Origin of the sequence: Bacillus sp. FSL M7-1345, assembly GCF_038006985.1 — a bacterium.
Lineage (GTDB): Bacteria > Bacillota > Bacilli > Bacillales > Bacillaceae_G > Bacillus_A > Bacillus_A cereus_U.
Genome location: NZ_JBBOWG010000001.1, coordinates 3,419,430 through 3,477,100 on the forward strand (window position 1 = coordinate 3,419,430; position 57,671 = coordinate 3,477,100).

Genomic DNA, 57,671 nt, shown 5'->3' on the forward strand with positions numbered 1-57,671 from the left:
GCACCTAACACTGTACTTGCTGCTAACGTTAACGATAATAAAAGACCTGTTTTTTTCTTCATACTAGAAACCCCTCCTGAAATGTTTTGTCTAATGATTCATACGCTGCTGTCCCTTACTTCTTGCTGTCACCTCCCTAAAAAGGAACTTCCCTACATACGCTTTCTTAATACGTGGAAGCTAAACTTATCAGCTCTAAAGTAATTAATAGAATATAAGATTGGCTCATCATTTTGATCATAGTGCATTTGTTTTAAAACTAGCAGTGCCGTTTCAGGTTCACATTCTAAAATCGGTGAAATTTTCGGGTGATAACCAATCGGTTCAATGTGAGCAACTGCGTACGTGATACGCTTGTGCGTATTATTATGTATTACTGTAAGCAGCGATTCCTCATTGTATCCCGATAAATCTGGTAATATCTCTTTTGCCAGTTTATCAATGCAATATACAACTGGTTCCCCATCCGCTGTACGAACACGTTCAATCATTACTGCGCTAAAACCATCTTCACAATCAAATTTCTCTTTTTCTTCTTCTGTTAAAGTTGTTGTAGATGATGATAAAAAGATTGTTCCTGGTGTTTTCCCCACACTAGAAATCATATCTGTAATACTAGAAAGTTGCTCTATTCCAGAAGAAAATAACGGCTTCGCATTTACAAATGTCCCTACACCATGTCTACGAATAACAACATTTTCTTCTTCTAAAATACGTAGTGCTTCCCTTAAAGTTGCCCTACTTACACCAAGTTCTTTCGCTAGATCAAACTCTGAAGGTAACTTTTGTTTTTCTTTGTAAGCCCCATCTTTAATTTTTCCTTTGATGTGATCAATCACCCGCAAATATAGGTGACGACTATCGGATTTTACTGACATAAGACTCCCCCGCATTTCAATTATTCGACCTCTGATGTAAGACTTCTTTTCTCTTTTTTCAACTTACAACATAGTATAAATTACTAAATACTAAAAATAAGCATAATTATCGAATAAATATTAATAATTTTTCAAGATGAAATTTTCACACTTTATTCCATAAAAAAAACTTTGCACCATAAACATTCCTCATATCGAGAAAAAGTTCGGCACAAAGATTCCTTACATCCTTTGTTACACACTTTTCCCCTCATAGTCTAGCAATTCATGGTTGCCAGGTAGAAACTTATGGACCTTATCTCCAAGATTATATGAGGTAGTGGTTCTTTTCGAAGTAATCTTACCACTTGCTCCCATATGTGTCAACAGAATTCAACATTTTTCTACATTAAATATCGAACGTTTAGAAAATCAAAACGATAAGCATTCGTATTCTAAAGAGCCCTCCGTTATGTAAGCACTTTCTTTTCTATTGACTATAGTATATAACAAAAACAGCATATAAAAAAGCCTAATTGTAAAAACAATTAGGCTTTTTTTAAGAACTTTTTTCTTGCACATCTTTAATGAGTACTCCCCTTGGTTTACTACCTTCATAAGGACCTACTACACCATTCATTTCCATGGCATCAATTAAACGAGCTGCTCGCGTATATCCTACCCTAAATCTACGTTGTAACATAGAAACAGATGCTGTTTGCATTTCTACTACAAGCTGAACCGCTTCATCGTATAATTCATCTTCTACTTCCTGCTTTGTTTCAGGAACATCTTGTGGAATCATATCCTCTTGATATTGCGCTTTTTGCTGCGCAATAACAGATTCTACGACTCTCTCAACTTCATCATCTGATAAAAACGCCCCCTGTACACGAACAGGTTTCGATGCACCAATTGGTATGAACAACATATCTCCACGACCTAGCAACTTCTCTGCACCACCACCGTCAAGAATCGTTCGAGAGTCTATTTGGGAAGATACAGCAAATGCAATACGCGATGGAATATTCGCTTTAATAACACCCGTAATAACATCAACTGACGGACGCTGAGTCGCAATAATTAAATGAATACCAGCAGCACGTGCCATTTGTGCTAAACGCATAATCGCATCTTCTACATCCGAAGAAGCAACCATCATTAAATCAGCTAACTCGTCCACAATTACCACAATATATGGTAATTCAGGTTGTTTCGCTTCCGATTGGCTATTATGTTCTTTAATATAATCGTTATACCCTTCAATGTTACGCGTACCGCTATGCGCAAATAATTCATAACGACGCTCCATTTCACTCACAACTTTCTTCAAAGCCTGTGACGCTTTTTTCGGATCAGTTACAACTGGTGTTAATAAGTGCGGAACACCGTTATATACATTTAACTCTACCATTTTCGGATCAATCATCATTAATTTTACTTCATGCGGTTTCGCACGCATTAAAATACTTACAATAATTCCATTAATACATACACTCTTTCCACTACCAGTCGCACCAGCTACTAATAAATGGGGCATTTTATTTAAACGTGCCAATACAGCCTCTCCTGTAACATCACGTCCAAGACCGATTAATAACTTCTCTTCTGGGTGGTTATTCGCCTTTGAATCAAGAACTTCTCTCAGCGTTACCATAGAAACTTCTGAATTCGGAACCTCAATCCCTACAGCTGATTTCCCGGGAATAGGTGCTTCAATACGAATGTCTTTCGCTGCTAAAGCAAGCGCCAAATCATCACTTAAACTAACAATTTTACTTACCTTTACTCCCATATCAGGATACACTTCATACTTCGTAACTGCAGGACCTCTATGTACTTTTGTTACTTTCGCTTTCACACCAAAACTTTGGAATGTACGTTCCAATTTACGAGCATTTTCATAAATTTCCGCATTTTCATTTGTAACTTGCTTATTTTGGGGAAACTTTAATATATCAAGCGAAGGAAGCTTATAATCTTTATTTTCCACATTAGAAAATTGCATAGGAGGTGCTTTCGTTTCACCTTCTAGCGATTCAACGATTTTTTCTCCTCGTTTCTTTTGAGATTGTTCTTCTGGCGTAGGTGGAACTGCCTCTTCAATAAACGGAGGAGTGATTAAATCATTTTCTTCTATCTGCTTTTCCGTCTCTTCACTTACTGGATAATTCTCAGTAAAATTTGAAATAATTGGTGGACCAATTTCTATTTCTTCTACTGGCTCAATAGCTTCTTCTTGTTCAGCAACACGTTCACGTCTCTTGCTTCTTGTTGTTTTTTTCTTTTCAGTTTGCTCGGCGACCCTTTGAGATTTCCAATCTTTATAATCCCCTTGCATTACTTGAAATTGACTTCTAAGAATTCTCCCTACCGGAGCAAGTACTTCTCCAATGTGCTTATTTGTTATACAAAGTATTCCAAGAATAACTAAAATAATTCCAATGATATATGCCCCTACTTCGTCAAATAAGAAGTAGCACGTTGCGAACATCAGTGCACCGAACATACCACCACCTAAATGAACACTATCCGGGCCCTTTTTCATTTCAAGGAAGAAGTAATCTTTTGTACTAACAATTACAGAAGTATTTTGCACAGCTCCATCTTTCGTAAGAAGGTTAAATAATGTAATATGACTAAACATTAATATTGCTAGTACAATTAAATAAACACCTATTAACCGTTTATTTAAAAGGTTTGGCCATCCACGCTTTATTACAAATGCAACAGATAAAGCTATTACACCTAACACACCAATTATGTACCACTCACCAAAGAAGAAGCGAAAAAATAACACAAACGATTTACCTACAACACCTAGCTGTAAAATCGTAATAATTGAAAGTGCAAAAAGAGTCAACCCGACGATTTCATAATACAAAGTTGGCTTTATCGTACGTCTTGCCTTTGCCTTCGTCCCTCTTTGCTTTTGTTTTGCCATTTCTTCACCTCGTGTTCTAAAAATTAAGTACAACTTCCTTATAAAAAAGTTCTACTTATATGTCTTTCTCTCTATTTTTCAGGTCTTTATATCTTCTATTTTTACACTTCTTGTAAAATGTTAAATAAACAGAAGAAAGCAGCCTACTCATGGCTGCTCAACCGTCTTGTTTTGTATATTATACCATAGCTCCTAAACAAAATCCTTCTTTTTGCTAAAAGGTAATTTTCTGTCCAGGCTCAAAATCTAGGTAGTGAGACGGATTCGTACTTAATACACGTACAATAGAGTAACATTGATTATCCTCCTCAGAAACCACTAATTCCACGCCATTTATATTCACAACTTTTTGGCTTTCGCATTGTGAATAATCGGCCGGATACACAAGTTGCTCCGGCATAATTGTATATAAAATCATTGTAGCATTGTCCCTTCTGCACTATTATCCATGCGTTCATCAATTAATTCGTTTAATTTTCGAAGTGCGCTACCAATACCACCGACACCATCTATAAGACCATACTTCACTGCATCTCCACCTATTACATTCGTCCCAATATCTCGCGTCAAATTCCCTTTTGCAAACATAAGCTCTTTAAAACGATCTTCCGTTACTTTCGAATGCTTTGTCACAAATCGAATGACTCTTTCTTGCATTTTATCCAAATACTCAAATGTTTGCGGCACACCTATAACAAGACCTGTTAAACGAATCGGATGAATTGTCATCGTCGCTGTTTCGGCAATAAATGAATAATTAGTCGAGACCGCAATCGGTACACCGATTGAATGCCCTCCTCCTAAAACAAGAGATACAGTTGGTTTTGAAAGCGAAGCCACCATTTCAGAAATCGCTAACCCAGCTTCAACGTCACCTCCAACTGTATTTAATATTAACAGTAAACCTTCAATTTTTGGATTTTGTTCAATCGCGACAATTTGCGGAATGATGTGTTCATATTTTGTTGTTTTATTTTGTGGTGGCAACTGAATATGACCTTCCACCTGCCCAACAATTGTTAAGCAATGAATACGCGATTCATTCATTTGTGGTACATTCGTCTGTCCAAGTTGCTGAATTTTCTCCACTATAGAAGCCTCTTTTGGAACTTCTTTCGGCTCAGCTTCTTTTTCTTCATTTGTATAACGATCACGTTCTGTCATATCGCATCCCCTTTCACTCGTATATAACTATTATTTCTTAAGTTATAAATTTCATTCGATAGGGTTAAAAAAGAAAAAGATCACCTGTAAAGGTGACCTTCTTTATACTTCCATAATAATCGGTAAAATCATTGGCTTTCTCTTCGTTTCTTCGTACAAGAACTGGCCTAATAATTCACGAATATTTTGTTTCAACATAGACCATTCAATTGTATACTCTTTAATTGATTGTTCAACAATCATACGTACAATATCTGTGGATCGTTCGATTAATGCTTCTGATTCACGAACATATACAAAGCCGCGTGAAATAATTTCTGGACCAGAGATTATTTTCTTTTCATCCTTACCTAGTGTTACAACAACAACTAAAATTCCATCTTGAGATAACATCTTTCTATCTCGAAGAACGATGTTACCGACGTCACCTACACCTAATCCATCAATTAAAACATTGCCAGCTTGCACTTTACCAACTAATTTTGCTTCATCGTCACCAAAAGCAATTACATCACCTTTTTCTACGATAAAGATATTCTCTCTCGTAATACCTACATCTTCCGCTAAATATGCATGTGCTTTTTGCATACGAAACTCACCATGTACGGGTACAAAATACTTCGGCTTCATTAAATTTATCATCAGCTTTAATTCTTCTTGGCTACCGTGACCTGAAACGTGAACTTTTCTTTCACCGTAATAAATAACCTCAGCACCAGATCTAAATAACAAGTCAATAATTTTTGATACAGATATTTCATTTCCTGGAATTGGAGAAGCTGCAATAATAACAGTATCACCTTTACGAATTGAAATTTGTTTGTGAGCTTGCTTCGCCATTCTAGAAAGGGCTGCCATCGGTTCCCCTTGACTACCAGTCGTTAAAATAGCTACCTTTTTTTCCGGGAAATTGTCTATTTCTTGTAATGAAATAACCATACCTTCTGGAACATCTAAATAACCAAGACGTCTTGCAATATCTACCACTTTTACCATGCTACGTCCTACTACTGCTACCTTCCTTCCAGTTTCAGCAGCTGCATCAAACACTTGTTGAATACGATGTACATTGGAGGCAAATGAAGCAACAATAATACGTCCTTCTGAACTATAGAATACTTTAGAAATCTCTATACCAACTTCTTTTTCCGAACCTGTATAACCAGGACGTTCAGCGTTTGTACTATCAGATAACAAGCAAAGCACGCCTTCATTTCCAATTTGCGCCATTTTCCCAATATCTGCTCCACTATTTCCGATTGGAGTTTGATCAAATTTAAAGTCTCCTGTATATACTACAGCACCTTTTGATGTATGGAAACAAACACCCACAGAATCCGGAATACTATGTGTTGTTCCGAAGAATGACACAGTTGTTGAATTAAACTCTACTGTTGAATTCGAGTCAATTGTTTTTAAGTCTACACGGCCTAACATTCCTGCTTCGCCAAGCTTTTCTTGTATAAGTCCTACCGTTAATTTCGTCGCATATACTGGAATAGATAATTTACGAAGCACATAAACAATTCCACCAATATGATCTTCATGACCATGGGTAATAAATAGTCCTTTTACTCGCTCTTGATTTTCTACTAAATATGTAATGTCAGGAATAACAATATCAATCCCAAACATTTCATCTCCCGGGAACATCAATCCTGCATCTACAATAAAGATTTCAGAATCAATTTCAACACAGTACATATTTTTTCCGATTTCACCTACTCCGCCAAGCGCAAATACTTTAACAGACTCATTCTCTTTTCTCTTCATGTTGTTGCCTGGTTTAAAAATCTTGCAAACACTGATTTCACTAAAATTGCAGAGACACCAGGGGAAACTCTACAACCACCATATATTCACCGTCCAAGACGAATGTCCTTACCGTTATGCGATATCATGTCCTTGTTAATTTTTTAAACCAGGTTTCACCTCTCTTTCATTATATAAATCAAATATCTTATTCGATATGATATGAAAATTTCATTGAATCGTAATTTTTACCAATTTTGCTAAGCATACCCGTACTAAGCTACTTAGCCATATTATACCTGATACAAGAAATAGAACACAAGTTAAATTATGCGAAAGACAAGAGAAGACGCTAAAGTGAGGCTGTAATTTTCGGGGGGGATTTTCATATCATACTCACTATTTTTCCTACGTAATAGGAGTTTAATGGAAAAATATTCATGTAAGTTCTTTACATAAACATGAAACGATATTCACTAAAAAAATCTTATCTCTGTAATCCGTTTCTAACTAATCCTACACTCTGCCATCGCCTTCTTATTACAGCCTATTAACTATAGCTAATTTTCACCACTTACATATAGTTAGTCAAAATAAAAATGACCTAGTTTCACACTAGGTCATTTTTATTAACGAGGAATAGATTGCATTACAGATTGTAACGTTACTCTTTCTTCTTCCGTTAATGGAAGAAGTGGTAAACGTACAGAACCTACATCTAATCCAACCATTTGTAATGCTGTTTTTACTGGTGTTGGGCTTGGCGCCATAAATAGTGCATCCGTTACTTTTACTAGTAATTGATGTAATTTCTGCGCTTTTTTGAACTCTCCAGCTTGGAATGCAGCAATCATTTCTTGCATTTCATTCCCGATAACATGAGATGCTACAGAAACAATACCTTTTGCTCCAATTGCCATAGCTGGTAATGTTAAACCATCATCACCGCTGTATACTGCAAAGTCGTCCGCTGTTTTTTCAATGATTTCTGTCATTGTTAACACATCGCCGCCTGCATCTTTAATCGCAACAATGTTTTCTATTTCTGATAAACGAACAACTGTATCAACGGAGATTTGTACAATAGATCGCCCTGGAACATTATATAGCATTACCGGAAGCGGAGTACTTTCAGCGATTGTTTTAAAGTGCTGGTACATCCCTTCTTGACTCGGTTTGTTATAATACGGTGCCACTAGCATAACTGCATCAACACCAACTTCAGTTGCCTTTTTTGTTAAATCAACAGAAGCATGCGTATTATTGCTACCTGTTCCAGCGATTACGGGCACCCTTTTATCGACAACAGATACGACATGGCGATATAACGCTACTTTTTCTTCTGATGTTAATGTAGGAGATTCTCCAGTCGTTCCTCCTACCACGATTGCTGTTGTACCGTTATCAATTAAATAATTTACCAATTTCGTTGTCTTTGCAAAATCGATATTATCGTTTTTATCAAACGGTGTTACCATCGCGGTTGCAATTGTCCCAAAATCTATCATGATCTCACTCCTTATTGTTCCAGTTGCTTTTCTTTTGAAAGCTCAAATGCACTATGTAATGCATTCACAGCCTCCACTAAATCGGCTTCTTTTACAAGAACCCAAATTGTCGTATGACTATCTGCTGATTGCAGAATTTGAATACCTTTTTCCGCTAAAGCTGTGACAATTTTCGCTGTAACCCCTGGAATACCTGCCATTCCAGCACCAACGATAGAAACCTTCGCACAATGCTCTGTCACAACTGGATCATATCCAAGTTGCTTTAAAACCTCAACTGCACGCGCTGATACACTATCCTTTACTGTGTAAGCTACACCGGTAGGAGAAATGTTAATTAAGTCCACACTAATCCCTTCATTAGCCATTTCTTTAAACACGTGTTGTTGTAAATCATATGCAGTTTCTTTTGCAAGCACTTTAATTTGCGTTACATTTGACACATGGGCAATCCCTGTAACAGGACGCTCTTCTACATCCTGCCCTTTTGTAGCACCATCATATGCCGCAATAAGCGTACCTTCACTATCAGAATACGTAGAACGTACACGAAGTGGTACTTTTGCATGCATCGCAATTTCAACCGCACGCGGATGAACAACTTTCGCACCTTGATAAGCCATGTTACAAATCTCGTTATATGTTACAGTTTGAAGATGACGCGCATCTTTTACGATACGAGGATCCGCAGTCATAACACCTTCAACATCTGTGAATATATCGATATATTCAGCATGAAGCGCAACACCTAATGCTGAAGCTGAAGTATCACTACCTCCGCGGCCAAGTGTTGTCGTATCTCCATTTTTCGTTTGACCTTGGAATCCAGTAACGACGATAACATCTACATTTGCTAACTCTTCATGTATACGATCGCAATTCATTTCAATAATCTTAGCATTCGTAAAGTCATTATTCGTTACAAAACCAGCTTGTGCACCATTTAATGCTGCTGCTTTTATACCATTCTCATTCAACATGTTAGAGAAAACAATTGCTGAGATTAATTCTCCGCATGATAATAATAAATCTTGCTCGCGTTTAGAAATATTAGATTCCTCTTGATTTACAAGACTTAATAACGTATCAGTTGCGTACGGTTCACCTTTACGGCCCATTGCTGATACGACAGTAACTACTTTATAACCAGCAGCTAACGATTTTTTTATATGGTGAAGCGCATGCTTACGCCCATTGTCATCACGTACTGATGTTCCACCAAATTTTTGAACAATAATTTTCATATTTTGCACCTTCTCTTAGCCGTTTACACTAATTGTAATTTTACTAAGCGCTCTGCAATTTGAACAGAATTCCATGCAGCGCCTTTTAATAAGTTATCAGATACGACCCAAAGATGGAATCCTTTATCATTATTTAAATCTTTACGGATTCTTCCAACGAATACTTCGTTTTTACCTACTGCAGTAGCTGGCATTGGATATAACTGCTCTGCTGGATTATCTTGCAGTACAATACCTTCTGCATTTGCAAGTAAGTTTTTCATTTCTTCTACTGTTACGCCTTCTTTATCTACTTCAATGTACACAGACTCGGAATGACCCGATACAACTGGTAAACGTACACATGTCGCAGCTACTTCTAATTCAGGCATATGCATAATTTTTTTCGTTTCATTAATCATTTTCATTTCTTCAAATGTAAATCCATTATCTTGGAATTTATCAATCTGTGGAATAGCATTAAAAGCGATTTGGAAATGCTTTTCGTCACCTGATACAGGTAAAACATTCGCCTTTACTTCTTCGCCATTTAAGATTGCTTGTGATTGTTCATGAAGTTCTTCAATAGCTGCCGCACCAGCACCTGATACAGCTTGATATGTGGAAACGATTACTCGTTTTAAACCATATTGCTGGCGAACTGGCTCAAGAGCTACTACCATTTGAATTGTAGAACAGTTTGGATTTGCAATAATACCATTATGTTCTTTTAAATCATTTTCATTTACTTCAGGTACAACAAGTGGCACGTTTTCTGTCATACGGAATGCACTTGTATTATCAACAACAATTGCACCGCGCTTTGCTGCTTCTGGCGCTAATTGTTTCGATACAGATCCACCTGCACTAAATAGTGCAATATCTACTCCTTCAAAACTTTCAGGAGTTGCCTCTTGAACTGTAAATTCTTCGCCTTTAAATACAAGTTTCTTACCTGCAGATCGTTTAGATGAAAGTAACGTTAACTTCCCAATTGGAAATTCTCGTTTCTCTAAAGTATTTAACATTTGTTCACCAACTGCGCCGGTTGCTCCAACTACAGCGACATGAAAAGTTTTTTGCTTTTCCATCACTATGCCCCTTTCTAGATACCAATCCTTCTATAACTTAGAATTAGAAGGAGCTTACAATGCCCCCTCTAATCTTAATAACGTTAATTTTATCATATTCTACAGTAAGAATGATGGTTTCAACAAAAATTGTACGTTTTTTTTCGTTTTTTAATTCATATATCTGAATTTTTCTACAACAACAGGTTGTAATTGTTTTCCTTGTAACGCTTCTAATACTGTATCTTCAAGTAACTCCATACGAGCTACCATTGAGTTCGGTTTTTTCTCTGGTGCATCTTGGCCGAATGGTACGAAGTAGATGTCTTTTGTAGCCATTAGGCGCATTAGATTTACCCCATTTAACCCTAAAGCATCATTCGTCGAAACAGCTAACACAACAGGCTTTCCATTTCTAAGCGTCGCTTTTGCTGCCATTAATACTGGAGAATCTGTCATCGCATTCGCAAATTTACTCATCGAATTTCCAGTTAAAGGAGCAATCACCATACAATCTAGCGGGATTTTTGGTCCGAGTGGTTCTGCTCCGACAATTGAATTAATTGCTTTAAACCCTGTTATTTCTTCGATCTTTTTAATCCATTCTTCCCCTTCGCCAAATCTAGTATTTGTTGATTGGACAGTATAAGAAACAACGGGACGTACTTCTGCACCTTCTGCAATTAACTTCTCTAAATGCGGCATAACTTCTTCATACGTACAATGTGAGCCTGTAAATCCGAAACCAATTCGTTTCCCCTTCAAACTCATTTCTCATCCTCCTCCTTTGCGATTGCATCTGCTATTAATAACTGAGAAAGAACATTCGCTAATATTTGTCCTGCTGTTTTCGGTGCAACAATCCCAGGAAGACCAGGTGCTAATAGTGCCTTCACTCCACGCTTCTCCGCATAGCGAAAGTCCGTGCCACCTGGCTTAGAAGCTAAATCAATAACTAGCGTATGAGCTGGCATTTTTGAAATAACATTCGCTGTCACAACGAGATGCGGAATTGTGTTAATAACAATATCGATATTACCTACTTCTTTCTCTATGTCTTGCATATGAAAAGGAGAAAACATCATTTCTGTAATACGAGCAATATGTTCCGAACGTCTTGCTCCAACTTTGACATGTGCTCCTAATGATTGAAAGGCTCTTGCAACACTCATACCAGTTCTACCAAATCCTAAAACCATTACATTCGATCCATGAATTGTGTAATCAGTATGTTGAATAACCATCATTAGTGTACCTTCTACGGTCGGAATAGAGTTATAGATTGCAACATCATCACGATCAAATAATTTTACAAGTTTGCGATTTGTAGTAGATACGAGATTTTCCAAGTAAGGTGTACCAATACCTGAATATATAGTAAAGTTTTCTGGCGTCTTTTCAATTTGTTCTTTCGTTATGGAAACTTTTTCATTTGAAAAAATAGTATCTACTTCTCCTTTGGCATTCGTCCCTGCAACCGGCAAAATAATCGCATCTAAAGAAGTGAAATTTAAATCTTGTATACTTTCTTTTGCTGCCCCTGTGAAGCCATGGTCTAACTGTTCAAACCCTATTAATGAAAGTTTTGCGTCCAGTTCGACTAGCTTGCGAATTACTTCTAGCTGTCGTGCGTCTCCTCCTATGACAGCAATATGCATCTCAGTCAACATTCTCTAATTCACCTTCTTTTTCTTTCATTTATAAGAAAAATGCCTACTTTTTCTTTTTCCTCCACATCATATGTAATGTACGGGTTTGAGGTGATTGAAAAACAAAAAGCACACGTGATTTAACTTCTTTATCCCGCTATTTGCGAGGAGTAAGACTGCCTCCTCAAAATTCGGCTGAAACAAAGAAGTTAGGAGGCAGTCACAGGCTGCTCGTAAAAGCCTTCACTTTATATAAAAATAAAAAAAGACAACCAAAATGGTCATCTTTCACTCCGATCTTGAATGGTTCGTAAGATCACAAAGTATCATATCATTTCCCACCTTCTTAATTTTGCTCCACTCTACTCTCACTTCTTGCTGTTCTCTTTTAAAACCTCCCCATTTCCCAGTAGGTATAATAAGCGCTTGTATTTGTCCATCTCTCTCATCAATTTCTAAATCTGCATGACCTAAAACTCCCATTTTTTCTGCTCTTTCTAAATCCATAATCTCTTTGCCACTTAATTCACTTAAACGCATTAAATCTCCCCCTATCCTACTTTTCATGAAGGTTATCCTATAATAAGTACCTATTCTGCATATATAAAAAAAATAACCGTATCTCATATAAAAGAGATACGGTTATTTCCGAAAGCGAATGAATTACACAATCGATTAAAGTTTCATTCCTTTTGGCAGTTTTCCATCTGGACTAATAAGTGCCGCAGAGAATTCATCGGTAAACATATTGCGAATTAACTCGTCTACATTTTGCTTTGTTACAGTGTTTACACTTTCAATAATCTCATCAAGAGAACGATGTTTACGAAGAAGCAATTCGTTTTTACCATTACGGCTCATACGACTATTCGTACTTTCTAAACTTAACATTAAGTTTCCTTTTAATTGTTCTTTACTGTTAACAAGCTCTTTTTCTGTAATACCTGTATTTTTCAACGTATTTAACGTTTCTTGCATTGTTTCATACAGTGTATCTAACTGTTTGCTACCTGTTCCACCGTAAAGTGTTAACATTCCTGTATCTTCATAAGAAGAGTGATAAGAGAATACTGAGTACGCCAATCCACGTTGCTCACGTACTTCTTGGAATAAACGGCTACTCATACTACCGCCTAAAACATTATTTAATACAATTAGGTTATAAATATCTTCGTGTCCCATTTGCAAGCCTTTATATCCTAAACATAAATGAGCTTGTTCTGTTTCTTTCTTACGTGCTACTTTATTGAAATGGAAGATTGGGCTATGTACTTGTTCACGATTTGTTGTTCCTTCGTAATTACCAAAATATTGCTCTACAGTTTGTAAAAATGCTTCATCAATATTTCCTGCAATTGATACAACAACATTTTCAGGTGTGTAATGATCTTTCATATATTGACGTAACGTATCACCTGTAAATGTTTCAAGCGTTTCTTCTGTTCCTAAAATAGGATATCCAAGCGGATGTGTTTCATATGTTGCTTTCGTTAACATATCATGCACAATATCATCTGGCGCATCTTCGTACATTTTTATTTCTTCACATACAACATTCTTCTCTTTTTTCAGTTCTTCCTCATCAAATGTTGAATTAAAGAACATATCTGCTAAAACATCTAACGCGTATTTAGCATGCTCATCTAGCACTTTCGCGTAGTAACATGTATATTCTTTTGAAGTAAAAGCATTTACTTGTCCACCAATGCTATCAAATGATTCTGCAATCTCTCTTGCACTTCGCGTTTCTGTCCCTTTAAAGAACATATGTTCCAAAAAGTGTGAAACCCCATTATTTTTTTCATTTTCATTTCTTGAACCTGCGTGGATCCATATACCAATCGCAACCGAGCGTACAGTTGGTATATTCTCCATAACAATTCTTACACCATTTTTACACGTATATTTTTTAATCAAAAACTTTCCTCCTAATGCCAGTTTCTCTAAATAATTGCTATTATTTAATGATAACAAGTTTAGAGATGAATGTCATGCAAATGTATTTAATCCACACGTTTTTCATCTAGTAATTCTGTAATATTCCCCACTTTATATCCTTGTTCCTTTAAATTTTTAATCATAGTATCTAGCGCTTCTGTTGTAGATGAAGTAGGATGCATTAGCACAATAGCACCTGGATGTATTTTTCGCATTACTCTCTGCAATAACACACCCGGTTCTGGCCGCTTCCAATCAATTGTATCTACAGTCCACATAATCGTCCCCATTTGGAAATCATCCGCTATTTTTACTACCTCATCCCGAAAGCTTCCGCTTGGCGGAGCAAACCATCTCACTTTCTGATTTGTAGCTGCTTCTATCATTCGATTCGTTTTTTGTAATTGATCTCGTATTTCATCTGTAGACAGCGTTTTCATATCAGGGTGTGTGTAAGAATGATTTCCTACTTCTTGATTTGCATCGACAATCATTTTGGCAAATCGTAAATTTTCTTTCACCCAGCGTCCTTCTAAAAAGAAAGTCGCCTTCACATCATGTTTTTTCAATACCTCTAATATACGTGGCAAATACTCATTACCCCAGGCCACATTAATTGTTAATCCCACCATTTTTTTATTTGGATGTCCTCGATAAATGGGAGCTGGTGGTAAATCTTCTAAGTGAACACTCGGTGATACTTCCTTAAATTCAAGTTGTTTTTGATCAAACTTCTTGATTTTCTTCATATTATTATAGGACGCTTCTATATCCACTTGTTTTCCATTATACCCAGGCGTCGCCTTCCAAATCTTATCAATCATCGCATTTTGCGGCATAATCTCGTACTGTTTTACATGTTTTTGAATCTCTTCATGCAAGTTATCCTGCGCAAAAACGGAATAAGAGCCAAAACCCACATATAAAGAAAATATAAATATGTACGCTAATATACGAGCTTTCATATAAACCCTCCCATTAACTATAAAAAAGAAACCATTTTCTTCTTATCTTTGTTAATTTGAGCGTTATGATGAAAACTATACCTATACTCACATAAAAATCTAAATGAATCACATTTTTTACATAACAAAAAAAGCCAGCTAAACTGGCTTTCACTTATTGTTGCTCTTGTGCGTTTTCTTCTTTAGCTGCTTCTTCTTTAGCAGCTTCTTTTTCTTGCTCTTCTTTTAGCAATACTTTTCTAGATAAGTTTACACGACCTTGTTTGTCAATCTCGATAACTTTAACTGAAATCTCATCACCGATTTTCACAACGTCTTCTACCTTACCTACACGCTCAAGTGCAAGTTCAGAGATGTGAACAAGTCCATCTTTACCGCTAAATAATTCAACGAACGCACCGAATTTTTCAACACGTTTAACTTTTCCTAAGTAGATTTCGCCTACTTGTACTTCGCGAACGATATCTTCGATAATTTTCTTCGCTTTTTCATTCATCTCTTGATTAATTGATGAAATGAATACTGTACCATCTTGCTCGATGTCAATTTTAACGCCAGTTTCTTCAATGATTTTATTAATCTGTTTACCACTTGGTCCAATAACATCACGAATTTTATCTGGGTTAATTGCCATTGTAATAATCTTCGGAGCATACGCAGATAACTCAATGCGAGGTTCAGCGATAACAGATAACATGTGATCTAGAATGTGCATACGACCAACTTTCGCTTGTTGTAATGCTTCTTCTAAAATCTCACGAGATAAACCATCGATTTTAATGTCCATTTGTAGTGCAGTTACACCTTTTGCAGTACCTGCTACTTTAAAGTCCATATCACCTAAATGATCTTCCATTCCTTGAATATCTGTTAAAATTGTGTAATGCTCACCAGATTTCACTAGACCCATTGCAATACCAGCAACTGGCGCTTTAAGTGGTACACCCGCATCCATCATCGCTAATGTACTACCGCAAATACTCGCTTGTGAAGTTGAACCATTTGATTCTAATACTTCAGATACAAGACGAACTGTATATGGGAAATCCTTTTCAGATGGAAGTACAGGTTCAAGAGCACGTTCTCCTAGTGCACCGTGACCAATTTCACGACGACCTGGTCCACGCATTGGTCTTGTTTCACCAACACTAAATGAAGGGAAATTATAATGGTGCATAAAGCGTTTTGACTCTTCTACACCTAGACCATCTAAAATTTGCACATCGCCTAATGCACCTAATGTACAAATACTTAATGCTTGCGTTTGTCCACGTGTGAATAGACCAGAACCATGTGTACGAGATAAAATGCCAACCTCTGATGCTAAAGGACGAATTTCGTCACCTTTACGACCATCTGGGCGGATTTTTTCAACTGTAATAAGACGACGTACTTCTTCTTTTACAATTTTATATAAAATCTCACTTACTTGTCCTAATGTATCAGCATCAGCTTCCTCAGCTTCGTAATGCTCAATTACACGCTTTTTCACTACGCTAATTGCATCTTCACGTGCATGTTTTTCGTGCACTTGAATTGCAGAATGCATATCTGTCTCAGCCATTTCACGTACAGCTTGGTTCAAATCAGCATCCACTTCATAAAGTTTCACTGCTGTTTTCTCTTTACCGACAGCTTGTACAATCTCTTCTTGGAATGCAATTAGACGTTTAATTTCATCGTGTCCGAACATAATTGCTTCTAACATTGTTTCTTCAGGTACTTGATCCGCTCCTGCTTCAACCATGTTAATTGCATCTTTCGTACCAGCTACAACAAGGTGCATATCACTTTGTTCTTGCTGTTCTACTGTTGGATTAATAACGAACTCGCCATTAATACGACCAACTGTCGCGCCTGCGATTGGACCTTCAAATGGAATATCTGAAATAGATAATGCTAATGAAGAACCAAGCATAGCTGCCATCTCAGAAGAACAGTCTTGATCAACACTCATTACGATGCTGACAACTTGTACTTCATTACGGAAACCATCTGCGAAAAGTGGACGGATTGGACGGTCAATTAAACGACTTGCTAAAATTGCTTTTTCACTTGGACGGCCTTCGCGCTTAATAAAACCGCCTGGGATTTTTCCGACTGCATATAAACGCTCTTCATAGTTTACTGTAAGCGGGAAGAAATCTACATTTTTTGGCTCTTTTGATGCAGTTGCTGTAGATAGAACTGCTGTGTCGCCATATCTTACTAATACTGCTCCGTTTGCTTGTTTTGCAAGCTGACTTGTTTCAATTGTTAGCTGACGACCAGCTAAATCTATCGAGAAGACTTGCTTTTCCTGACTCATTTAAGTACCCCTCTCAATTTAAAATATTCAATTCTTCTATGTAAATGGATAGTATATCACAATATTCTTTCCTCTAGTATTGCCGAAAATTAAGTAAGCTATAAAGAGTAGAAGATATATTTTTACCTAACAAAAAAGCGGGAATATTCCCGCTTCTTTGACTATCGACGTAAGCCAAGCTTTGTGATTAATTCACGGTAACGTGTGATATCGCTATTACGAAGGTAAGTAAGTAAGTTACGACGTTTACCAACCATCTTTAATAGACCACGACGTGAATGATGATCCTTCTTGTGAGTACGTAAGTGCTCGTTTAGAGTGTTAATTTGCTCCGTTAGGACAGCAATTTGAACCTCTGGAGAACCAGTATCAGTCTCATGAGTTCTAAATTGTGCAATGATTTCATTTTTACGCTCTTGTGTTAAAGCCATCCTATTTCACCTCCTAATAATTAAACCCCCAGTTACCTAGCAAGCATCGGTGAGTCGCAATGCCAAGTAATGGTTGTCATAAAGTACATAACATAGAATACTACTTTTCATTTGAAAAAGCAAGTATATTCTTTACGCTCGCAAAATATTCTTGGGCAACCTTTTTATCTTGAGCGATTTGCGCAACTAACTCATCAATTCCATTAAACTTTTTTTCTTCTCTTATACGCATGTGCCACTCCACTGTAACACTTTGATCGTATATGTCTTTATTAAATTCAAATAGATGCACTTCAATAGATAATTGACGCTCATTCTCTTTGAAAGTTGGTTTATATCCGATATTACATACACCATCATGCCATTCATCATGAACCTTCAACCTTACCGCATATACACCTACAGATGGCAACAGATATTCATCACTTAAACCTACATTTGCAGTTGGAAAACCAATTTGACGTCCACGCTTATCACCGTGTACAACTGTTCCTTCTACCGTGTAAGCTCTCCCTAAAATAGATGGAATTTGTTCCATTTCACCGTTTCGAATTAACTTTCGTAATGAAGTAGAACTTACTTTTTCTTCTTGATATTCAACTTTTTCGATCACGGTTTGTGTAAACTCCCCTCTTGCATGAAATGGTAAAGTCTCCATCTTCCCTTTTCCTAAACGTCCATATGAATAATCAAAGCCTGCTACTACATGCTTTACATTTAAACCGATAATATACTCATCGACAAACTGTTGTGGCAATAATCCAGCAAATGACTCATCGAATTTCACCACATATAAGATATCAATTCCTAAACTTGCGATGATTTCTTCTTTAAGACGCATCGGTGTAATATACTCCACATGCGCTTCTTTTTTCCCTAATACAACAGATGGGTGTGGATGGAACGTCATGACAGCACTTTTACATCCTCTTTCATCCGCTATTTTTTTCGCTGTTCGAATCACACGTTGATGTCCTAAATGAATGCCATCAAAATATCCTAATGCCATTACAGTAGGTGGTAATTCTATTTTATTTTGTTCATGTGGATGAGTTAAATGAATAAGTTTCACGCTTGAATTCACCTTTTTCTGTAATAATCCTTCCAATAATTCATTATAGCTTTAGTTCTTGATTATTCACAAGTACTTTCATTGGCTTTAGCATGCCAGGGTGTTTTGGGTGATGCTCATAAATTGCTAAGCAACTATCATTTTTATCAAATACTGTAATAAATGGTGCTGTTGTTTCTAATTCATTCTTTAAGAACATGCCATTCTTTATTTTTTCAGCTTGCTTTTCATCTACAACCATTTTTGGAAACTTACTTAGCGCCTCATCGATTGAGATGAAAATAGACTCTACTGTTCCATTTTGCACGCTTTCTTCAATTTCTTCAAATGATATGCAATCTTCTAGTAAAAATTCACCAGATGCTGTTCTTACAAGGTGAGACATATGTGATGGAAATCCAAGTTTTTCACCAATCATTACTGCTAGTGTTCTTACATATGTTCCTTTACTACACGTTACACGGAAACGAAATGAAATGTTTTCTCCTTCAAAAACTTCACGTTCATCAAGTAATACAAATTCATGAATTGTAATTGTACGAACTGGACGTTCAACTTCTTGTCCTGCCCTTGCATATTCGTATAGTTTTTTTCCGTTAACTTTTACAGCTGAGAACATCGGTGGCATTTGTTCAATTGTCCCTGTTAGTTCCGCTAGTACCTCTTCTACTTCTTTACGTGTAATGACACGATTTACATCTTGTTTCTCCACAACTTCACCAGAAGCATCTTCTGTTGTTGTTGAAAATCCTAATGTCACTTCACCTTCGTATGTTTTTGTTTCACTTGTCAAAAATTGCGCGATTTTTGTTGCACGCCCAACGCAAATAGGTAATACTCCTGTTACATCTGGATCCAGTGTCCCTGTATGACCAATTCGTTTCTCACGCAATATCTTTCTTAATTTGAACACACAATCATGTGATGTCATTCCCTTTGGCTTATGTAATAATACTACACCTTCCATATATTCACCTCATCGTTATTCTTTTGTAGTAATTGCAATTATGCAAAACTTATTTTACATGGAAAAAATGGATAGACAAATGTCTATCCATTATTCTTCACGTTTACCGTCTTTATTAATTTGATGTAAAAGTGTATCAATTCGATGACCATATCCGATAGACTCATCAAACTCGAAGGAAATTTCCGGTGTTTTACGAAGACGAATACGTTGGCCAATTTCTGAACGAATAAAGCCTTTTGCCTTCGCTAAACCTTTTAATGTATTTTCTTTCTGTTCTTCGTCACCTAAAACAGAAATATATACTTTAGCAATTTGTAAATCTCCACTTACTTGTACATCTGTTACTGTAACAAATCCAATACGTGGGTCTTTAATTTTACGACTGATAATGTCGCCTAATTCTTTTTTCATTTGCTCGCCCACACGGTTCGCACGTAATTTCATAACTCTTCACCTCATTCAATACCATTCCAAATGTGTTATCGTACGTTCAATTTCAGGAAATGAATCGATATACTCAAGTACACGATTCATTTCTTTTTCACAGACAACACGATTTGAGGATACGGAAACAATTGCAATTTCTGTACGTTGCCATACATCTTGATGCCCAACTTCAGAAACAGCTACATTATAGCGCTGTTTCACACGAGTTAACACACGTTGCAAAATTGCTCGTTTCTCTTTTAAAGAATGCACATCGTAAATCATACACTCGAATGAGAGTGAAGCGATAATCATCGCTTCACTTCTTCCATAACGTATGCTTCAATGATGTCCCCTTCTTTAAGATCATTATATCTCTCAATTGTAATACCACACTCATAGTTTTGTGCAACTTCTTTTACGTCGTCTTTGAAACGTTTTAACGTATCAAGTTTTCCTTCGAAGACTACTACGCCATCACGGATAATACGAACGCCACTATCACGTGTGATTTTACCGTCTATTACGTAACAACCTGCGATTGTTCCAACTTTTGTTACTTTGAATGTTTGACGAACTTCCGCTTGACCGATTACTTTTTCTTCGAATTCTGGATCCAGCATACCTTGCATTGCTGATTCAATTTCTTCGATTACTTTATAGATAATACGGTGTAAACGAACATCAACTTTCTCTAATTCAGCTGTACGCTTCGCATTTACATCAGGGCGTACGTTAAATCCAATTACAATTGCATTAGATGCAGAAGCTAAAATAACATCAGATTCTGTAATCGCACCTACGCCTGTATGGATAATTTTCACTTTTACGCCTTCAACATCAATTTTACGAAGTGACGCTGCCATTGCTTCTACAGAACCTTGTACGTCTGCTTTCACAATTAAGTTAATTTCTTTTACATCGCCCTCTTGGATTTGTTGGAATAAATCTTCCAGGCTGAATTTAGATTTCTCACCACGTTGTGCAACTAACGCTTCTTGTGCACGTGATTCACCGATTTGACGAGCTTTCTTCTCATCAGCGAATGCCATGAAACGATCTCCCGCTTGTGGCACTTCATTTAAACCTGTAATTTCAACAGGAGTTGATGGACCAGCAACTTTTACACGACGACCAATATCACTTACCATTGCACGAACACGACCGAATGATGTTCCAACAACAATTGGATCTCCAACTCGAAGTGTACCGTTTTGAACAAGTAATGTCGCGATAGTTCCTTTACCTTTATCAAGCTGTGCTTCAATTACAGTACCAGCTGCATAGCGATTTGGATTTGCTTTATATTCTTCTACTTCACTCACAAGAAGGATCATTTCTAGTAAGTTGTCAATTCCCTCGCCTTGAATCGCAGAAATTGGTACGAAAATCGTGTCTCCGCCCCAAGCTTCTGGAACTAATTCATATTCTGTTAATTCTTGCATTACACGATCAGGATTTGCCGCTGGTTTATCCATTTTATTCACAGCAACAATAATTGGTACTCCAGCTGCTTTCGCATGGCTAATCGCTTCAACTGTTTGTGGCATAACACCGTCATCAGCTGCAACAACAAGAATTGTAATATCTGTTACTTGTGCACCACGAGCACGCATTGTTGTAAATGCCGCGTGACCTGGTGTATCTAAGAACGTAATTTTCTTATCATTTACATCAACTTGGTATGCACCGATATGCTGAGTAATTCCACCAGCTTCGCCAGCAGTTACTTTTGAATTACGGATAGAGTCAAGCAATGTTGTTTTACCATGGTCAACGTGTCCCATAATTGTAACAACAGCTGGACGTTCTTTTAAGTTTTCTTCATCATCTTGCTCATCGATGAATGTTTCAAATTCAGTTTCACTTACAACTACTTCTTCTTCTACTTCAATACCGTAATCAGTTGCAATTAACTCAATTGTATCTTTATCTAAGTCTTGGTTAATTGTTGCCATAATTCCTAGCATGAAGAGCTTTTTAATAATTTCAGATGGCTCTTTGCTTAACTTTTTAGCAAGGTCACCTACTGTAAGGCTTCCAGAGAAAGTGATTTTATCTGGCGTTTCTACTATTTGTGTTTGTTGTCTTCCAGCAAAGTTATCTTGACGTTTGTCTTCATTTGCTTTGCCTTTTTTCTTATTCTTATTGCTGTTCTTTTTACTGCGAACAACTTTCTCTTCTACTTCAAACTCATCTGCAACAGAAGGTTTTTCTGCTCCAGTGTTATATTGATTATCTAATTTGTTTACTACTTCATCTTCTAACATTGTCATATGATTCGAAACCTCGATATTCATCTCTTTTAGTTTTGTCATAAGATCTTTACTTGAGATATTATTTTTTTTTGCATATTCATGTACTCGAATTTTACTCATACCTTCACCCCCGGTAATTTGTATCGAGCATGCTACGTAGCTTTTTCGCAAAGCCTTCATCTAACACAGCTACGACGACTCGCTCGTCTCTCCCAATCGCATGCCCTAATTGTTGTCGATTTTCGACTTTTCTCATTGGTATGTTGTAGTACGTGGTTTTATCAATGATGCGTTTTGTAGTGTTCGCTGACGCATCTTCAGAAAGCAATACTAGCTTTGCTTTGCCACTTCGTACTTCTTTTAAAACGAGTTCTTCACCCGAAATAATTTTTCGAGCGCGGTTTGCTAGTCCTAAAAATGATTTCCAATCAGACACTTATTTCGACTCCTTCTCAACAAGCTCAAGAAGCTCTTCGTACAGAGAACTGTCGATTTTCGCTTTTAGATGATGTTCCAAAATGTTTTTCTTTTGAGCTTGAATAATGCTTTCTTTATCTTTTGATAAATATGCACCTCGTCCTGATTTTTTTCCTGATAAATCAATAGACACTTCGCCCTCTTTGGAACGAACAATGCGAACTAGCTCTCGTTTTGATTTCATCTCTTGCGTCGCAATACATTTTCGTAACGGAACTTTTCGATTGCTCATACTCATCACCTCTATTCGATTTCGTCTTCAGCTGAATCGAATCCGAATGCGATTACGTTATCTTCTTCTGTCACAATACCAAGTTGTTTCGCATCAGACTCACTTTTAATATCAATTTTCCAGCCTGTTAATTTAGCTGCAAGACGCGCATTTTGTCCACGCTTACCAATCGCTAATGAAAGCTGGTGGTCTGGAACAACAACAGTTGTTGCTTTCTCTGCTTCATCTACAAGTACTTTAACAACCTGTGATGGACTTAAAGCATTTGCAACATATTCAACTGGGTCATTCGACCAGCGAACGATGTCAATCTTTTCACCTTTTAGTTCATCTACAACGCGTTGTACACGTTGTCCTTTTGGTCCTACACAAGAACCTACTGGATCAACATCGATATTCTCTGCATATACAGAAATTTTAGAACGGTCGCCTGCTTCACGTGCTACAGAGCGAATTTCTACAGTTCCATCATAAATTTCTGGAACTTCCATTTCGAATAAACGTTTTAAAAGACCAGGATGTGTACGTGATACGTAAATTTGTGGTCCTTTTGTTGTCTTTTCTACTTTTGTAATAAATACGCGAATACGATCATGTGGTTTATATTGCTCATTTGGCATTTGCTCACTTACAGGTAATAAAGCTTCTACTTTACCTAAGCTTACATAGATGAAACGAGCATCTTGGCGCTGTACAATACCAACCATAATGTCTTCTTCACGATCACTAAATTCTGAATAAATAACACCACGTTCCGCCTCACGAACTCGCTGTGTTACAACTTGTTTTGCAGTTTGCGCTGCAATACGACCAAAATCTTTTGGCGTTACTTCAATTTCTAGTACATCGCCATCTTGGTAGTTTGGATTAATTTGTCTTGCCTCTTCTACAGAGATTTCAAGACGTGGATCAAATACATTATCCACAACGTCCTTACGTGCTAAAACTTGAATTGTTCCCACTTCTGGGTTAAAGCTCACACGAACGTTTTGTGCTTGGTTGAAATTGCGTTTATAAGCAGAGATTAATGCTGCTTCAATCGCATCAATAATAATATCTTTACTAATACCTTTTTCTGACTCTAATACGAGCAAAGCATCTAACAACTCAGTGCTCATGAAGATCCCCCTTCTTACTAAAACGTAACAGCAAGTCGCGCATTTGCAACTTTATCCATTGGAATTTGGATTTCTTTTTTACGTGTTTTAATTGTTAATAGTAGTGTAATTGTAGTACCGTCGTAGGAAAGTAGCTTTCCTTCAAACATCTTCTCACCATCAATCGGCTCATATGTTTTAATTGCCACTTGTTTTCCTACCGCTTGCTGGAAGTCTTTCTCTTTCTTTAATGGGCGTTCCGCTCCAGGAGATGATACATCCAAAAAGTAAAGATGAGGAATTGGATCCTCTTTATCTAAAGCTTCGCTTAAACGTTCACTTACCGCACCGCATTCTTCAATGTCGACTCCCTTTTCAGAATCGATGAATACGCGTAAGAACCAGTCTTGTCCTTCTTGCACATACTCTACATCTACAAGTTCAAGATTTAACTCTTCAACGATTGGCTGCGCAAATGCTTCTACAACTTCTGTGACTTTCTTATCCATAAACAGCCTCCTTCCTGCCGCCATGTACCATTTACAAGAAAAGATCCCGTTCATAAAGACGGTCTATCTTATTCTTTCTCGTTAGCTAACAAAAGCCCCTGCCGTTAAGCAGGGAATATCTGTCCTAGTATTACCAAATTTAAGAAGTAAAACTTGTAACAAAATATGTATATACGACAGAAATATCTTTACTATCTACATAGACAAAATGTAGATAGTAACACGAAAGAGTGGGTTTCCCCACTCTCTTTTTCACAAAATATACATGACATGGTTATCTCGGTTTATAGTATACCATAGCAAATATTGATTTGCAAAGACTTTTCCTACCTATTAGAACAGTGACAATTGGTTTTGATCCGGTAAATCTCCTAGACAACCTTGACCATCTAAATACTCAATAATCGTTTTAGAAACCTTACTGCGCTGCTGTAAGTCTTCTTTTGATAAGAAATCACCATTTTTACGAGCTTCAACAATACTGAAAGCTGCGTTTGTACCAAGACCAGGCACTGCATTAAATGGAGGAATTAAAGTATCCCCATCAATTATAAATTCGGTTGCATGCGAGCGGTATAAATCAACCTTTTGGAATGAATAACCACGCTCACACATTTCAAGTGTCATTTCTAGTACCGTTAATAAACTCTTCTCTTTCGGTGCTGCATCCAATCCCTTTTGTGCAATTTCATCAATTTTCACACGTATGGATGCTGAACCTTTCGCCATCGCCTCTACATCAAAGTCATCTGCACGAACTGTAAAATATGCCGCATAGAATAAAAGTGCGAAATGTACTTTAAAGTATGCGATACGTACAGCCATAAGTACGTAAGCAGCCGCATGGGCTTTAGGGAACATGTACTTAATCTTCTTACATGAATCAATATACCAACCTGGTACATTGTTATTTCTCATTTCCTCTTCCCATTCTTCTGGTACACCTTTACCTTTACGCACCGACTCCATGATTTTGAAGGCTAATGATGGATCCAAGCCTTGATAAATTAAATATACCATGATGTCATCACGACAACCGATAACTTCACTCAGTGTACACGTACCGTTATAAATTAATTCATTCGCATTACCTAACCATACATCTGTACCATGGGACAGTCCAGAAATTTGGACAAGCTCTGAAAACGTCGTTGGTTTCGTTTCTTCTAACATTTGTCTTACGAATTTCGTACCAAACTCTGGTATACCAAGTGTACCTGTTTTACAGTTAATTTGTTCTTCCGTTACCCCTAAAGATTCTGGACCAGAGAAAATCTTCATTACTTCTGGATCATCCGTTGGGATTGTTTTCGGGTCAATACCACTTAAATCTTGAAGCATACGAATAACAGTCGGATCATCGTGTCCTAATATATCAAGTTTCAATAAATTATCATGAATTGAGTGGAAGTCAAAGTGCGTTGTTCTCCACTCAGCACCTATTGAATCAGCCGGAAACTGAATTGGTGAAAAGTCAAAAATATCCATGTAATCTGGTACAACGATAATACCACCTGGATGCTGTCCGGTCGTACGCTTTACACCTGTACATCCCGCAACTAAGCGATCAATCTCTGCATTTCGAATTGTTAAGTTATGATCATTAGCATAACCTTTCACATACCCATAAGCGGTTTTTTCCGCAACCGTACCAATTGTTCCTGCGCGGTATACATAATCTTCACCGAACAGTAATTTCGTATAGTTATGGGCGCGTGGTTGGTATTCTCCGGAGAAATTCAAATCGATATCCGGCACCTTATCCCCTTTAAATCCAAGGAATGTTTCGAAAGGAATATCATGCCCATCTTTCACATATGGAACATTACATGTTGGGCATTCTTTATCTGGCAAATCAAAACCAGAACCTACAGAACCGTCATTAAAGAACTCTGATTGTTTACAATTTGGACATACATAGTGTGGTGGTAATGGATTTACTTCTGTAATTTCCATCATCGTTGCAACAAATGATGAACCTACCGATCCACGCGAACCTACTAAATAACCGTCTACTAACGATTTTTTCACAAGCTTATGTGAAATTAAATAAATAACGGCGAATCCATGTCCAATAATACTTTTCAATTCTTTTTCCAAACGAGCTTCTACAATTTCCGGTAGTTCATCTCCATAGATACTTCGTGCCATTACATAGCTCATATCACGTGTTTCATCATCGGCACCTTCAATTTTCGGTGTATATAAATCATCTTTTACTGGATGAACATCACCAATTAATGATGCAATCTTGTGTGTATTTGTCACAACAATTTCTTTTGCTTTGTCTTCACCTAAGAATGAAAAACAATCTAGCATTTCATTTGTTGTACGGAAATGTACAGGCGGTAATGAATGGCGATTTAACGGATTAGCTCCGCCCTGCGAACTGACTAAAATTTTCCGATATATCGCGTCCTCTGGATCTAAATAATGCACATTCCCAGTAGCAACAACTGGCTTATCTAACGTCTCACCTAGTTTTACTAGGTTAGAAATTATTGTTTTTAACTGTCCTTCATCTCGAACGAGTTCACGTTCTACTAAATGACGTAACACTTCTGGAGGCATGACCTCAATATAATCGTAGAACTGCGCAATTTCTTCTACTTCTTCAGGCGCTTTTTGCATCATAGCTTCAAACACTTCACCTTTGTCACAAGCTGTTCCTACTATAATGCCTTCACGATATTTTTTTAATAGTGATCGTGGTACACGTGGTACACGATAAAAGTAATTCAAGTGAGAATATGAAACAAGTTTATATAAATTTTTCAACCCAACATCTGATGTGGCAAGTAATGTCATATGACTTGGACGCCCACGTTTATATGCATCCCCTTGTCCCATACTATCGTTTAGTTGATCGTGATATTCAAATCCCTTTTCAATTACATCTTTTAACATCTTCACAAGTAAATATCCCGTTGCTTCTGTATCATAAATCGCACGGTGATGTTGCGTTAATTCAATATCAAGCTTTTTACACATCGTATTTAATCGATGATTTTTCATTTCCGGGAATAAGAAACGTGCAAGTTCTAACGTATCAAGAACTGGATTTTTCGTTTTTTCTATCCCAGCCTTTTTAAAACCTACGTTAATAAAGCCCATATCGAAGCTTGCGTTATGAGCAACAAGTGTATGGTCACCCATCCATTCCTCAAACTTTTTAAACACTTCGTCCACTTCTGGTGCATCAGTTAACATATCATCTGTAATACCTGTTAATTCAATAATCGTCGCCGATAATGGTTGATGAGGATTTGCGAAAGATTCAAAGCGATCAATAATTTCGCCACCTTTTACCTTTACAGCAGCTAACTCAATGACTGTATCATATACAGCAGATAACCCTGTTGTCTCAACGTCAAAGACAACATATGTTTCTTCTGCAAGTAGACGATGTGCTTCGTTATACGCTATCGGCACACCATCATTAACTAAATTTGCTTCTACACCATATAGAACTTTAACTCCAGCCTTTTTACCAGCAGAATATGCTTCTGGGAATGACTGTGCAACAGCATGGTCTGTAACTGCAATAGCCTCATGCCCCCATTTTCCTGCTTGGGCAACGAGCTTAGAAACAGAAGTAACAGCATCCATTTGACTCATTGGAGTATGAAGATGAAGTTCTACTCTTTTTTCCCCTTCTTTTGCTTTATCTTTACGAGAAGGTCCCGTTATTTCATTTATATCATTTGCGATCATAACTAAATCACGCACGAATGTATCATTTTGAACTGAACCACGCGCTTTTACCCACGTTCCTTTTTTCAAGGATTGTAACATCGGGATATCTTCTTTATCACGTGAGAACATCTTAATCATAATAGAGTCCGTATAGTCAGTTATCTTTAAAGTTAATAACGTACGTCCACTACGAAGTTCTTTCGTCTCTACATGGAAAACATACCCTTGAACGGTTTTTCTTCTTTCTTCATCTTGAATTTCACGCAGCGGCGTAATCTCTTCATCTGGCTTAATAAGGTAACCAAGCACAACTGGTCCTTCATGAACAACATCACTTTCTTCAGCTTGCTTTTTAGCCATCTCTTCCATAGCCTGTATAACTCGTTGACGATCTTCTTCCTGTGTTTGCTCACGAAACTTTTGCATTTCTTCTGTATTTTGCTTTATATGTGTGTCTAACTGAAAACGTGGGAATCCAAAAGCTTCGTATTGATCCCCTACTGGTTTCGCAACGTTTTTCTTTAAAGCAGTAGATTCCAGCTCATTATTCACATTTACTAGCAACTTCACGCCATTGACCTGCGGAAGTTGCTTCTTTAAGTACGCGAACATAGGTGAAAATGTAATTCGTTCTGTACAAAGCGGCCAATATGCCTTCACTTCTTCTTCTGTAAATTGTTTATTCTCTGTTTCTAATGCAAATGTTGTTCTTGCAATATGAGAAAATGATTGCTTAAGCTTTGTTTCTAGCAACTCATATAATTCTGTCGGCAAAATACGTGGCACTTGTAAGTCAAAATGCCAACTTTTATTCGCTTTATCAATAACTAGCTTTTCAATTCCACCGCCATGTAAATATTGATTTATAAGGTCTTCTGGTATTTGCAACTGTTGGAGCAAAATTTGAAATCGCTCTTGTTGTTCATTTGTTAATGACATAAGCACTCTCCTTCCATTTGCTATTATAAATTGAAACGTACTACAAAGAAAGATTTCTCCCTTCTTCTTTTACAAAATACGTTTACAAAGAAAGAGAAGGTACCTCATTACGAGGTACCTCTTCTTATTTTAAAATATTAGCAATATATGTTTGAAGTTCTTCTACTTTCACTTCTTCAGACTCGCCTGTAGCACGTACTTTCACTTCTACAATACCTTCATCTGCTTTTTTACCAACTGTAACACGAACTGGAAGACCGAATAAATCTGCATCTGCAAATTTAACACCTGCACGTTCTGCACGATCATCTAGTAATACTTCGTATCCTTGCTCTTGTAATGAGTTGTAGATATTTCCACCCATTTCACGTTGTGCATCAGATTTCATATTTACTGGAATTACATGCACATGGAACGGTGCAACAGCTTTTGGCCAAACTAAACCGTTCTCATCATTAAACTGCTCTGCAATTGCTGCCACTGTACGAGATACACCGATACCGTAACAACCCATAATAAGTGGTTTTGTTTTTCCGTTTTCATCTAGGAACGTTGCGTTCATTGCTTCACTATAACGAGTTCCTAATTTGAATACATGACCAACTTCAATTCCACGTGCGAAAAGAATTGTTCCATTTCCATCTGGAGATTGGTCTCCTTCTTGGATGAAGCGTAAATCTGTATATTGACTTACTTTAAAGTCACGTTCTGGATTTACATTTACATAATGGAATCCTTCTTCGTTCGCTCCTGAACATCCATTGACAATTGATGCTACAGCATGGTCAGCGATAATTTCGATATCCCCTGTAACACCAATCGGTCCTAAAGAACCCACTTCACAGTTTAATAACTCTTTTATTTCTTCATGTGAAGCAAGCTCAACGACTGAAGCTCCGTATACATTCTTCACTTTTACATCATTGACTTCATGATCGCCACGAACAAGTACTACTACTAATTTCTCATCTACTTTAAACACCATAGATTTAATGCATTTTTCCGCTGCAATATTTAAGAATGCAGATACTTCTTCAATAGCTTTTTGATCTGGAGTTGCTACTTTTTCAAGTGCTTTTTCGGCTTCATCACTCTTCGTATACGTAGCAACAACAGGAGCCATTTCAATATTTGCCGCATAATCAGATGTATCAGAATACGCAATTGTATCTTCACCTACATCAGATAACACCATAAATTCGTGTGTATCTTTTCCGCCCATTGCTCCAGAATCAGCGATAACTGCACGGAAATTCAAACCACAACGAGCAAAGATATTAGAATACGCTTTGTATAAACCGCTATATACTTCATCCAAACTTTCTTGTGTTGCATGGAAAGAATACGCATCTTTCATTAAAAATTCTCTTCCGCGTAATAAACCGAAACGTGGTCTTTGCTCATCACGGAATTTTGTTTGAATTTGATATAATGTTAATGGTAGTTTTTTGTATGATTTAATTTCATCACGTACAAGATCTGTAATTACTTCCTCATGAGTTGCCCCTAGCGCAAACTCGCGTGCATTACGATCTTTCATACGCATTAATTCTGATCCGTAAGAATACCAACGGCCTGATTCTTGCCATAATTCAGAAGCTTGCATAGCTGGCATTAATAGTTCTACTGCCCCTGCGCGCTCCATTTCTTCACGAACAATACGTTCTACTTTGTGTAACACTTTTAAACCAAATGGTAGAAAACTATAAATACCAGAAGCATTTTGACGCATAAACCCTGCGCGAAGTAATAATTGATGACTCTTAATTTCAGCATCTGCTGGAACTTCACGTAATGTAGGACTGAATACCATACTTTGTTTCATTTATTCGCACCTCTTCATTTTACTCTTACACGCAATAAAATCCCTCACCTCGAGTTAGGTGAGGGATTTTATTCTACGAGCTCTATTTCATTATAAACTTCTTCTTATTTTACAAGAAAAACTTACGGATGTCATTCCATGTTACAACTAACATAAGCAACATTAATAATGCAAACCCAATAAAGTGAACCATTCCTTCTTTTTGACGATCAATTGGTTTTCCTCGTAACGCTTCAATTAAGAAGAAGAACAAACGTCCACCGTCTAAAGCTGGGACTGGTAATAAATTAAATAAACCAAGGTTAATACTTAAAACTGCCGCTAAACTTAGTACACGCGTAAATCCATAATCTACAACTTGATCTGTTAGATTATAAATTCCTACTGGACCTGACAACTCATTAATAGAAAATTGACCCGTTACTAATTTCACAAGAGAATCAAAAATTAGTTTCGTCCATTCGTATGTTTGTTCAAATCCTGATTTAATAGAACCCATCACTGTTTTCTCTACAGGAGAATAAACACCAATTCTACCAACTTCGTCTTTTCCTTCTTTATCAAGCGTTGGTGTTACTTTCACATTAAATTGCTCACTATCACGCTTTACATGTAACGTAATTTCTTTATTTGGATTTTCACGTACAATCGTTACAACATCTTTCCATGTACTAGTGTTCTTACCATTGATTGCTTGAATTGTATCGTTTTCTTTTAATCCAGCTTGTTCTGCAGCACTATTCCCCATTACTTTTCCAACCATCGGTTTGTCAACAGGAACTCCTTGTACAAATCCAAGAATCACAAAAATAACAAATGCTAGAATAAAGTTCATTGCAGGACCTGCAAAGATTGTTAGAGCGCGTTGACCCAATTTTTTAGAGCCAAATTGTCTATTGTACGGAGCGATTTGAATTTCTTCTCCCGCAGAAATGATACGAGCTTTTTCATTCACTCGGAACGTTTGCAGCTCTTCCTCGTACTCTTCATAACCCGAAATTGTAAGATTATGCTCTAAATCAGCTTGTTCGACTTCAATGACACGAACATTTGGATATTTTTCATGTCCGTCAAAAACTAATTTCACAACTTCGTCTTTTTCATTTAATACAAGCCCAACCTTTTTTCCAGGTTTTAACTCAACTGTGTCCGCATCCTCGCCAGCCATTCTTACATAGCCACCAAGGGGCAGTAATCGAATCGTATACACCGTTTCATTCTTTTCAAATGAGAATATTTTTGGACCAAAACCAATCGCAAACTCGCGGCACAAAATACCTGCTCTTTTTGCGAAATATAGATGCCCTAGCTCATGGAAAAATACGAGTGCACCGAAAATTAATATAAAGGCAATCGCTGTATTCAATTCCATAACCACCTTTGCTAAATTTGTTCCATCACAAACCGTCTTGTGGCTGCGTCAATTTCCTGAATTTCCTCTAAGCTCGGACGTGCAATGACAGTGTGATGGTGCATTGCTTTTTCAATGAGGTCTTCCACTGTTAAGAAACCAATTCTCTTTTGTAAAAAAGCTTCAACAGCTACTTCATTTGCCGCATTCATTACAGCCGGCATACTTCCACCTGTCTTTCCAGCTTCATACGCAAAACGTAGACAACGGAAACGCTCTTGATTCATTTTCTCAAAATGCAATGTTCCCATTTCCCATAAATTTAACTGTTTCGTATCTGAAAGAGGTAATCTATCAGGATATGTAAGCGCGTATTGAATCGGTACTCGCATATCAGGTGAGCCAAGCTGTGCCATTACACTACGATCTTCAAATTCAACCATAGAATGAATAATACTTTCTTTATGTAGAACAACATCGATTTGCTCATAAGGGATACCAAAAAGCCAGTGTGCTTCAATTACTTCTAGCCCCTTATTCATCATTGTAGCAGAATCAATTGTAATTTTCGAACCCATTGACCAGTTTGGATGACGAAGTGCATCTTCTACGGTCACTTGATGCAATTCATCTCTCGTTTTATCACGAAAACTTCCGCCTGAAGCAGTTATAATTAAGCGAGAGATTCTTTTTTCATTTTCACCATTCAAGCATTGAAAAATAGCTGAATGTTCACTGTCTACTGGAAGTAACGATACATTATGTTTTCGTGCTGCTTCCATTACAAGATGCCCTGCAGTTACTAACGTTTCTTTGTTTGCAATTCCGATTGTTTTTTTCGCCTCAATTGCACGGAGTGTCGGTAATAACCCTACGCTACCTACAACAGCATTCACTACAATTTCTGTATCGGGATGTAGCGCTACTTCTAATAAGCCTTCGCTACCATATACGACTTTTGTATTACCAGAAACAGCTTGTAATTTTAAAACATCTTCCTCTCTTTGCACAGAGACAATTTGCGGAGAAAATTCTTGAATTACCTTTACTGCATAATCAACATTTTTCCCTACAGAAAAAGCAACGAGACGGAATTGGTCTGGGTGCGAGCGTAACACATCTAATGTTTGTGTACCGATTGATCCGCTTGCACCTAGTAAACTAATGTTTTTCATGACTCCAACCCCTCGTTCATTTATTAATTGTATTGTAATAAGAAGTATAGAATTGGTAATACAAATAACCAACTATCTGTTCGATCTAAAATACCACCATGTCCAGGTAAGATTGTACCGGAATCCTTTACACCATAATGGCGTTTAAAGGCAGATTGCACTAAATCACCAATTTGTCCAAAAATAGAAATGATAATCGTCAGAACGATTAAAATTCCTACATTCGCTTCTACTGGGAAGAACATGTTATAAACAAGTGCAACAACAATTCCACAAACAATACCGCCTAATGAACCTTCAATCGTTTTATTCGGACTAATTTCTGGCCACAATTTTCTTTTTCCAAATGCTTTTCCTATGAAATAGGCACCTGAATCAGTTGCCCATATGACAAATAGTGCACAGAACACATATTTGATTCCTAATATTCTCGTTTCATTTAAATATAAGAATCCCATTCCAACATATGTCGTTGCCATAAGTAAAAATGAAGCATTGTCAAAAGTAAATGTATTCTTAGAAAGGACTGTATATGATAAAAGTAATAAAACAATCACAAATGTGATTTCTAATTTACCTAATCCAATCCACGTAAACAGTTCTGATGCACTACTCGGAACTAAAATAATCCACAATAATACTGCAGCTAAAACTGTTGGTACCGAAATAAGCGTAAGCTTGTTCATACGAATTAATTCATATAAACCTATAGAAGCAAGTGCATACACTAAAACTGTAAAAGGCACGCCACCGTAAATTACGATGGGAATGAATAGCGCGGCAGCAATCACTCCAGTAATAATTCTCTGTTTCACTACCAAACCCTCTCTTTCTACACGCCTCCGAATCTGCGCCCTCTATGTTGAAAGTCTGTAATCGCATTTAGCAAATGTTCCTCGGTAAAATCTGGCCAATACACATCTGTAAACCAAAATTCCGAATAAGCAATTTGCCATAACATGAAATTACTAATACGTAGCTCTCCGCTTGTACGGATTAACAACTCTGGATCAGGTAAAGAACTCGTCATTAAGTAAGAAGAAATCATTTCTTCACTTATTTCTTCCGAACGAATTTTTCCTTCCTCACTATCTTTCATCATATGTTGCACAGCAGAAACGATTTCATCTCGACTTCCATAGTTTAACGCGAAATTAAGAATTAATCCCGTATTCTCTTTCGTATCTTCCATGGCTTTTTCCATCGCTCTGCGCGTATGCGTAGGAAGACGATCTTTTTGCCCTATTACTCGGACTTGTACGTTTTCTTCAATCAACTCTGGTAAAAATGCACCTAAAAATTCTTCTGGAAGCTTCATCAAATAATCAACTTCTTTTTTCGGTCTTTTCCAGTTCTCAGTCGAAAAAGCATAAAGAGTTAATACTTTCACATCAAGCTTACTTGCAAATTTTGTGATTTTCTTCACAACTTGCATACCTTCATGATGACCAGCAATGCGAGGCATGGCTCTTCTCTTTGCCCATCTTCCATTACCATCCATAATAATAGCAATATGTTCTGGGATATATCCTTTTTTCACTTTTTCAATGAGATGATCAAACGATGTGACCTTTTTACTTTTAAAAAAAGGAAACTTTTTAAACATCATTCATACCCTCCAACAAGCAGACGTATGCCTAAAAGTGTAAAAAGACCCCCTTAAGAAGAGGGTCATATTTGCGAAATTATCGCTATTACACTTCCATAATTTCTTTTTCTTTGTTTTTTGCGATTTCGTCAACTTTTGCAATATATTTATCTGTTTCTTTTTGGATATCTTCAGTATATCCTCTTAAATCATCTTCTGTAATGTCGCCAGCTTTTTCAAGCTTCTTAAGGTCATCATTACTGTCACGACGTACGTTACGAACAGCAACTTTTGCTTCCTCAGCATATTTTTTCACAACTTTTACAAGATCACGACGACGCTCTTCTGTTAATGCAGGGAATGCAATACGAATTACAGTTCCATCATTAGAAGGGTTTAAGCCTAAATCTGCTTTTAAAATTGCTTTTTCAATATCACCGATAGAAGTTTTATCATAAGGTTGAATTACAAGCAAACGTGCTTCTGGAACTGTAATGTTCGCTAATTGCACAACTGGTGTTGGTGCACCATAGTAATCAACTTGTACCTTATCTAATACAGACGAGCTTGCACGACCAGCGCGAACTGTTGCTAATTCACGAGAATAAGCAGCAACTGCTTTTTCCATTTTTTCATTTGAAGACTTCAATACTTGTTGTCCCATAATTTATTTCCCCCTTACAACTGTTCCAATATTTTCGCCTAAAACGGCACGTTTAATGTTACCTTTTTCCATAACCGAGAATACAATTAATGGAATATCATTATCCATACATAAAGAAGAAGCTGTAGAATCCATTACACCTAAACCTGCTTTTAATACATCTAAGTAAGTAAGTGTTTCGTATTTCGTAGCTGTTGGGTCAATAGATGGATCTGCACTATATACGCCATCCACATTATTTTTCGCCATTAAAATAACGTCCGCTTCGATTTCAGCTGCACGTAATGCTGCTGTTGTATCTGTAGAGAAGTATGGGTTACCAGTACCTGCAGCAAAGATAACAACACGTTTTTTCTCTAAGTGACGAATTGCTTTACGACGAATGTAAGGCTCTGCCACTTGACGCATCTCAATTGAAGTTTGTACGCGAGTTTGAATTCCAATATTCTCTAAGCTATCTTGAAGAGCTAATGAATTCATAACTGTTGCCAACATGCCCATGTAATCTGCTCCTGCACGATCCATGCCCATTTCGCTTCCAATTTTCCCACGCCAAATGTTACCGCCACCAACAACAACAGCAACCTCTACATCAAGTTCTGCAATTTCTTTCACTTGTTCCGCAACTGACTTAATAACAGCTGGGTTAATTCCAAATCCTTGCTCGCCAGCTAAAGCTTCTCCGCTTAGCTTTAAAACAACACGATCATATTTCGGTTTACTCATAATGAACCTCCAATTGCTTACATCTTTATTTTAAAAAAGGGAACACAATGTGTTCCCTAATCTGTATTAGTTGTTACCTTTTACTTGGTTCATTACTTCTTCAGCAAAGTTGTCTTCGCGTTTTTCGATACCTTCACCAACAGCGTAGCGAACGAATCCTTTTAATGTTCCGCCTTTAGACTCAACGAATTGACGAACTTTCATATCAGGGTTCTTAACGAATGTTTGGTCAAGTAAGCAAATCTCTTCAAAGAATTTGCCAAGACGGCCTTCTACCATTTTCGCAACGATTTTTTCAGGCTTGCCTTCGTTTAAAGCTTGTTGTGTTAATACTTGACGCTCATGCTCAACTTCTTCAGCTGTTACAGCATCGCGGTCGATGTATTTAGGGTTAACTGCTGCAATGTGCATTGCTACATCTTTAGCAGCTGCTTCATCAGTAGAACCTTCAAGAACTGTTAATACACCAATACGTCCACCCATGTGTAGGTAAGCGCCGAATGCATCTGCATCAGTTTTTGATACGATTTCGAAACGACGAAGTGTAAGTTTTTCACCAATTTTAGCGATTGCTTCATTGATGTGCTCTTCTACTGTTTTGCCGCCTTCAATTGTTTGAGCCATAGCTTCTTCAACGTTAGCAGGTTTGTTAGCTAATAAGTGAGCAGCTAATTCTTTAATTAATGCTTGGAAACCTTCGTTTTTCGCAACGAAATCAGTTTCAGAGTTTAATTCTAAGATTAAACCTTCGTTACCGTTTGTTTCGATGAAAGTTAAACCTTCAGCAGCGATGCGGTCTGCTTTTTTAGCAGCTTTCGCAATACCTTTTTCACGTAAGAAGTCAATTGCTTTCTCCATGTCGCCATTAGTTTCAGTTAAAGCTTTTTTGCAGTCCATCATACCTGCGCCAGTTTTTCCACGAAGTTCTTTTACCATTTGTGCAGTGATTGCCATATTTTTCATCCTCCTAAAATATGTATTTATACCTTTTATAAAGGTGTTTATACCTTAAAAAAGGTGATAAAAGGCCGAACCCCTTATCACCTTTCCAAATTTGTTACGCAGTAACAGTTTCTTCACCTTGTTTTGTTTCAAGGATCGCGTCTGCCATTTTAGATGTAAGAAGTTTTACAGCACGAATTGCATCATCGTTTGCTGGGATAACGTGATCGATTTCGTCTGGATCACAGTTTGTATCAACGATACCGATGATTGGAATGTGTAATTTGCGTGCTTCAGCAACTGCAATACGCTCTTTACGAGGGTCTACTACGAATAATGCACTTGGAAGACCTTTCATATCTTTAATACCGCCTAAGAATTTCTCAAGACGCTCTAACTCTTTTTTAAGTTGAACAACTTCTTTCTTAGGAAGTACTTCGAAAGTACCATCTTCTTGCATTCTTTCGATATCTTTAAGACGCTTGATACGCTTTTGGATTGTTTGGAAGTTTGTTAAAGTTCCACCTAACCAACGTTGGTTAACGAAGTACATACCAGCACGAGTTGCTTCTTCTTTAATAGCTTCTTGTGCTTGCTTTTTAGTACCTACGAATAAGATGTCTCCGCCTTCAGCAGCGATGTCACGCATCGTTCTGTAAGCTTCCTCAACTTTTTTCACAGTTTTTTGTAAGTCGATGATGTAGATACCGTTACGCTCTGTGAAAATGTAACGCTTCATTTTTGGGTTCCAACGACGAGTTTGATGTCCGAAATGAACACCAGCTTCAAGCAATTGCTTCATAGAAATTACTGACATAATTTAGTTCCTCCTAAATGGTTTTTTGATATCCTCCGTTTACTTCATCTCTAAGCGAAACTACGAACGTAGCACCAACACTTAAATCAGTAAACGTGTGTACTTTGTACTGACACCACTGCTTACTATATCATACTGAAATATTACAATCAAGTCGAAAATGCGAACAATGTAAAACTTTCTTTTTTTCACGCTCAAATTCTAGTATTACCAACCTTCAATTCCTTTAAGCAAGGAATTGAAGGTTAATTAATAGTTTTCTAATGAACGTTGTTATGACGCCTTACGTAAGCAAAATCATTCTCTTAAAAAAACAAAAAACTCTCCTCAACCGAGGAGAGTTTTTTTATAAATTAGTTTGTTTTCAATTTAGCAAGTTCCTGTAGAAACTTGTCGTTTAGCACTTTAATGTATGTTCCTTTCATACCTAAAGAGCGAGACTCAATAACACCAGCACTTTCTAATTTACGTAGTGCATTTACGATTACAGAACGAGTAATTCCTACGCGATCAGCAATTTTACTTGCAACAAGTAAACCTTCTGTTCCGTTTAATTCTTCGAAGATATGCTCGATTGCTTCTAACTCACTGTAAGATAATGAGCTAATCGCCATTTGAACAACAGCTTTACTACGTGCTTCCTCTTCGATTTCTTCTGCTTTTTCACGTAAGATTTCCATACCTACTACAGTTGAGCTGTATTCAGCAAGAATTAAATCATCGTCTAAGAACTCTTGACCAAGACGAGCTAATACTAGTGTACCTAGACGCTCACCGCCACCAACGATTGGTACGATTGTAGTTAAACCTTGACCGAATAATTCTCTATTTTCTACTGGGAATGCTGTGTAGTCACTATCCACACCTAAATTTGAAGATGTTTCTGTAACATGGAATAAGCTTTGCGTATACTCTTCTGGGAATTGACGCTCTGCAAGCATGTGCTTCATACGTTCGTTCTCGATTTGTTGGTGAATCGCATATCCTAATAATTTACCGCGACGACTTACAACGAACACGTTCGCTTCAATTACTTCACACATTGTGTCAGACATCTCTCTAAAGTTTACAGGCTTTCCTGCTGCGCTCTGTAATAACGCATTTAATTTTCTCGTTTTTGCTAATAATTCCATTTCAAAATTTCCTCCTACATGTTACTTACATATTTTTTCATCACTTGGAAACTAGGGCGAGTCACCTGATGACACTATTACAAAATAAACTGGCTCACATCTTTATTTTTAGCTATTGTCGCTAATTTTTCCTCAACATATTGAGGTGTTATCGTTATTTTCTCTAACGTAATTTCAGATGCCTCAAACGATAAATCTTCAAGGAGCTTCTCCATAACAGTATGAAGTCTTCTCGCTCCAATATTATCTGTATCCTGATTAACTTGATAAGCAATCTCAGCAATCTTACGAATAGCTTCGTCTGAAAATTCAATTTCTATACCTTCAGTCGCTAATAACGCCATGTACTGTTTAATTAGCGCATTGTCAGGCTCGATTAATATTTTAACAAAATCATCCGCCGATAATTTTGTTAATTCTACTCGAATCGGAAATCTCCCTTGCAATTCCGGAATTAAATCCGACGGTTTAGACATATGGAACGCTCCAGCTGCAACAAATAAAATATAATCCGTTTTTACTGACCCGTATTTTGTTGCTACATTCGATCCTTCTACAATCGGTAAAATGTCACGTTGCACACCTTCACGCGATACATCTACGCTATTCGACTGCTTACCAGCAATTTTGTCAATTTCATCGATAAAAATAATCCCGAGCTGTTCAGCACGATAAACAGCCTCTTGTGTAACTTCATCCATATCAATTAAGCGCTGTGCCTCTTCATTTGTCAAGAGTTTTCTTGCTTCTTTTACAGAAAGTTTACGTTTTTTCGTTTTTTTCGGCATGATACTTCCTAGTGCATCTTGGAAATTCATTCCCATTTGCTCCATGCCAGTTCCTTGCAACATATCAAACATAGAAGACTGTTGTTCCGTCACTTCGATCGATATCACTTCATCTTCAAGAAGGCCTGCCGCAAGCTTTCTTTCCACATCTTGACGTTTCTTTTCGATTTCATCATCTTCCTCTACATCAGATGTTTGGTTTGAATTTTGATTACCACCAAAAAGCATTTCTAATGGATTTTTAAATCCAGATTGTTTCTCCGGACTCGGCACTAAAATTTCAACAAGACGTTGATTCGCTTGCTCTTCTGCTTTATCTTGAACTTTAACTACCATTTCCTCTTTCACAATGCGAACGGACGTTTCAACAAGATCGCGGACCATCGACTCTACATCTCGACCCACATATCCAACTTCTGTGAATTTCGTCGCTTCAACCTTAATAAAAGGTGCTCCAACGAGTTTCGCCATTCGCCGTGCTACCTCTGTTTTACCAACACCTGTCGGTCCAATCATTAAAATATTTTTAGGTGCAATTTCATCACGTAAATTTTCAACTAATTTACTGCGACGGTATCGATTTCGTAGAGCTACAGCAACCGCTTTCTTTGCATCTTTTTGACCGATGATGTATTGATCTAATTTTTCCACAATTTGACGCGGAGTAAAATGTAAATGCATATAAAATGCCTCCCTTACGATTCTACAATTCTTCAACAATTATGTTATGGTTCGTATAAACACAAATATCGCCTGCAATTTCTAAACTGGCCTTCGCAATTTGTTTCGCTGTTAAATGTTCACTTGCATGTTGCTTTAAAGCACGACCAGCAGCAAGTGCATAATGTCCGCCTGAACCAATTGCTAAAATACCATCATCTGGTTCAATCACTTCTCCTGTACCTGAAACAAGGAGCATCGTTGTTTTATCCATGACAATGAGCATTGCTTCTAGCTGACGTAGCATTTTATCACCACGCCATTGTTTCGCCATCTCAACTGCAGCGCGCTGCAAGTTGCCATTATACTCTTCTAATTTCCCTTCAAACATTTCAAAAAGAGTAAATGCATCAGCAACTGATCCTGCAAAACCAGCTAAAACTTTCCCTTGGAAAAGTTTGCGAACTTTGCGAGCTGTATGTTTCATTACAACAGCATTCCCCATCGTTACCTGACCATCTCCAGCCATTGCACATTCTCCATTATGATGAACTGCAAATATCGTTGTAGCGTGGAAATTTCCCATAGAAAAAACTCCTTTATATGTTTTTATAGCCTTAAAAGCAATTTATGCCCGCGGGTGATGCTTCATGTACACAGAACGCAATCTTTCTTTAGAGACATGCGTATAAATTTGTGTCGTTGACAAATTCTCATGACCTAATAGCTCCTGCACAGTACGTAAATCCGCTCCTTCATCCAACATATGTGTAGCAAATGTATGCCTTAACATATGGGGACTTATCCGCATTGTAAGTGAAGCTTTCTTAATGAGTTCGTTCAAAACATAACGTACACCCTGATCTGTTAACGGCTTACCTTTCGCATTTAAAAATACCATATGAGATTGTTCTTCAGTCTTTTGAGCTAACTGTTTTCTCCCGTTCTCTATATAAGTAATTAAAGCATCTTGTGCATAGCTTCCGAACGGAATATATCTTTGTTTTTTCCCTTTTCCCATCACTAAAATTGTTCCCACTGCAAAGTCAATGTCGGTAAGTTGCAAATTAACGCATTCGCTTACACGAATCCCAGTTGCATACATCAACTCTAATAAAGCTTGATTCCTTTGACCTAATGGCGCCCCTGTATCAGAAACTTCAAACAATTCCTCTAACTCTTCAGCATATAAAAACTTTGGGATTGACAATTCTTTCTTGGGAAGTGATGCAAGTGCAAACGGATTATCTTTTTGATAACCTTCACGCATCAAAAAACGATATAAACTTCGTAAGCTTGATACTTTCCTTGCGACAGATTTACGGGCTAACTTCTGATCGTGCAACGTCGTCAAGTATAAACGAACATCCGCGTATGTAACATCTAAAAAAGAGGATATGCCTTCTCGCTCCATAAATTGCACAAAATGTTCTAAATCATTTTGATAACTTGCAATTGTATATTTTGAATAATTTCTTTCAATTTGTAAATATCCAACGAATAATTGTAACAAATTCTTCACATTCACATCCATATAACTCACCTCAATAAAGGCTACTAAATCGTATCACAACTTAGTAGCCTTTGCAAGAAATTTAATTAAATATTTACAAAATTTTGAATTGTTTCCAAAGCGCGTGTAGCATATGCTTCATTTCGCTCTTGTTTCTTTTTAATTTTCTTCTCTAACGGTGTAAATAAACCGAAGTTTGCATTCATTGGCTGGAAGTTTTTCGCATTTGTCGCAGTAATATAATTTGCCATACTTCCCATTGCAGTTACAGGTGGTAATACAACTGGCTCTTCACCTTGTACAAGTCGAGCAGCGTTAATACCCGCTAATAATCCTGATGCTGCTGATTCAACATAACCCTCTACCCCAGTCATTTGACCAGCGAAGAATAAATCATCACGTTGTTTATATTGATATGTTGGACGAAGCAAATTAGGCGAATTAATAAACGTATTACGATGCATTACACCATAACGTACAATCTCTGCGTTTTCTAGTCCTGGAATTAGCTGTAGCACTTCTTTTTGTGGCCCCCACTTTAAATGTGTTTGGAAGCCTACAATATTGTATAATGTTCCTGCTGCATCATCTTGACGTAACTGAACAACCGCATACGGTGTTTTCCCTGTTTTCGGATCTTCTAACCCAACAGGCTTCATCGGTCCAAATACTAACGTCTGTCTTCCTCTACTTGCCATAACTTCTACTGGCATACAACCTTCAAAGAAAATTTCTTTTTCAAATTCTTTTAAAGGCACTGTCTCAGCAGCAATTAAAGCCTCATAAAAACGATCAAACTCTTCTTCTGTCATTGGACAGTTTAAATATGCCGCTTCACCTTTATCATAACGAGATTTTAAATATACTTTATTCATGTCAATGCTGTCTTTCTCAACGATTGGCGCTGCAGCATCATAGAAATAAAAATAATCTTCACCTGTTAGTTTTTTTAATTGTGCAGAAAGATCCGGAGACGTAAGTGGACCTGTCGCAATAACAGTTGGCCCCTCTGGAATTTCAGTGATTTCCTCATTCATTACAGTTACGTTCGGATGATTTTTCACATATTCAGTCACTTTCGCCGCGAATTCATGACGATCTACAGCTAAAGCACCTCCTGCTGGTACAGAGCACTCATCAGCTGCACGAATAATGACAGAATCCATTAGGCGCATTTCTTCTTTAATAACACCGACAGCATTTGTTAATGTGTTTGCGCGAAGTGAGTTACTACATACTAATTCAGCAAATTTATCTGTATGATGAGCTGGTGTTTGCCTTACTGGTCTCATTTCATATAATTTTACTTGGACACCACGCTTTGCAATTTGGTAAGCTGCTTCGCTTCCTGCAAGACCTGCGCCAATGACGTTTACTACTTGTGTTGTCATATATATCACCTTTCCTTTTCTTCCCGAAAAAAATGTGAGCAGTTACGCTCACATTTGTTGTTCTTCTTCATAATCACACGAAACACATTGTACTTGCACGCCTTTTTTCAACTTTTTCTCTACGAGCATACTTTCACACTTCGGACATTTACGACCAATCGGCTTGTCCCAAGATACAAAGTCACATTCTGGATACGTACCGCATCCATAGAAAAGGCGTTTCTTTTTATTACTACGGCGTTCAATAATTTGCCCTTTATCACACTTCGGACAAGTAACACCGATTTCTTTTACAATCGGTTTTGTATTACGACATTCCGGGAAATTCGAACAAGCCATAAACTTCCCATATTTACCCATTTTAAAGACCATCGGGTGACTACATAATTCACAGTCTTCCCCAGCTGGCTCATCTTTAATTTCCACTTCACGCATTTCTTTTTCCGCTTTTTCTAAGCGCGGTTCAAATCCTACGTAGAAATCATCAACAATTTTCACCCAATTTGCATTTCCTTCTTCTACTTCATCAAGGCTTTGCTCCATATTGGCAGTAAATTCAATGTTAATAATTTCTGGGAAAAACTCTAAAATAAGTTCGATTACTATTCCACCAAGCTCAGTCGGAACGAAGCGTTTATTATCTAAAGCAACGTATCCTCGTTTTTGGATTGTTTCAAGTGTCGGTACATAAGTAGACGGTCTCCCAATTCCAAGCTCTTCAAGTGTTCTTACTAGACGAGCCTCTGTATAACGTGGCGGAGGCTGTGTGTAATGTTGCTTCGGTTCTATATCTTTTGAAAATACAGTTTCACCTACTTCTAAAGGTGGCAACATCTTATCCTTTTCTTCCGCACCATCATCTTTCGACTCTACGTACACTTTCATAAATCCTGGGAACTTTACAACTGATCCACTTGCACGGAACTGAACATTGTTATTAATGAGTTTCGCTGTAACAGTATCCATTATAGCAGATGCCATTTGACTTGCAACAAATCGCTCCCAAATCAGTTTATACAAACGGAGTTGATCACGACTTAAGAAACTTTTTAGTTCCTCTGGCTTTCTCATTACCGAAGTAGGACGAATCGCCTCATGCGCATCTTGTGCTTTCGACTTTTTCGTTTCTTTCTTCTTCTCTGTTCCTATGTATTCCGCACCAAACGCCTCAGTAATGTAATCACGAGCCTCTGTTTGAGCTGTTTCTGAGATACGTGTTGAATCAGTTCTCATATACGTAATAAGACCTACAGTCCCTTGTTTTCCAAGATCCATCCCTTCATACAGCTGCTGTGCAAGCATCATTGTTTTCTTTGCTCGCATATTTAACTTACGCGCTGCCTCTTGTTGCAAGGAAGATGTTGTAAACGGTAATGCAGGGTTACGCTTTCGCTCTTTTCGCGTTACATTTTCAACCGAAAATGCATTGTCTTTCATCTTTTCGATTATTTCGTTCACTTGTGCTTCGTTCGTTAATTGAACTTTTTCACCATCTACGCCGTAAAAGCTTGCTTCAAATGTGTCTTTCCCTTTCACAAATTCTGTTTTAATTGTCCAGAATTCTTCAGGTTCAAAACTTTGAATTTCTTTTTCACGTTCGATGATTAAACGAACTGCTACAGATTGTACGCGTCCTGCACTTAATCCTTTTTTTACTTTCTTCCATAATAAAGGACTAATATTGTAGCCAACAAGACGATCGAGTATACGCCTTGCCTGTTGTGCATCTACTAAATCCATATTAATTGCACGAGGATATTTAAATGATTCTTTTATTGCATCTTTTGTAATCTCATTAAATACAACTCGGCAATCTGATTCAACGTCCACATTTAACGTATTTGCTAAATGCCAAGCAATTGCTTCTCCTTCACGATCCGGATCGGCCGCGAGATAGACTTTCTTTGCTTTTTTTGCCGCTGATTTTAAATCTTTTAAAACGGGACCCTTACCACGAATGGTAATATACTTCGGGGTGAAGTTATTCTTTACTTCTATCCCCATTTGGCTTTTAGGTAAATCGCGGACATGTCCCATGGACGCGACGACTTTGTATTTTTTCCCTAAATATTTTTCAATGGTCTTCGCCTTAGAAGGCGACTCCACGATTACAAGGTAATCTGACATGCTAGTGCCTCCTTAAGAGGTGGATTCAAGTCTTCATCAATCTTATTGATTTCTCTTGTTTTTGTCAATCAAGAATGAATATACCATACAGCGACAATCTACCATTTGTCAATAATTGTTTAATAAAAACATGAAAATATATGGTTAATTTAAAATTTCTTCAAGGATATCCTCCGCATTTCTTACTAGCTTTGCGCCTTGTTGAATTAGATGATTCGTTCCCGCTACACTCTCTATAAATATAGGTCCAGGAAGCGCAAACACCTCTCTATTTTGTTCTAATGCAAGGTCTGCAGTAATAAGGGATCCACTTCTCGTTTTTGCTTCTACAACTAAAACACCTTTACTTATACCGCTAATAATTCGATTTCTTTTTGGGAAATACCATTTTTTCGGCACATAATGAGGCGGATACTCTGTCAATAACAATATATAATCTTTCCACGTGTCATATAAACCTCTATTCTCCTTTGGATACATATAAGATAATCCGTGTCCTAATATTGCAATAGTCGGGCAATGCTGCCTTACTGTAACTTCATGAGCAATTGTATCTATCCCTCTTGCAAACCCACTAACAATAAGCCATTCTTTTTCAAGTAAAGGTTGTAAAATAAACTTCACACTCTCCTTTCCATATAAAGACGGTTCTCTCGTTCCAACAATTGCTAATTTATTTATCTTGCCAAGAAAATCTCTCTCTCCTTTTCCGTATAAAACAAAAGGGGGATCTTGTATTTCCTGCAATAGTTGCGGATAATCCTCATCCCATATGGTTATATAAAATATTCGATTTTTTTCTAAATAGGATACATATTGCTTTAGATTTGAAGTCTGAAGGAAATTTACTAGTTCTGAAGACTTTTTCGGGGATATTCCAGCGTAATATTCAAATTGTTTCGGACTAAAAGTGTATACTCCCTTCAGTTCTGGATCAACATATAGTAGTCTCTCCATCGCCTTCCAATGATCCGCCAACATGTAATGAAGGTGCAATAAACGTTCTCTTTTCATCTCAATTCTCCTTACCCATAATTTTTATTATGTAAACAAAAAATGTGTAAAAAGACACCCTCTAATAAGAAGGTGTCTTTCAAAAAGATTAGTAGTTTTTGCAAGTCTCAAATAATCCCTTTTCTTTTAAAACAGAGATTAATGTTTCACCCATAACAGCTGGTGTTTCCGCTACTTTAATACCACAAGCTTCCATTGTTTTAATCTTTTCAGCAGCAGTTCCTTTGCCGCCAGAAATAATCGCCCCAGCATGACCCATACGTTTGCCTTCAGGCGCAGTTTGACCGCCAATGAAGCCTACAACTGGTTTTGTCATATTAGCTTGTACCCACTCAGCTGCCTCTTCTTCTGCCGTACCGCCGATTTCACCAATCATAATTACAGCATGCGTTTCTTCATCTTCATTAAATGCTTTTAACGCATCAATAAAGTCCGTACCATTAACAGGGTCTCCGCCGATACCTACAGCAGTAGATTGGCCAATACCTTCTTGTGTTAACTGATGTACAGCTTCATACGTTAATGTACCAGAGCGAGATACGATACCAACATGACCTTTTTTGTGAATATATCCTGGCATAATACCAATTTTACATTCGTCAGGTGTAATAACACCAGGGCAGTTTGGTCCAAGTAAACGTGTATGTTTACCCGCCATATATCTCTTAACGTTTACCATATCTAATACAGGGATTCCTTCAGTAATACATACTACTAAATCAATCTTTGCATCAACAGCTTCCATAATTGCATCAGCCGCAAAAGCGGGTGGAACGTATACAACTGAAGCGTTTGCGCCTGTTGCTTTCACAGCATCTTCTACTGTATCAAATACTGGTACGCCTTCAATATCAGTGCCACCTTTACCTGGTGTTACACCACCTACAATTTTCGTACCGTATTCAATCATTTGCTTTGTATGGAATAACCCTTGAGAACCTGTAATACCTTGAACAATAACTTTTGTATCTTTATTAACTAATACGCTCATTTTTCTCCCCCGCTTTCTATTAGCCCACTAGTGAAACAATTTTTTGTGCACCGTCTGCCATAGATTCTGCTGCAACAATATTTAAACCAGACTCATTTAAAATTTTCTTTCCTAACTCTACGTTTGTACCTTCAAGACGTACAACTAAAGGCAACTCAAGACCTACCTGCTTCGTTGCTTCAATAACACCTTCTGCGATAACATCACACTTCATAATGCCACCAAAAATGTTAACGAAGATACCTTTTACATTTTTGTCAGAAAGGATAATTTTGAATGCTTCTGTAACTTTTTCAGCTGTTGCGCCGCCACCAACATCTAAGAAGTTAGCTGGGTCACCATGGTAATGTTTAATGATATCCATTGTAGCCATTGCTAAACCTGCACCATTAACCATACAACCGATATTTCCATCTAAAGGAATGTAGTTTAAGTCATATTTAGAAGCTTCAATTTCTTTTGAATCTTCTTCTTCAAGGTCACGAAGTTCTAAAATATCTTTATTGCGATATAACGCATTAGAATCAAAGTTTAATTTTGCATCTAACGCCATAACTTTACCGTCACCTGTTGTAACAAGTGGATTAATCTCAGCGATAGAGCAATCTTTTTCGATAAACGCACTGTATAAGCCCATCATAAACTTCACAGCTTGTCCTACAAGTTCTTTTGGAATATTGATGTTAAACGCGATTCGACGCGCTTGGAAACCTTGTAAACCTACTGCTGGATCAATATATTCTTTAAAGATTTTTTCAGGCGTTTTTTCTGCTACTTCTTCAATTTCTGTTCCACCTTCTTCAGATGCCATTAAAACAACTTGAGAAGTTGCACGATCTAATACAAGACCTACATAATATTCTTTTTTAATATCGCAACCTTCTTCGATAAGTAAGCGTTTTACTTCCTTACCTTCAGGACCTGTTTGATGCGTCACAAGTGTAGTTCCTAAAATGCTTTCTGCATATGTACGAACTTCTTCTAAATTTTTCGCAACTTTTACACCGCCAGCTTTGCCGCGTCCACCAGCGTGAATTTGCGCTTTAACTACACATACTTCCGTTCCTAATTCTTTCGCTGCTTCTACAGCTTCTTCTACTGTAAATGCAACCTTCCCGTTCGGAACGCTAACCCCATAGCTTCTAAGGACTGCCTTACCTTGGTACTCATGGATATTCATGGTCCCATCCTCCCCTGTTTTCCTGTTTTACTCGAAAAGTTTTTTAATGTTTAAAAAACATTACATTGCCATTGTATAAGATGATTGGCACGCTGTCTACAATAAAGTGTCAGAAAACTGAAATCGCTTTATTCTTTTTCGAAAATAATAATGTTTATATACCAAAATAAAAAATAAGCTGTGAATATACAGCTTATTTTTGAATCATATCTTTAATTGGCGCAAATGATTTTCGATGTTCCTCTAATACTCCATGTACTTCAATCGCTTCTAAATGCTGTTTCGTCCCATATCCCATATGTTGTTCAAATCCATATGCAGGATACTTTCCTCCCAACTCTTTCATCATGCGATCTCTCGTCACTTTCGCAATAATAGATGCAGCTGAAATAGAGACACTTTTCGCATCACCTTTAATGATTGATGTTTGCGGAATTGATGTAGGAAGCTTCATCGCATCGATTAATAAATATTCTGGTGTACATGATAAATTAGCAACGGCATCTAACATCGCTTGCTTCGTCGCTTGATAAATATTTATTTCATCAATAACTTGTGGTGATACAATTCCCACTCCAATCGCAATTGCATGCTCTTTAATTTCATCATAAAAACGCTCACGTTTCGCTTCACTTAATTTTTTCGAGTCATTTAATCCTGGAATATAAAAATCTTCCGGAAGGACGACAGCCGCCGTCACAACAGGTCCTGCTAACGGCCCACGGCCCACTTCATCAATGCCAGCAATGTACGTGAGCCCTTTTTCACGTAACTCATTTTCGTACTTTGACATTTCTAGAAATTTTTCTCTTTCTTTTTGTGCTAACTCTTTTTGTTTATACCACTTCAAAATTAGTTTTTGAACACCTTTTCGCTCATCTTTCACTAACATTTGAAAATGCTCGTCTTCTTCACTCATAATTTCTTGCAGCAAACATTCCGCTTCTTGAATAGTCATTTTTTGCATTCATTTACACTCCTTTTAAACGTAACCAAAAAGAAAAGACGTACAAACGCACGTCTTATACTTCTTCTACTTTTTTCACATCTTCTACCTGCTCTACAAACTCTTCTGGTGTTTCAAATGTCATTTTTCCAAATCTTCCACCACGAAGCTCACGAAGTATAAGCTCAGATGTTTTATCATAATCAATCATTCCGCCGCCCATTAAGCAACCTCTGTTTTTTCCAATTGCATCAAATAACTCCACAATTTCTTCTGGAATGTCATTTAAATTATATCGCTCTTTTAAACGTTCTGGATAATGTTTTTCCATAAAACGTAACGCATAAATAGCTACATCCTGTAAATTTAATATAGAATCTTTAATTGCACCCGTCGTTGCTAAACGAAGACCAACTAATTGATCTTCAAATTTAGGCCACAAAATACCTGGTGTATCTAATAATTCCATTTCTTTCCCAACTTTAATCCACTGCTGGGCCGTTGTCACACCAGGACGATCTCCTGTTTTTGCTATATTCTTCTTCGCTAATTTATTAATCAGTGTAGATTTACCAACGTTTGGAATACCTACAATTAAAGCACGAATTGCTCTTGGTCTAATACCTTTAGCAACCATTTTATCGAATTTTTCTTTGACAAGAACTTTACAAGCTGCTGCAATTTCTTTCATACCTTGTCCAGCTTGCGCATTAATTGAAATTGCCTTTTGACCTCTTTCATCAAAATATGCAATCCACTGCTTTGTAAGACGATCATCCGCCATATCCGCTTTATTTAAAACAACAAGCCTTGGTTTATGCGTAATAATTTCATCAATCATTGGATTACGAGAAGATAAAGGTAATCGAGCATCTACAAGCTCAATTACAACATCAATTAACTTTAATTTTTCTGTTACTTGGCGTCTAGCCTTTGCCATATGCCCTGGGAACCATTGAATTACCATGTTGCCACCTTCTTTTTCTTTTATTTCACAATACGTGCATCTTTTAACGGCCAATATAGCATATTTGCTTTACCAATCACTTGGTCCATTGAAATTGTACCAATCGAACGGCTATCTTTACTAAAACGACGATTATCGCCTAGAACAAATAATTGACCTTCTGGAACAGTTTTCTTTCCTGTCATTTCTTCAAGAGTAAAATCATATGTAAGCGGTCCGTCAGCAAGTTGTTTTTTCTGCTTATCTAAATACGGCTCCTCATAAGGTTTCCCGTTAACATATAGTTTATCATTACGGTATTCGATTTCGTCGCCCGGCAGGCCAATAATACGCTTAATGTAATCTTTTTCTTCAGTCGCTCGGAATACAATAATATCAAAGCGTTTCGGATCACCTATGTGATAGCCAATTTTATTAACAATCATTCGATCACGGTCATGTAAAGTCGGCGACATCGATACACCATCTACGAGAATTGGGGCAAAGAAAAACTGTCTAATTACGCCCGCTAATACAACAGCAATCAAAATTGCTTTGATCCATTCCCAAAGTGAGCTCTTCTCTTTCTTCATGCTTTCCCCTCCACAGTTATGTAAGCTGCTCGTATTATACCAAAATTTCATATAGATTGGAAAAAGGGAGCTTGTGTATTTACAAGCTCCCATACATGTCTTATCGAATTTCTTTAATACGTGCTTTTTTACCGCGAAGGTTACGTAAGTAGTATAACTTAGCACGACGTACTTTACCACGGCGAAGTACTTCGATGTTCGCGATTCTTGGCGTGTGAACTGGGAATGTACGCTCAACACCTACACCGTAAGAAATCTTACGAACTGTGAATGTTTCACTGATTCCGCCACCACGACGTTTAATTACAACACCTTCGAAAAGCTGAATTCTTTCACGAGTTCCCTCAACTACTTTTACGTGTACACGTAAAGTGTCTCCAGGACGGAATGAAGGAAGGTCAGTTTTCAATTGGCCTTTTGTGATTTCTGTGATTAATTGTTGCATATTAAATTCTCTCCTTTAAACAGATGCTCTTATAAAGTCTTATTAAATTACAGCGGAACATCGTTAATACGGCTACTGATTTCAGTAGCACAAATGTTATAATAGCATATTGCTAGGACTGTTGCAATAGAAAATATATCAAGCCCTTATCGGTCTTCTTTAATCTGTTCCAGCCATTTCTCTTCTTGCTTAGATAATTCTCGTTCTTCCAGTAAATCCGGTCTACGTGTGTACGTACGACGTAGTGACTCTTTATGGCGCCATTCATCAATGTTTTTATGATTTCCTGACATTAGTACATCCGGTACCTTCATACCACGAAAATCAGCAGGACGTGTATAATGTGGGTGCTCTAACAAACCTGTGCTAAAAGAGTCTTCCACTTGTGACGTTTGATTCCCAAGCACTCCTGGCAAAAGACGTACAACACTGTCAGTGACTACCATAGAAGCCAATTCTCCACCCGTTAATACGTAATCCCCAATAGAAATCTCATCTGTTACAAGATGCTCACGAATTCGTTCATCGTATCCTTCATAATGGCCACATACAAAAATAACATGCTCTTCTCCAGCAAGCTCTTCTGCCTTCTTCTGCGTGAAACGCTCTCCTTGTGGACACATTAAGACGATTCTCGGCTTACGGTCTGTTTCCTTCGTTAACTCTTCTACCGCATCAAAGATAGGCTGCGGGGTTAATACCATACCAGCGCCCCCACCATACGGATAATCATCTACACTATTATGCTTACTAGTTGTATACTCACGGAAATTGACAACACGAAGCTCTACCGCTTCTTTTTCTTGTGCTTTCTTTAAAATTGAAGACCCAAATACACCCGTAAACATATCTGGAAACAATGTTAAAATGTCAATTTTCATTATAGTAGCCCTTCCATTACATGAATGGTTACTAATTTATTTTCAATGTTAACTTGAAGTACAACGTCATCAATATAAGGAATTAACAGATCTTGACCCTTTGGACGTTTAATCACCCAAACGTCATTCGCACCAGGAGATAGAATCTCTTTGATTGTCCCTAATGCTTCTCCTTCTTCCGTTACAACGTTGCAACCAATAATTTCATGGTAGTAGTATTCACCTTCAGCTAGTTCGCCTAACTGCTCTTCTGGTACTTTTATTAAAGAACCTTTAAACTTCTCTGCTTCATCTACATTGTTGTATCCTTCAAATGTTAATAAATCAAATGTCTTATGTTGACGATGAGCAGTTACCTTCACTGTAAGATAGTCTGTACCTTTCTCATCCCATATGTATAACGTGTTCCCTACTTTATATCGCTCTTCTGGAAAATCAGTACGAGAAATAACACGAATTTCTCCTTTTACGCCATGAGTATTTACAATTTTCCCTACGTTAAACCATTTTGTCATAAATAGTATGTCACCCCTGGTTTCTATATAAATTAAGCATTTCCATTTCATATATGGAACATGCAATTTCTCTTTAAATGTTAAAAAAGGGAGAGGAAATAACTCCTCGCCCTTTTTACGTTTATTGAATTTCCAGTGTGACGTTCTCATCATTATGATGTCCCACTGAATACAAGAGCATTCGAATCGCTTTCGCAACTTTCCCTTGCTTTCCAATGACTTTTCCAACATCCTCAGGATGTACAGTTAATCGATACTTTATTTCTCCGTTGCAAAGTTCCTGTGTAACTTTTACATCTCCAGGATGATCCACAAGAGGTTTAACAATTGTCTCGACTAACATTTTCATTGTCATTGCCTCAATTACTTACCTTGTTTAGATAAGTGGAATTTCTCCATGATACCTTGGTTAGAGAAAAGGTTACGAACTGTATCAGATGGTTTAGCACCATTTCCTAACCATTTTAATGCTGCTTCTTCGTTGATCTTAACTTCCGCTGGTTGAGCAACCGGATTGTAAGTACCGATTTCCTCAATGAAACGTCCGTCACGAGGAGAACGAGAATCTGCAACAACTACACGATAGAAAGGAGTTTTTTTAGCTCCCATACGTTTTAAACGAATTTTAACTGCCATTTATAAAGCACCTCCGAATTTATTTAACACAGATAATTATATTAGCAAAAAGACTATTGCTTTGTAAAGTATTTTTTCTTAACAGAGCCATCTTTTTTCCTTACATGAATGGAAACTTCAATCCACCTAGTCCTTTTTTCTTACCTTTTTGCATTCCCGTCATCGTCTTCATCATTTTTTTCATATCATCAAATTGCTTGATTAGACGATTGATTTCTTGTACCGTTGTACCGCTACCTTTGGCAATGCGCTTTTTACGACTAGCATTGATTATTTCCGGTTGTTCTCGTTCTACTTTAGTCATAGAACGAATAATTGCCTCAATATGCCCAATTTGTTTTTCATCAACTTGTGCATTTTTCAGCCCTTTAATTTTATTTGCACCAGGAAGCATTCCTAACAATTCGTCAAGCGGTCCAAGTTGACGCACTTGTCCAAGTTGTTCTAGGAAATCGTCAAGCGTAAACGAAAGCGTACGCATTTTTTGCTCAAGTTCTTTTGCTTTCTCTTCATCAACTGTAGCTTGCGCTTTTTCAATTAATGTTAAGACGTCACCCATCCCTAAAATACGGGATGCCATACGTTCTGGATGGAACGCTTCAATTGCATCTAGTTTTTCACCCATACCAGCAAATTTAATTGGTGTATTTGTTACAGCCTTAATAGATAATGCCGCACCACCGCGCGTATCACCATCTAATTTCGTTAATACAACACCTGTTAATCCTAACTGTTCATGGAAACTTTGTGCTACATTTACCGCGTCTTGTCCTGTCATCGCATCGACAACAAGGAAAATTTCATCCGGTTTCGCAACTTCTTTGACTTTCGCTAATTCATCCATTAGTTCTTCATCAATATGCAGGCGACCCGCTGTATCGATTAAAACATAATCGTGATGATCTTCTTTTGCTTTCGCAATCGCTTGTTTCGCAATTTCAACCGGACTTACTTGATCTCCTAAGGAGAAAACAGGCATGTCCAATTGCTTCCCTAATGTTTCAAGCTGTTTAATTGCTGCTGGACGGTAAATATCCGCTGCAACAAGCATCGGTTTACGATTATGCTTTTTTCGAAGCAAATTCGCAAGCTTACCTGTCGTCGTTGTTTTACCCGCACCTTGCAGACCAACCATCATTATAACAGTAGGTGGCTTATTAGCAACAGCAATTTTGCTTTGCTCTCCGCCCATAAGTTCTGTAAGTTCTTCCTGTACGATTTTAATTACTTGTTGTCCAGGTGTCAAACTTTTCATTACATCTTGTCCGACAGCACGCTCAGACACACGCTTTATAAAATCTTTTACTACTTTAAAGTTAACATCCGCTTCTAAAAGAGCTAGACGAACTTCTCTCATCATTTCTTTCACATCGGCTTCAGAAACTTTTCCTTTGCCGCGGATTTTTTGCATTGTCTGTTGAAGTCGGTCGGCTAATCCTTCAAATGCCATATTGCCGCCCTCCTAATCTAATTTTTCGATAGCTTCAACAACTTGTTTCATTTCTTCATACACATGCTCTTCTTCGCTGATTAGCTGTTTTAGCTTTGCAACAAGTCGCTGTCGCTCTTGAAACTTTTGAAGTAATACTAATTTATCTTCATATTCTTCAAGCATCGCTTCAGTCCGTTTAATGTTATCATACACGGCTTGGCGACTTACATCAAATTCTTCCGCAATTTCACCAAGAGATAAATCATCTAGATAATAAAGCGACATATAACTTCTTTGTTTTTGCGTTAACAACGATTGATAAAAATCAAATAAATAATTCATTCTCGTTGTTTTCTCGAGCATGTTGGATCATCCTTTGTTAAGTGATTTCCCTTTACATGATTTAGTTTACATGGAGTACAAAAGAGTGTCAAGTTTTTTTCTTAACATCACATATTTTTATAGAAAAAGAAGCGGAAATACCGCTTCTTTCACTTACACTTCTTCTGTTTCTACTAAGTTCGCAAACAAACCATAAACATATTGTTCTGGATCAAACTGCTGCAGATCATCCATTTGCTCTCCTAGCCCAACAAATTTCACCGGAACATCCATTTCGTTACGAATCGCTAAAACGATACCACCTTTAGCAGTTCCATCTAACTTCGTTAAAACAATACCAGTAACATTTGTTGCTTCACGGAATGTTTTCGCTTGGCTTAAGCCATTTTGTCCTGTTGTTGCATCAATAACTAGTAATACTTCATGAGGAGCCCCTGGTACTTCACGCTCAATTACGCGCTTCACTTTCTCTAACTCTTTCATTAAGTTTACTTTATTTTGTAAGCGTCCTGCTGTATCACATAGTAATACATCCACTTTACGGGCCTTTGCCGCTTGTACAGCATCATACATAACCGCTGCTGGGTCAGATCCTGATCCTTGTTTAATTACTTCTACACCAACACGATCGCCCCATACTTCTAATTGTTCAATCGCCCCAGCACGGAATGTATCTCCTGCCGCCAATAGGACAGACTTACCTTCTGATTTAAATTTATGTGCAAGCTTACCAATCGTCGTCGTTTTCCCCACACCATTAACACCAACAAATAAAACTACCGTTAATTGATCCTCTTGTATATTAACTTCATTACTAAAGTCGCTGTCACCTTTGTAAATTCCCACTAGCTTTTCAGAAATAACAGCCTGTACTTCTTTTGGATCTTGAATGTTACGACGTTGCACTTCTTCTTTCAACTGATCAATTAATTCCATCACTGTCGAAACTCCGACATCCGCACTAATTAAAATTTCTTCTAATTCCTCAAAGAAATCTTCGTCTATTTTACGGTAACGGTACACTAAGTCATTTACTTTATCAGCAAATGAATTTCTCGTTTTTTCTAATCCTTGTTTAAACTTCTCTGTTACCGTATCCGTTTGTTTTGAAATTTTTTCTTTTAATTTTTTTAAAAAACTCATACTTCCCATCCTTCCTATCTACTTGCAACAAGTTCTTCGCCATCATCTAAACGAACAGAAACAAGCTTCGATACCCCTGATTCTTGCATTGTGACACCGTACAATACATCAGACTCTTCCATTGTACCTTTTCGGTGTGTAATTACAATAAACTGTGTTTCATCACTAAATTTCTTTAAATACTGCGCAAAACGAGCAACGTTTGCCTCATCAAGAGCTGCTTCTACTTCATCTAGTACACAGAATGGAACTGGGCGTACTTTTAAAATACCAAATAAGAGCGCAATTGCCGTTAAAGCACGCTCTCCCCCTGAAAGTAAACCTAAGTTTTGTAGTTTCTTTCCTGGTGGTTGCGCTACAATGTCAATACCAGTATTTAGTAAATCTTCTGGATTTGTCATTACTAAATCCGCTCTACCGCC

General features: G+C 37.5%; 56 protein-coding genes and 1 riboswitch (2 of these 57 cut by a window edge). All 56 genes read right to left on the reverse strand.

From position 1 onward, the window contains the following. A protein-coding gene (locus MHB76_RS17780) for a BMP family lipoprotein (protein WP_002111345.1) crosses the window boundary here: on the reverse strand, positions 1–62 show its 5' portion. The gene continues 1,015 nt to the left of window position 1, outside the view; 62 of the gene's 1,077 nt are visible here — the first part of the coding sequence; the start codon lies at positions 60–62; its stop codon lies off the left edge, out of view. Between the two features lie 90 nt (positions 63–152). Further along, positions 153–878 (reverse strand): GntR family transcriptional regulator, encoded by a 726-nt coding sequence (locus tag MHB76_RS17785; protein WP_002160754.1) that lies wholly within the window; start codon positions 876–878, stop codon positions 153–155. Between the two features lie 233 nt (positions 879–1,111). Further along, a riboswitch (purine riboswitch) is annotated at positions 1,112–1,213 on the reverse strand. 203 nt (positions 1,214–1,416) lie between these two features. Beyond that, positions 1,417–3,801, reverse strand: a complete 2,385-nt coding sequence (locus MHB76_RS17790; RefSeq protein ID WP_002160753.1) for a DNA translocase FtsK — start codon at positions 3,799–3,801, stop codon at positions 1,417–1,419. Between the two features lie 214 nt (positions 3,802–4,015). Next, positions 4,016–4,219: a YlzJ-like family protein gene (locus tag MHB76_RS17795; protein WP_002111349.1), complete on the reverse strand. Its 204-nt coding sequence runs from the start codon at positions 4,217–4,219 to the stop codon at positions 4,016–4,018. Continuing rightward, positions 4,216–4,965 (reverse strand): translocation-enhancing protein TepA, encoded by a 750-nt coding sequence (gene tepA, locus MHB76_RS17800; RefSeq protein WP_002146116.1) that lies wholly within the window; start codon positions 4,963–4,965, stop codon positions 4,216–4,218. The genes MHB76_RS17795 and tepA overlap by 4 nt, the downstream gene beginning before the upstream one ends. Positions 4,966–5,067: 102 nt before the next feature. Beyond that, positions 5,068–6,738 carry a ribonuclease J gene (locus MHB76_RS17805; RefSeq protein WP_002199548.1) on the reverse strand — a complete coding sequence of 557 codons (1,671 nt, stop codon included), beginning with the start codon at positions 6,736–6,738 and terminating at the stop codon, positions 5,068–5,070. A gap of 608 nt (positions 6,739–7,346) precedes the next feature. Then, a complete protein-coding gene (gene dapA, locus MHB76_RS17810) occupies positions 7,347–8,225 on the reverse strand; it encodes a 4-hydroxy-tetrahydrodipicolinate synthase (protein WP_002160752.1) in 879 nt (292 codons plus the stop codon). A gap of 11 nt (positions 8,226–8,236) precedes the next feature. After that, complete coding sequence (gene dapG, locus MHB76_RS17815; RefSeq protein WP_002160751.1) at positions 8,237–9,469, reverse strand: aspartate kinase; 1,233 nt, start codon at positions 9,467–9,469, stop codon at positions 8,237–8,239. Between the two features lie 23 nt (positions 9,470–9,492). Continuing rightward, complete coding sequence (gene asd, locus MHB76_RS17820; protein WP_002014577.1) at positions 9,493–10,539, reverse strand: aspartate-semialdehyde dehydrogenase; 1,047 nt, start codon at positions 10,537–10,539, stop codon at positions 9,493–9,495. 150 nt (positions 10,540–10,689) lie between these two features. Next, on the reverse strand, positions 10,690–11,289 hold the full coding sequence (gene dpaB, locus MHB76_RS17825) for a dipicolinate synthase subunit B (RefSeq protein ID WP_002111357.1): 600 nt from the start codon (positions 11,287–11,289) through the stop codon (positions 10,690–10,692). After that, positions 11,286–12,188: a dipicolinic acid synthetase subunit A gene (dpaA, locus tag MHB76_RS17830; RefSeq protein ID WP_002160749.1), complete on the reverse strand. Its 903-nt coding sequence runs from the start codon at positions 12,186–12,188 to the stop codon at positions 11,286–11,288. The genes dpaB and dpaA overlap by 4 nt, the downstream gene beginning before the upstream one ends. A 267-nt stretch (positions 12,189–12,455) precedes the next feature. Next, a complete protein-coding gene (locus MHB76_RS17835; protein WP_340987297.1) occupies positions 12,456–12,707 on the reverse strand; it encodes a YlmC/YmxH family sporulation protein in 252 nt (83 codons plus the stop codon). A gap of 135 nt (positions 12,708–12,842) precedes the next feature. Then, positions 12,843–14,084 carry a M16 family metallopeptidase gene (locus MHB76_RS17840; RefSeq protein ID WP_002111360.1) on the reverse strand — a complete coding sequence of 414 codons (1,242 nt, stop codon included), beginning with the start codon at positions 14,082–14,084 and terminating at the stop codon, positions 12,843–12,845. 86 nt (positions 14,085–14,170) lie between these two features. Continuing rightward, on the reverse strand, positions 14,171–15,070 hold the full coding sequence (locus MHB76_RS17845) for a polysaccharide deacetylase family protein (RefSeq protein WP_002111361.1): 900 nt from the start codon (positions 15,068–15,070) through the stop codon (positions 14,171–14,173). A 154-nt stretch (positions 15,071–15,224) separates the two neighbouring features. After that, positions 15,225–17,378 (reverse strand): polyribonucleotide nucleotidyltransferase, encoded by a 2,154-nt coding sequence (gene pnp, locus MHB76_RS17850; protein ID WP_002111362.1) that lies wholly within the window; start codon positions 17,376–17,378, stop codon positions 15,225–15,227. A 161-nt stretch (positions 17,379–17,539) separates the two neighbouring features. Beyond that, entirely contained in the window at positions 17,540–17,809 is a 270-nt protein-coding gene (gene rpsO, locus MHB76_RS17855) for a 30S ribosomal protein S15 (protein ID WP_001229392.1), read from the reverse strand. A 100-nt stretch (positions 17,810–17,909) separates the two neighbouring features. Then, positions 17,910–18,881, reverse strand: coding sequence for a bifunctional riboflavin kinase/FAD synthetase (ribF, locus tag MHB76_RS17860; RefSeq protein ID WP_078172937.1), 972 nt, complete (start codon positions 18,879–18,881; stop codon positions 17,910–17,912). A gap of 43 nt (positions 18,882–18,924) precedes the next feature. Next, on the reverse strand, positions 18,925–19,848 hold the full coding sequence (gene truB, locus MHB76_RS17865) for a tRNA pseudouridine(55) synthase TruB (RefSeq protein ID WP_002160743.1): 924 nt from the start codon (positions 19,846–19,848) through the stop codon (positions 18,925–18,927). Between the two features lie 90 nt (positions 19,849–19,938). Next, positions 19,939–20,295: a 30S ribosome-binding factor RbfA gene (rbfA, locus tag MHB76_RS17870; RefSeq protein WP_002146104.1), complete on the reverse strand. Its 357-nt coding sequence runs from the start codon at positions 20,293–20,295 to the stop codon at positions 19,939–19,941. A 15-nt stretch (positions 20,296–20,310) separates the two neighbouring features. Continuing rightward, a complete protein-coding gene (locus MHB76_RS17875) occupies positions 20,311–20,592 on the reverse strand; it encodes a DUF503 domain-containing protein (protein WP_002088157.1) in 282 nt (93 codons plus the stop codon). Then, on the reverse strand, positions 20,589–22,655 hold the full coding sequence (infB, locus tag MHB76_RS17880; protein ID WP_002111364.1) for a translation initiation factor IF-2: 2,067 nt from the start codon (positions 22,653–22,655) through the stop codon (positions 20,589–20,591). The genes MHB76_RS17875 and infB overlap by 4 nt, the downstream gene beginning before the upstream one ends. Before the next feature lie 4 nt (positions 22,656–22,659). Further along, the gene (locus MHB76_RS17885) at positions 22,660–22,971 is read right to left on the reverse strand and encodes a YlxQ family RNA-binding protein (protein ID WP_001286519.1); all 312 of its coding nucleotides are present in this window, start codon (positions 22,969–22,971) and stop codon (positions 22,660–22,662) included. Continuing rightward, positions 22,972–23,244 carry an RNase P modulator RnpM gene (gene rnpM, locus MHB76_RS17890; RefSeq protein WP_002088161.1) on the reverse strand — a complete coding sequence of 91 codons (273 nt, stop codon included), beginning with the start codon at positions 23,242–23,244 and terminating at the stop codon, positions 22,972–22,974. An 11-nt stretch (positions 23,245–23,255) separates the two neighbouring features. Continuing rightward, positions 23,256–24,362: a transcription termination factor NusA gene (gene nusA, locus MHB76_RS17895; RefSeq protein WP_002111366.1), complete on the reverse strand. Its 1,107-nt coding sequence runs from the start codon at positions 24,360–24,362 to the stop codon at positions 23,256–23,258. A 17-nt stretch (positions 24,363–24,379) separates the two neighbouring features. Then, the gene (gene rimP / locus MHB76_RS17900) at positions 24,380–24,850 is read right to left on the reverse strand and encodes a ribosome maturation factor RimP (protein ID WP_000359098.1); all 471 of its coding nucleotides are present in this window, start codon (positions 24,848–24,850) and stop codon (positions 24,380–24,382) included. A gap of 333 nt (positions 24,851–25,183) precedes the next feature. Beyond that, on the reverse strand, positions 25,184–29,485 hold the full coding sequence (locus MHB76_RS17905; RefSeq protein WP_078172936.1) for a PolC-type DNA polymerase III: 4,302 nt from the start codon (positions 29,483–29,485) through the stop codon (positions 25,184–25,186). Between the two features lie 124 nt (positions 29,486–29,609). After that, a complete protein-coding gene (locus MHB76_RS17910) occupies positions 29,610–31,310 on the reverse strand; it encodes a proline--tRNA ligase (protein ID WP_002160741.1) in 1,701 nt (566 codons plus the stop codon). Positions 31,311–31,419: 109 nt separating this feature from the next. Continuing rightward, positions 31,420–32,676, reverse strand: coding sequence for an RIP metalloprotease RseP (rseP, locus tag MHB76_RS17915; RefSeq protein WP_002160740.1), 1,257 nt, complete (start codon positions 32,674–32,676; stop codon positions 31,420–31,422). Positions 32,677–32,693: 17 nt separating this feature from the next. After that, positions 32,694–33,836, reverse strand: a complete 1,143-nt coding sequence (gene dxr / locus MHB76_RS17920) for a 1-deoxy-D-xylulose-5-phosphate reductoisomerase (RefSeq protein ID WP_002014547.1) — start codon at positions 33,834–33,836, stop codon at positions 32,694–32,696. Between the two features lie 23 nt (positions 33,837–33,859). Continuing rightward, a complete protein-coding gene (cdsA, locus tag MHB76_RS17925) occupies positions 33,860–34,651 on the reverse strand; it encodes a phosphatidate cytidylyltransferase (protein ID WP_000813576.1) in 792 nt (263 codons plus the stop codon). A 17-nt stretch (positions 34,652–34,668) separates the two neighbouring features. Beyond that, the gene (uppS, locus tag MHB76_RS17930; RefSeq protein WP_002111371.1) at positions 34,669–35,445 is read right to left on the reverse strand and encodes an isoprenyl transferase; all 777 of its coding nucleotides are present in this window, start codon (positions 35,443–35,445) and stop codon (positions 34,669–34,671) included. Between the two features lie 85 nt (positions 35,446–35,530). Beyond that, entirely contained in the window at positions 35,531–36,088 is a 558-nt protein-coding gene (gene frr / locus MHB76_RS17935; RefSeq protein WP_000531506.1) for a ribosome recycling factor, read from the reverse strand. A gap of 3 nt (positions 36,089–36,091) precedes the next feature. Continuing rightward, the gene (gene pyrH, locus MHB76_RS17940; RefSeq protein WP_002146098.1) at positions 36,092–36,814 is read right to left on the reverse strand and encodes a UMP kinase; all 723 of its coding nucleotides are present in this window, start codon (positions 36,812–36,814) and stop codon (positions 36,092–36,094) included. A gap of 66 nt (positions 36,815–36,880) precedes the next feature. Continuing rightward, on the reverse strand, positions 36,881–37,768 hold the full coding sequence (gene tsf, locus MHB76_RS17945) for a translation elongation factor Ts (protein WP_002146097.1): 888 nt from the start codon (positions 37,766–37,768) through the stop codon (positions 36,881–36,883). A 103-nt stretch (positions 37,769–37,871) separates the two neighbouring features. Then, positions 37,872–38,573: a 30S ribosomal protein S2 gene (gene rpsB / locus MHB76_RS17950; protein ID WP_078172935.1), complete on the reverse strand. Its 702-nt coding sequence runs from the start codon at positions 38,571–38,573 to the stop codon at positions 37,872–37,874. 353 nt (positions 38,574–38,926) lie between these two features. Continuing rightward, positions 38,927–39,706, reverse strand: a complete 780-nt coding sequence (gene codY, locus MHB76_RS17955; protein WP_002160737.1) for a GTP-sensing pleiotropic transcriptional regulator CodY — start codon at positions 39,704–39,706, stop codon at positions 38,927–38,929. Positions 39,707–39,783: 77 nt separating this feature from the next. Then, positions 39,784–41,175 (reverse strand): ATP-dependent protease ATPase subunit HslU, encoded by a 1,392-nt coding sequence (gene hslU / locus MHB76_RS17960; protein ID WP_002111373.1) that lies wholly within the window; start codon positions 41,173–41,175, stop codon positions 39,784–39,786. 22 nt (positions 41,176–41,197) lie between these two features. After that, complete coding sequence (gene hslV, locus MHB76_RS17965; protein ID WP_002014538.1) at positions 41,198–41,740, reverse strand: ATP-dependent protease proteolytic subunit HslV; 543 nt, start codon at positions 41,738–41,740, stop codon at positions 41,198–41,200. Between the two features lie 42 nt (positions 41,741–41,782). Next, a complete protein-coding gene (gene xerC, locus MHB76_RS17970) occupies positions 41,783–42,682 on the reverse strand; it encodes a tyrosine recombinase XerC (protein WP_078172994.1) in 900 nt (299 codons plus the stop codon). 71 nt (positions 42,683–42,753) lie between these two features. Beyond that, positions 42,754–44,058 carry an FADH(2)-oxidizing methylenetetrahydrofolate--tRNA-(uracil(54)-C(5))-methyltransferase TrmFO gene (gene trmFO / locus MHB76_RS17975; RefSeq protein WP_002066796.1) on the reverse strand — a complete coding sequence of 435 codons (1,305 nt, stop codon included), beginning with the start codon at positions 44,056–44,058 and terminating at the stop codon, positions 42,754–42,756. A 48-nt stretch (positions 44,059–44,106) separates the two neighbouring features. Then, on the reverse strand, positions 44,107–46,185 hold the full coding sequence (gene topA, locus MHB76_RS17980) for a type I DNA topoisomerase (RefSeq protein ID WP_002160736.1): 2,079 nt from the start codon (positions 46,183–46,185) through the stop codon (positions 44,107–44,109). Between the two features lie 144 nt (positions 46,186–46,329). After that, positions 46,330–47,199, reverse strand: a complete 870-nt coding sequence (dprA, locus tag MHB76_RS17985) for a DNA-processing protein DprA (protein WP_002160735.1) — start codon at positions 47,197–47,199, stop codon at positions 46,330–46,332. 88 nt (positions 47,200–47,287) lie between these two features. Further along, a complete protein-coding gene (sucD, locus tag MHB76_RS17990; protein WP_000115186.1) occupies positions 47,288–48,190 on the reverse strand; it encodes a succinate--CoA ligase subunit alpha in 903 nt (300 codons plus the stop codon). A 19-nt stretch (positions 48,191–48,209) separates the two neighbouring features. Beyond that, positions 48,210–49,370: an ADP-forming succinate--CoA ligase subunit beta gene (gene sucC, locus MHB76_RS17995; protein ID WP_002014529.1), complete on the reverse strand. Its 1,161-nt coding sequence runs from the start codon at positions 49,368–49,370 to the stop codon at positions 48,210–48,212. Positions 49,371–49,563: 193 nt separating this feature from the next. Next, positions 49,564–50,337, reverse strand: a complete 774-nt coding sequence (locus MHB76_RS18000; protein WP_002146092.1) for a ribonuclease HII — start codon at positions 50,335–50,337, stop codon at positions 49,564–49,566. A 55-nt stretch (positions 50,338–50,392) separates the two neighbouring features. After that, on the reverse strand, positions 50,393–51,283 hold the full coding sequence (gene ylqF, locus MHB76_RS18005) for a ribosome biogenesis GTPase YlqF (RefSeq protein WP_078172934.1): 891 nt from the start codon (positions 51,281–51,283) through the stop codon (positions 50,393–50,395). A gap of 20 nt (positions 51,284–51,303) precedes the next feature. Then, positions 51,304–51,855 carry a signal peptidase I gene (gene lepB, locus MHB76_RS18010; protein ID WP_002066791.1) on the reverse strand — a complete coding sequence of 184 codons (552 nt, stop codon included), beginning with the start codon at positions 51,853–51,855 and terminating at the stop codon, positions 51,304–51,306. Between the two features lie 100 nt (positions 51,856–51,955). Next, the gene (rplS, locus tag MHB76_RS18015) at positions 51,956–52,300 is read right to left on the reverse strand and encodes a 50S ribosomal protein L19 (protein ID WP_002014524.1); all 345 of its coding nucleotides are present in this window, start codon (positions 52,298–52,300) and stop codon (positions 51,956–51,958) included. Between the two features lie 146 nt (positions 52,301–52,446). Continuing rightward, the gene (gene trmD / locus MHB76_RS18020; RefSeq protein ID WP_002014522.1) at positions 52,447–53,181 is read right to left on the reverse strand and encodes a tRNA (guanosine(37)-N1)-methyltransferase TrmD; all 735 of its coding nucleotides are present in this window, start codon (positions 53,179–53,181) and stop codon (positions 52,447–52,449) included. Beyond that, complete coding sequence (gene rimM, locus MHB76_RS18025) at positions 53,181–53,696, reverse strand: ribosome maturation factor RimM (protein ID WP_033710827.1); 516 nt, start codon at positions 53,694–53,696, stop codon at positions 53,181–53,183. Before rimM ends, trmD begins: the two co-directional genes overlap by 1 nt. Positions 53,697–53,817: 121 nt before the next feature. Then, positions 53,818–54,045, reverse strand: coding sequence for a KH domain-containing protein (locus MHB76_RS18030; RefSeq protein WP_002088196.1), 228 nt, complete (start codon positions 54,043–54,045; stop codon positions 53,818–53,820). 14 nt (positions 54,046–54,059) lie between these two features. Further along, positions 54,060–54,332, reverse strand: coding sequence for a 30S ribosomal protein S16 (gene rpsP / locus MHB76_RS18035; protein ID WP_000268750.1), 273 nt, complete (start codon positions 54,330–54,332; stop codon positions 54,060–54,062). A gap of 100 nt (positions 54,333–54,432) precedes the next feature. After that, the gene (ffh, locus tag MHB76_RS18040) at positions 54,433–55,782 is read right to left on the reverse strand and encodes a signal recognition particle protein (RefSeq protein ID WP_002111383.1); all 1,350 of its coding nucleotides are present in this window, start codon (positions 55,780–55,782) and stop codon (positions 54,433–54,435) included. A gap of 12 nt (positions 55,783–55,794) precedes the next feature. Further along, positions 55,795–56,127, reverse strand: coding sequence for a putative DNA-binding protein (locus MHB76_RS18045; protein WP_002160734.1), 333 nt, complete (start codon positions 56,125–56,127; stop codon positions 55,795–55,797). Positions 56,128–56,259: 132 nt separating this feature from the next. Further along, positions 56,260–57,249 carry a signal recognition particle-docking protein FtsY gene (gene ftsY, locus MHB76_RS18050; RefSeq protein ID WP_002160733.1) on the reverse strand — a complete coding sequence of 330 codons (990 nt, stop codon included), beginning with the start codon at positions 57,247–57,249 and terminating at the stop codon, positions 56,260–56,262. A 14-nt stretch (positions 57,250–57,263) separates the two neighbouring features. Beyond that, positions 57,264–57,671: the end of a chromosome segregation protein SMC gene (gene smc / locus MHB76_RS18055; RefSeq protein WP_078172933.1), read on the reverse strand. 3,162 nt of this gene lie beyond the right edge of the window; only the last 408 of its 3,570 coding nucleotides appear in the window; its start codon lies beyond the right edge, outside the window; it ends in the stop codon at positions 57,264–57,266.

Coding starts and splice junctions, on each gene's coding strand:
- MHB76_RS17785 (WP_002160754.1), bottom strand. CDS start 878: ATGTCAGTAAAATCCGATAGTCGTCACCTATATTTGCGGGTGATTGAT.
- MHB76_RS17790 (WP_002160753.1), bottom strand. CDS start 3,801: ATGGCAAAACAAAAGCAAAGAGGGACGAAGGCAAAGGCAAGACGTACG.
- MHB76_RS17795 (WP_002111349.1), bottom strand. CDS start 4,219: ATGATTTTATATACAATTATGCCGGAGCAACTTGTGTATCCGGCCGAT.
- tepA (WP_002146116.1), bottom strand. CDS start 4,965: ATGACAGAACGTGATCGTTATACAAATGAAGAAAAAGAAGCTGAGCCG.
- MHB76_RS17805 (WP_002199548.1), bottom strand. CDS start 6,738: ATGAAGAGAAAAGAGAATGAGTCTGTTAAAGTATTTGCGCTTGGCGGA.
- dapA (WP_002160752.1), bottom strand. CDS start 8,225: ATGATAGATTTTGGGACAATTGCAACCGCGATGGTAACACCGTTTGAT.
- dapG (WP_002160751.1), bottom strand. CDS start 9,469: ATGAAAATTATTGTTCAAAAATTTGGTGGAACATCAGTACGTGATGAC.
- asd (WP_002014577.1), bottom strand. CDS start 10,539: ATGGAAAAGCAAAAAACTTTTCATGTCGCTGTAGTTGGAGCAACCGGC.
- dpaB (WP_002111357.1), bottom strand. CDS start 11,289: ATGAGTTTGAAGGGGAAACGAATTGGTTTCGGATTTACAGGCTCACAT.
- dpaA (WP_002160749.1), bottom strand. CDS start 12,188: ATGTTGACTGAGATGCATATTGCTGTCATAGGAGGAGACGCACGACAG.
- MHB76_RS17835 (WP_340987297.1), bottom strand. CDS start 12,707: ATGCGTTTAAGTGAATTAAGTGGCAAAGAGATTATGGATTTAGAAAGA.
- MHB76_RS17845 (WP_002111361.1), bottom strand. CDS start 15,070: ATGAAAGCTCGTATATTAGCGTACATATTTATATTTTCTTTATATGTG.
- pnp (WP_002111362.1), bottom strand. CDS start 17,378: ATGAGTCAGGAAAAGCAAGTCTTCTCGATAGATTTAGCTGGTCGTCAG.
- rpsO (WP_001229392.1), bottom strand. CDS start 17,809: ATGGCTTTAACACAAGAGCGTAAAAATGAAATCATTGCACAATTTAGA.
- truB (WP_002160743.1), bottom strand. CDS start 19,848: ATGGAAGGTGTAGTATTATTACATAAGCCAAAGGGAATGACATCACAT.
- rbfA (WP_002146104.1), bottom strand. CDS start 20,295: ATGAAATTACGTGCGAACCGTGTGGGCGAGCAAATGAAAAAAGAATTA.
- MHB76_RS17875 (WP_002088157.1), bottom strand. CDS start 20,592: ATGATTATCGCTTCACTCTCATTCGAGTGTATGATTTACGATGTGCAT.
- infB (WP_002111364.1), bottom strand. CDS start 22,655: ATGAGTAAAATTCGAGTACATGAATATGCAAAAAAAAATAATATCTCA.
- rnpM (WP_002088161.1), bottom strand. CDS start 23,244: ATGAGCAATCGAAAAGTTCCGTTACGAAAATGTATTGCGACGCAAGAG.
- nusA (WP_002111366.1), bottom strand. CDS start 24,362: ATGAGCACTGAGTTGTTAGATGCTTTGCTCGTATTAGAGTCAGAAAAA.
- rimP (WP_000359098.1), bottom strand. CDS start 24,850: ATGGATAAGAAAGTCACAGAAGTTGTAGAAGCATTTGCGCAGCCAATC.
- MHB76_RS17905 (WP_078172936.1), bottom strand. CDS start 29,485: ATGTCATTAACAAATGAACAACAAGAGCGATTTCAAATTTTGCTCCAA.
- MHB76_RS17910 (WP_002160741.1), bottom strand. CDS start 31,310: ATGAAACAAAGTATGGTATTCAGTCCTACATTACGTGAAGTTCCAGCA.
- dxr (WP_002014547.1), bottom strand. CDS start 33,836: ATGAAAAACATTAGTTTACTAGGTGCAAGCGGATCAATCGGTACACAA.
- uppS (WP_002111371.1), bottom strand. CDS start 35,445: ATGATGTTTAAAAAGTTTCCTTTTTTTAAAAGTAAAAAGGTCACATCG.
- frr (WP_000531506.1), bottom strand. CDS start 36,088: ATGGGACAACAAGTATTGAAGTCTTCAAATGAAAAAATGGAAAAAGCA.
- pyrH (WP_002146098.1), bottom strand. CDS start 36,814: ATGAGTAAACCGAAATATGATCGTGTTGTTTTAAAGCTAAGCGGAGAA.
- tsf (WP_002146097.1), bottom strand. CDS start 37,768: ATGGCAATCACTGCACAAATGGTAAAAGAACTTCGTGGAAAAACTGGC.
- rpsB (WP_078172935.1), bottom strand. CDS start 38,573: ATGTCAGTAATTTCTATGAAGCAATTGCTTGAAGCTGGTGTTCATTTC.
- codY (WP_002160737.1), bottom strand. CDS start 39,706: ATGGAATTATTAGCAAAAACGAGAAAATTAAATGCGTTATTACAGAGC.
- hslU (WP_002111373.1), bottom strand. CDS start 41,175: ATGCATTTACATTTTACTCCGCGTCAAATTGTGGAAAAATTAGATCAA.
- hslV (WP_002014538.1), bottom strand. CDS start 41,740: ATGGGAAATTTCCACGCTACAACGATATTTGCAGTTCATCATAATGGA.
- trmFO (WP_002066796.1), bottom strand. CDS start 44,058: ATGACAACACAAGTAGTAAACGTCATTGGCGCAGGTCTTGCAGGAAGC.
- topA (WP_002160736.1), bottom strand. CDS start 46,185: ATGTCAGATTACCTTGTAATCGTGGAGTCGCCTTCTAAGGCGAAGACC.
- dprA (WP_002160735.1), bottom strand. CDS start 47,199: ATGAAAAGAGAACGTTTATTGCACCTTCATTACATGTTGGCGGATCAT.
- sucD (WP_000115186.1), bottom strand. CDS start 48,190: ATGAGCGTATTAGTTAATAAAGATACAAAAGTTATTGTTCAAGGTATT.
- sucC (WP_002014529.1), bottom strand. CDS start 49,370: ATGAATATCCATGAGTACCAAGGTAAGGCAGTCCTTAGAAGCTATGGG.
- MHB76_RS18000 (WP_002146092.1), bottom strand. CDS start 50,337: ATGCAAAAAATGACTATTCAAGAAGCGGAATGTTTGCTGCAAGAAATT.
- ylqF (WP_078172934.1), bottom strand. CDS start 51,283: ATGGTAATTCAATGGTTCCCAGGGCATATGGCAAAGGCTAGACGCCAA.
- lepB (WP_002066791.1), bottom strand. CDS start 51,855: ATGAAGAAAGAGAAGAGCTCACTTTGGGAATGGATCAAAGCAATTTTG.
- rplS (WP_002014524.1), bottom strand. CDS start 52,300: ATGCAACAATTAATCACAGAAATCACAAAAGGCCAATTGAAAACTGAC.
- trmD (WP_002014522.1), bottom strand. CDS start 53,181: ATGAAAATTGACATTTTAACATTGTTTCCAGATATGTTTACGGGTGTA.
- rimM (WP_033710827.1), bottom strand. CDS start 53,696: ATGACAAAATGGTTTAACGTAGGGAAAATTGTAAATACTCATGGCGTA.
- MHB76_RS18030 (WP_002088196.1), bottom strand. CDS start 54,045: ATGAAAATGTTAGTCGAGACAATTGTTAAACCTCTTGTGGATCATCCT.
- rpsP (WP_000268750.1), bottom strand. CDS start 54,332: ATGGCAGTTAAAATTCGTTTAAAACGTATGGGAGCTAAAAAAACTCCT.
- ffh (WP_002111383.1), bottom strand. CDS start 55,782: ATGGCATTTGAAGGATTAGCCGACCGACTTCAACAGACAATGCAAAAA.
- MHB76_RS18045 (WP_002160734.1), bottom strand. CDS start 56,127: ATGCTCGAGAAAACAACGAGAATGAATTATTTATTTGATTTTTATCAA.
- ftsY (WP_002160733.1), bottom strand. CDS start 57,249: ATGAGTTTTTTAAAAAAATTAAAAGAAAAAATTTCAAAACAAACGGAT.